The organism is Bremerella alba, from assembly GCF_013618625.1.
GTDB classification, from domain to species: Bacteria; Planctomycetota; Planctomycetia; order Pirellulales; family Pirellulaceae; genus Bremerella; species Bremerella alba.
The window spans coordinates 1-50,478 of sequence record NZ_JABRWO010000021.1; the positions used below are offsets into that span (position 1 = coordinate 1).

At 52.6% G+C, this 50,478-nt stretch carries 44 protein-coding genes and 3 pseudogenes; 26 read left to right on the top strand and 21 right to left on the bottom strand.

Annotation, left to right across the window (positions count from 1 at the left end; translation table 11 throughout):
- Nucleotides 1–233: 233 nt before the first annotated feature.
- The 11 genes and pseudogenes from HOV93_RS24470 (at nt 234) to HOV93_RS24515 (ending at nt 9,876) form a co-directional block, all read left to right on the top strand.
- Nucleotides 234–506, top strand: a complete 273-nt coding sequence (locus tag HOV93_RS24470) for a hypothetical protein (RefSeq protein ID WP_207399190.1) — start codon at nt 234–236, stop codon at nt 504–506.
- Nucleotides 507–563: 57 nt separating this feature from the next.
- On the top strand, nt 564–1,133 hold the full coding sequence (locus HOV93_RS24475) for a sigma-70 family RNA polymerase sigma factor (protein WP_207399191.1): 570 nt from the start codon (nt 564–566) through the stop codon (nt 1,131–1,133).
- Nucleotides 1,130–2,740: a FecR domain-containing protein gene (locus HOV93_RS24480; protein ID WP_207399192.1), complete on the top strand. Its 1,611-nt coding sequence runs from the start codon at nt 1,130–1,132 to the stop codon at nt 2,738–2,740. The genes HOV93_RS24475 and HOV93_RS24480 overlap by 4 nt, the downstream gene beginning before the upstream one ends.
- 20 nt (nt 2,741–2,760) lie before the next feature.
- Nucleotides 2,761–5,136, top strand: a complete 2,376-nt coding sequence (locus HOV93_RS24485; RefSeq protein WP_207399193.1) for a DUF1592 domain-containing protein — start codon at nt 2,761–2,763, stop codon at nt 5,134–5,136.
- A 20-nt stretch (nt 5,137–5,156) separates the two neighbouring features.
- Entirely contained in the window at nt 5,157–6,524 is a 1,368-nt protein-coding gene (locus tag HOV93_RS24490) for a DUF1552 domain-containing protein (RefSeq protein ID WP_207399194.1), read from the top strand.
- Between the two features lie 24 nt (nt 6,525–6,548).
- Complete coding sequence (locus tag HOV93_RS24495) at nt 6,549–7,832, top strand: hypothetical protein (RefSeq protein ID WP_207399195.1); 1,284 nt, start codon at nt 6,549–6,551, stop codon at nt 7,830–7,832.
- 99 nt (nt 7,833–7,931) lie between these two features.
- Nucleotides 7,932–8,030: a type II secretion system protein gene (locus HOV93_RS26060; protein ID WP_235990991.1), complete on the top strand. Its 99-nt coding sequence runs from the start codon at nt 7,932–7,934 to the stop codon at nt 8,028–8,030.
- 50 nt (nt 8,031–8,080) lie between these two features.
- Entirely contained in the window at nt 8,081–8,323 is a 243-nt protein-coding gene (locus HOV93_RS26065) for a DUF1559 family PulG-like putative transporter (RefSeq protein WP_235990992.1), read from the top strand.
- Between the two features lie 134 nt (nt 8,324–8,457).
- Nucleotides 8,458–8,871, top strand: a pseudogene (locus HOV93_RS24505) (DUF1559 family PulG-like putative transporter); the annotation flags it as partial.
- 80 nt (nt 8,872–8,951) lie between these two features.
- On the top strand, nt 8,952–9,350 hold the full coding sequence (locus tag HOV93_RS24510; protein WP_207399197.1) for a hypothetical protein: 399 nt from the start codon (nt 8,952–8,954) through the stop codon (nt 9,348–9,350).
- A 307-nt stretch (nt 9,351–9,657) separates the two neighbouring features.
- Nucleotides 9,658–9,876, top strand: a complete 219-nt coding sequence (locus HOV93_RS24515; RefSeq protein WP_235990994.1) for a hypothetical protein — start codon at nt 9,658–9,660, stop codon at nt 9,874–9,876.
- Between the two features lie 39 nt (nt 9,877–9,915).
- Here HOV93_RS24515 and HOV93_RS24520 read toward each other — a convergent pair whose 3' ends face one another.
- Together HOV93_RS24520 and HOV93_RS24525 are read right to left on the bottom strand one after the other, a co-directional pair.
- Complete coding sequence (locus HOV93_RS24520; protein WP_315853472.1) at nt 9,916–11,412, bottom strand: DUF1501 domain-containing protein; 1,497 nt, start codon at nt 11,410–11,412, stop codon at nt 9,916–9,918.
- Nucleotides 11,413–11,433: 21 nt separating this feature from the next.
- Nucleotides 11,434–14,409, bottom strand: a complete 2,976-nt coding sequence (locus HOV93_RS24525; RefSeq protein ID WP_235991003.1) for a DUF1553 domain-containing protein — start codon at nt 14,407–14,409, stop codon at nt 11,434–11,436.
- A 476-nt stretch (nt 14,410–14,885) separates the two neighbouring features.
- Between HOV93_RS24525 and HOV93_RS24530 the strand changes: the two genes are divergently transcribed.
- The 4 genes from HOV93_RS24530 (at nt 14,886) to HOV93_RS24545 (ending at nt 18,678) form a co-directional block, all read left to right on the top strand.
- Nucleotides 14,886–15,437 carry a sigma-70 family RNA polymerase sigma factor gene (locus HOV93_RS24530; RefSeq protein ID WP_207399198.1) on the top strand — a complete coding sequence of 184 codons (552 nt, stop codon included), beginning with the start codon at nt 14,886–14,888 and terminating at the stop codon, nt 15,435–15,437.
- Nucleotides 15,438–15,439: 2 nt separating this feature from the next.
- A complete protein-coding gene (locus tag HOV93_RS24535; RefSeq protein ID WP_207399199.1) occupies nt 15,440–17,098 on the top strand; it encodes a LamG-like jellyroll fold domain-containing protein in 1,659 nt (552 codons plus the stop codon).
- A gap of 124 nt (nt 17,099–17,222) precedes the next feature.
- Nucleotides 17,223–18,119 (top strand): DUF1559 domain-containing protein, encoded by an 897-nt coding sequence (locus HOV93_RS24540; protein ID WP_207399200.1) that lies wholly within the window; start codon nt 17,223–17,225, stop codon nt 18,117–18,119.
- Between the two features lie 115 nt (nt 18,120–18,234).
- Nucleotides 18,235–18,678 carry a hypothetical protein gene (locus tag HOV93_RS24545; RefSeq protein ID WP_207399201.1) on the top strand — a complete coding sequence of 148 codons (444 nt, stop codon included), beginning with the start codon at nt 18,235–18,237 and terminating at the stop codon, nt 18,676–18,678.
- 199 nt (nt 18,679–18,877) lie between these two features.
- On the opposite strand, the gene HOV93_RS24550 is transcribed toward HOV93_RS24545, so the two are convergent.
- Entirely contained in the window at nt 18,878–19,273 is a 396-nt protein-coding gene (locus HOV93_RS24550) for a hypothetical protein (RefSeq protein ID WP_207399202.1), read from the bottom strand.
- A 120-nt stretch (nt 19,274–19,393) separates the two neighbouring features.
- A pseudogene (locus tag HOV93_RS24555) lies at nt 19,394–20,519 on the bottom strand (ISAs1 family transposase).
- Between HOV93_RS24555 and HOV93_RS26270 the strand changes: the two are divergent.
- From HOV93_RS26270 to HOV93_RS24580, 7 genes are all read left to right on the top strand, one after another.
- Nucleotides 20,518–20,643 carry a hypothetical protein gene (locus HOV93_RS26270; protein ID WP_261358663.1) on the top strand — a complete coding sequence of 42 codons (126 nt, stop codon included), beginning with the start codon at nt 20,518–20,520 and terminating at the stop codon, nt 20,641–20,643. The pseudogene HOV93_RS24555 and the gene HOV93_RS26270 sit on opposite strands and share 2 nt — an antisense overlap.
- Nucleotides 20,640–21,272 carry a hypothetical protein gene (locus HOV93_RS24560; RefSeq protein WP_207399203.1) on the top strand — a complete coding sequence of 211 codons (633 nt, stop codon included), beginning with the start codon at nt 20,640–20,642 and terminating at the stop codon, nt 21,270–21,272. The genes HOV93_RS26270 and HOV93_RS24560 overlap by 4 nt, the downstream gene beginning before the upstream one ends.
- Nucleotides 21,273–21,808: 536 nt before the next feature.
- Nucleotides 21,809–24,106, top strand: coding sequence for an McrB family protein (locus HOV93_RS24565; protein WP_207399204.1), 2,298 nt, complete (start codon nt 21,809–21,811; stop codon nt 24,104–24,106).
- A gap of 6 nt (nt 24,107–24,112) precedes the next feature.
- A complete protein-coding gene (locus tag HOV93_RS24570) occupies nt 24,113–25,708 on the top strand; it encodes a DUF2357 domain-containing protein (RefSeq protein ID WP_207399205.1) in 1,596 nt (531 codons plus the stop codon).
- Nucleotides 25,709–25,980: 272 nt separating this feature from the next.
- The gene (locus HOV93_RS26675) at nt 25,981–26,586 is read left to right on the top strand and encodes a DUF6946 family protein (protein WP_390814356.1); all 606 of its coding nucleotides are present in this window, start codon (nt 25,981–25,983) and stop codon (nt 26,584–26,586) included.
- 544 nt (nt 26,587–27,130) lie between these two features.
- On the top strand, nt 27,131–27,652 hold the full coding sequence (locus HOV93_RS24575) for a recombinase family protein (protein WP_207399206.1): 522 nt from the start codon (nt 27,131–27,133) through the stop codon (nt 27,650–27,652).
- 54 nt (nt 27,653–27,706) lie between these two features.
- Entirely contained in the window at nt 27,707–29,059 is a 1,353-nt protein-coding gene (locus tag HOV93_RS24580; RefSeq protein ID WP_207399229.1) for a recombinase family protein, read from the top strand.
- Nucleotides 29,060–29,444: 385 nt separating this feature from the next.
- Here the strand turns inward: HOV93_RS24580 and HOV93_RS24585 are convergent, their stop codons facing one another.
- From HOV93_RS24585 to HOV93_RS24595, 3 genes are all read right to left on the bottom strand, one after another.
- On the bottom strand, nt 29,445–29,813 hold the full coding sequence (locus HOV93_RS24585; RefSeq protein ID WP_207399207.1) for a hypothetical protein: 369 nt from the start codon (nt 29,811–29,813) through the stop codon (nt 29,445–29,447).
- A 164-nt stretch (nt 29,814–29,977) separates the two neighbouring features.
- On the bottom strand, nt 29,978–30,733 hold the full coding sequence (locus HOV93_RS24590) for an SDR family oxidoreductase (protein ID WP_207399208.1): 756 nt from the start codon (nt 30,731–30,733) through the stop codon (nt 29,978–29,980).
- An 85-nt stretch (nt 30,734–30,818) separates the two neighbouring features.
- On the bottom strand, nt 30,819–31,238 hold the full coding sequence (locus tag HOV93_RS24595) for a cupin domain-containing protein (protein ID WP_207399209.1): 420 nt from the start codon (nt 31,236–31,238) through the stop codon (nt 30,819–30,821).
- Nucleotides 31,239–31,410: 172 nt separating this feature from the next.
- Between HOV93_RS24595 and HOV93_RS24600 the strand changes: the two genes are divergently transcribed.
- The 3 genes from HOV93_RS24600 to HOV93_RS24610 all read left to right on the top strand — a co-directional run bounded on the left by HOV93_RS24600 (nt 31,411) and on the right by HOV93_RS24610 (nt 36,244).
- A complete protein-coding gene (locus HOV93_RS24600) occupies nt 31,411–32,055 on the top strand; it encodes a sigma-70 family RNA polymerase sigma factor (RefSeq protein WP_207399210.1) in 645 nt (214 codons plus the stop codon).
- An 8-nt stretch (nt 32,056–32,063) separates the two neighbouring features.
- Nucleotides 32,064–35,711: a serine/threonine-protein kinase gene (locus HOV93_RS24605; RefSeq protein ID WP_207399211.1), complete on the top strand. Its 3,648-nt coding sequence runs from the start codon at nt 32,064–32,066 to the stop codon at nt 35,709–35,711.
- A 269-nt stretch (nt 35,712–35,980) separates the two neighbouring features.
- Nucleotides 35,981–36,244 carry a phage integrase N-terminal SAM-like domain-containing protein gene (locus HOV93_RS24610; protein ID WP_207399212.1) on the top strand — a complete coding sequence of 88 codons (264 nt, stop codon included), beginning with the start codon at nt 35,981–35,983 and terminating at the stop codon, nt 36,242–36,244.
- A 949-nt stretch (nt 36,245–37,193) separates the two neighbouring features.
- Here the strand turns inward: HOV93_RS24610 and HOV93_RS24615 are convergent.
- From HOV93_RS24615 to HOV93_RS24675, 13 genes and pseudogenes are all read right to left on the bottom strand, one after another.
- Nucleotides 37,194–38,060, bottom strand: coding sequence for an alpha/beta fold hydrolase (locus tag HOV93_RS24615; protein ID WP_207399213.1), 867 nt, complete (start codon nt 38,058–38,060; stop codon nt 37,194–37,196).
- 57 nt (nt 38,061–38,117) lie between these two features.
- Nucleotides 38,118–38,549 (bottom strand): organic hydroperoxide resistance protein, encoded by a 432-nt coding sequence (locus HOV93_RS24620; protein WP_207399214.1) that lies wholly within the window; start codon nt 38,547–38,549, stop codon nt 38,118–38,120.
- A gap of 38 nt (nt 38,550–38,587) precedes the next feature.
- Nucleotides 38,588–39,211: a cysteine hydrolase family protein gene (locus HOV93_RS24625; RefSeq protein ID WP_207399215.1), complete on the bottom strand. Its 624-nt coding sequence runs from the start codon at nt 39,209–39,211 to the stop codon at nt 38,588–38,590.
- A 28-nt stretch (nt 39,212–39,239) separates the two neighbouring features.
- Nucleotides 39,240–40,295 carry an NAD(P)H-dependent flavin oxidoreductase gene (locus HOV93_RS24630; RefSeq protein ID WP_207399216.1) on the bottom strand — a complete coding sequence of 352 codons (1,056 nt, stop codon included), beginning with the start codon at nt 40,293–40,295 and terminating at the stop codon, nt 39,240–39,242.
- Nucleotides 40,288–40,503 (bottom strand): tautomerase family protein, encoded by a 216-nt coding sequence (locus HOV93_RS24635; RefSeq protein WP_207399217.1) that lies wholly within the window; start codon nt 40,501–40,503, stop codon nt 40,288–40,290. Before HOV93_RS24635 ends, HOV93_RS24630 begins: the two co-directional genes overlap by 8 nt.
- 139 nt (nt 40,504–40,642) lie before the next feature.
- The gene (locus HOV93_RS24640) at nt 40,643–41,359 is read right to left on the bottom strand and encodes an SDR family NAD(P)-dependent oxidoreductase (RefSeq protein WP_207399218.1); all 717 of its coding nucleotides are present in this window, start codon (nt 41,357–41,359) and stop codon (nt 40,643–40,645) included.
- A 60-nt stretch (nt 41,360–41,419) separates the two neighbouring features.
- Nucleotides 41,420–42,244, bottom strand: coding sequence for an oxidoreductase (locus HOV93_RS24645; protein WP_207399219.1), 825 nt, complete (start codon nt 42,242–42,244; stop codon nt 41,420–41,422).
- Nucleotides 42,245–42,384: 140 nt separating this feature from the next.
- Nucleotides 42,385–43,332 carry an AraC family transcriptional regulator gene (locus HOV93_RS24650; RefSeq protein ID WP_207399220.1) on the bottom strand — a complete coding sequence of 316 codons (948 nt, stop codon included), beginning with the start codon at nt 43,330–43,332 and terminating at the stop codon, nt 42,385–42,387.
- A 292-nt stretch (nt 43,333–43,624) separates the two neighbouring features.
- On the bottom strand, nt 43,625–45,031 hold the full coding sequence (locus tag HOV93_RS24655) for a DUF1254 domain-containing protein (protein ID WP_207399221.1): 1,407 nt from the start codon (nt 45,029–45,031) through the stop codon (nt 43,625–43,627).
- Nucleotides 45,032–45,427: 396 nt separating this feature from the next.
- Nucleotides 45,428–45,580, bottom strand: coding sequence for a TMEM175 family protein (locus tag HOV93_RS26680; protein ID WP_207399222.1), 153 nt, complete (start codon nt 45,578–45,580; stop codon nt 45,428–45,430).
- Between the two features lie 219 nt (nt 45,581–45,799).
- Nucleotides 45,800–46,429 carry an isochorismate family cysteine hydrolase YcaC gene (gene ycaC, locus HOV93_RS24665; RefSeq protein WP_207399223.1) on the bottom strand — a complete coding sequence of 210 codons (630 nt, stop codon included), beginning with the start codon at nt 46,427–46,429 and terminating at the stop codon, nt 45,800–45,802.
- Nucleotides 46,430–46,481: 52 nt separating this feature from the next.
- The gene (locus tag HOV93_RS24670; protein WP_207399224.1) at nt 46,482–46,961 is read right to left on the bottom strand and encodes a DMT family transporter; all 480 of its coding nucleotides are present in this window, start codon (nt 46,959–46,961) and stop codon (nt 46,482–46,484) included.
- Between the two features lie 58 nt (nt 46,962–47,019).
- Nucleotides 47,020–48,117, bottom strand: a pseudogene (locus HOV93_RS24675) (alkene reductase).
- Nucleotides 48,118–48,237: 120 nt separating this feature from the next.
- On the opposite strand from HOV93_RS24675, the gene HOV93_RS24680 reads away from it, so the two are divergent.
- Nucleotides 48,238–49,146 carry a LysR substrate-binding domain-containing protein gene (locus HOV93_RS24680; protein ID WP_207399225.1) on the top strand — a complete coding sequence of 303 codons (909 nt, stop codon included), beginning with the start codon at nt 48,238–48,240 and terminating at the stop codon, nt 49,144–49,146.
- A 7-nt stretch (nt 49,147–49,153) separates the two neighbouring features.
- Here HOV93_RS24680 and HOV93_RS24685 read toward each other — a convergent pair whose 3' ends face one another.
- Complete coding sequence (locus tag HOV93_RS24685) at nt 49,154–50,296, bottom strand: FAD-dependent oxidoreductase (protein ID WP_207399226.1); 1,143 nt, start codon at nt 50,294–50,296, stop codon at nt 49,154–49,156.
- Between the last annotated feature and the right edge of the window lie 182 nt (nt 50,297–50,478).

A 50,478-nucleotide genomic window follows, 5' to 3' on the forward strand; every position in this document is an offset into this window, starting at 1 on the left:
CCGCGATTCGCTCCAAGGCCAGCACGACGTCTTGGCCGCGGAACCGTGGCTCGACCTCGATCGCCAGACTCTCACGAGTAAAGTGATCGACTATCGTTAACAGCCGGATTCGACGCCCGTTGAACAGTTCGTCGGTCATAAAATCCATCACCCAGCAGTCGTTAATGCGAGTCGCCGAAGGACGCAAGGCACGCGTCCGACAACTGACCCGACGCCGGGGCGTCTTCGTCCGAATGACCAAGATGCGTAAACGACGTGGTCCCGAGCAGACCATCAAGGCTCTGCAAGATGGTGAAGCCATTTTGGTGGCTAGCAAATCGTTGGCCGAAGCTTGTCAGCCCCTCTCAATCAGTGAGGCGACCTGGATGCGGTGGAAGAAAGAGGTCGGTGGCATGAAACACAACCAAGAAATGGCGAGTGCAAAGTGCGACACTGCGCAAATCTTCCGGCACACGAGACAAAAGTTGAAGATTTCTCGTGATTATCATTATTTTGTGTCTTCGTAATGTCCAATTTGCCTACGAATCGGGCAATAGATAGTTACCCACCGACGCTTCCCACCCATGAGCGCCCTGCATACGGACGAAAATATGACCGAGAAGAAAGCGGCGATTTCAAACTCGGACGATCATTTTGTTGAGGCGTTACTGCCTTTGCAAACCCGGCTTTATCGCTACATTGCGAGCCTAACCCCTAATCGAGTCGATGCGGAAGACTTGTTTCAAAAGTCTCTACTTACAGCCTGGCAAGAACGTCAACGATTTAAAACGGATGGTGACCTCTATGCCTGGCTGTGTGGCATAGCACGAAATCACATTCGACATCACTACCGGTCGGTCGAGCGCTGTCGAGAAATGATCGATCATGCCATCGTCGAACAGTTGGCGATTCGTCTCGAAAATGAAGATCGCCATTTTCAAAAGCGTCAGTCAGCATTGACCGAATGTCTCTACAAATTGCCCGTCAAGCAACGCGAGTTAATACAACGATTCTATCAGTCCGATCATTCGATTCGAGACTTTGCCATTTCGCGAAATACGGGCGTCGAGGCGATGTACAAGAGACTACAACGCATTCGGACCGCTCTTGAGTCGTGTATCAAGCAGGCGATTGCCGTGGAGGCAGTCCGATGAAAAACGACTCTCGGTCCCTCAACGAAGTTTCCGATTTGGCTGATCGTTACTACATTGGCCATCTCGATGAAGAGGGAATTGCTCGTTTGAATGAACTCTTGCTTGATAACCCAGAGGCCCAAAAAGCGTTTCTGGAAGTGGCAAGTGTCTATGCTCGGCTGCAGTGGGAGTATTCCAATACGTCGCCAACATCGGATAGGCCGGCTCTCGAAAATCATAAGGGTCAGCAGAGCACACCAATCTCTCGTTCGCCGGTGTACGGTTGGCATTCGTGGGCGACCATTTCCGCCTTGGCGTTTCTGGTTTTCGCCGTTTGGGGTTTGTGGCAGACCGGCTATGTCTCACCGAGCATCCAAGGGAATGTGGCCTTAGCGACCGTGTCACAAGCGATTGATACTCACTGGACTCCAGGGTTCGCGCCACAAGGACCTTCGCTGTTCGCACAGCGTCTACGCCTTGAGAAAGGGCTTGCTCAGCTAACTTTCTCGGGCGGAGCCATCGCAGTACTAAAGGCTCCGGTCGACTTGGAATTGCTTAGTGCGAACGAAGCCTTCTTGCATCAGGGACAAGCGGTCATTCGCATTCCCGAAGGTAGTTCCAACGATCATTTTCACCTTGAAACCCAGAAATCTCGGGTAGTCGATTTAGGGACGGAATTCGGGGTTGAGGTAGACGATGAAGGCGATTCATTGTTGCAGGTTTACGAAGGTGAAGTGCAAGTCACATCCAAGACATTAGACGACCTGGGCTCGCCTCAACTCATACGAGAACGTGAGGCGGTCGTCTTAGGAAGCACTCCGCAGAAGACCGAATTTTGGGCAGAACGATTCGTCCGTGAATTGCCTGGTCCCGATGATCCCGCTGGGCCTGGGTTGTTTCCTTACAACGAGAGCCAGATTCAATCGGTTCGAATCGCCCGCGCAGATAAACCCTTAGATATCGACGCAGATTTATCCGACTGGAACCTGTCATATCGGTTCCACTCAACGGCAAAGCCACCGTATGCAGAGAATTACTACCTGGAGGCGGCCATGATGTATGACGATCAGAACCTCTACATTAGTGCCCACGTGGGAGATCCTCATCCCATGAAAAGTAAAATCCTCCCCAGTGACCCAGCAGATCAGCACGGCGCAGGTGGTTCCGTTGCACTTCGCCTCTCCACGGATCGACAAGCAGGCTGGCCAGTCGAGGCAATGAACCCAAGCCGTCGGCACGGCATTATTCATCCCACTGACCGGAGTGAACAACTGGCATTTGTCGTACTTTGGTACAGCCAATCTCTTCAGAAACCATGCATTCACCTGCGCTATGGGATGGACCTTCACGGAACCCAGGTGAATCCGCCAGGGTACCGGGGCGCATTTCGCAAGGACAAGGATGGCCGCGGCTATACGTTGGAGTACGCCATTCCTTGGTCGCTGCTAAATGCCGAAACCGATCCGCCACAAAGCGGTGACGAGTTGGCTGCCATGTGGTTGGTCCACTGGAGCGACACCCATGGTCGTCGCTGGCAAGGCCAAATTATTGATGTCACCAACCCGGAGGAAACGGATTGGAATTTTGTCGATGCTGCCACTTGGGGCAAAGCAATTTACTTGGATTGAGCATTTTGAACGACCTGCTGATGAATAAGATATTTACCCTGGCAATCCTTCCCGCCGTGCTACTGCTGACCACGGTGCGTTTGGAAGCAAACGATGAATCGCTTCCCTCGTTTCTTCGGACACACTGCGTCCGATGTCATAACGAGGAATCGCAAGAAGGAGACTTCCGCATCGATGCGATTTCTCAAGATTTCGGGTCCCCAACTGACAGCATGCACTGGGCGGAGATTCGCGAAAGGATCAACTCTGGCGAGATGCCTCCGGAAAGTGAGCCACAGCCAACTACGGACGAAATAAGTTCGATTGTTGCATGGATCTCAAAACGTCTTGCCGAAGGAGAGGCGGCCCGGATGGCCATGCATGGTCCGGTTGCCCACTTTCGCCTAAGCAACGAAGAATATGCCAATACGATCTACGATTTACTGGGCGTTCGTTTTGAAGCAGAACGAGCCGGCGTCTTTAATGAAGACCCTCGATGGCACGGATTCAGTCGTATCGGCTCAGAGCTGACACTCTCTCCATCTCATTTAGAACGATACTACGATGCCGCCGAGACCATCGTAAGTCGTGCCAGTTCACTCGCAGCCCATCCGCCGAAACCAGGAACTCGACTTCGAGACAATAACGCCAATCGCCCCGAATGGTTAGATAAGGCGGGAATTGTAGGCCCTGTACGAGATCCGCTTTTGCCAGGTATGGGGACGATGATCGGCAATCTACGAGATGCTGGAAGGTACCGCTTTCGGGTTCAGCTCAGCGCGATGCCCAGTCGATATGGTGTGGCGCCCCATATCTCGGTACGAGATCGCAAAACCAAGCAATCGCACTATGAGGTTGATGTCGTCGCTCCTGAAAAAGAGCCTACAATCATCGAGTTCGAAATTACAGCCAATGAGCGCGATCAGATTAACCTCGCCAACGTCGCTCCAGGTAGTAATCTTTCCTTCAAGTCTAGCGCACCGCAAATATTTATCGATTCCCAGCAAACGCAGGTCATGAGTCCCCGCACGTATAAGTTGACCGATGAGGATGGGAAAGCGATTTATCCTTTGCTGCTTATCGATTGGGTTGAAGTGAAAGGCCCATTGACGGATGAATCGGAGTTGGAAAGCCGTGAGGGATTGTTTCCTGAGGATCAGAATGAGGACATCGATCAAGTGGCAATCCGGCTTCATCAATTCATGGAGCGGGCTTGGCGCCGGCCGGTCAGGGATGTCGAACTGGATGCCTACATCGCACTCATCGAAAGCGAACTGTCCGCAGGGGAATCGCTTTCAAATGCCTATCAAGCCGCTCTCACCTCGGTGCTTACGTCCAAGAACTTTCTTTACCTGATCGAGGGTGATGCCCAGAAAAAGCGGTCCCAACTTAATGACTGGGAACTCGCTTCCCGGCTTTCCTGTTTTCTATGGGGATCGATGCCAGATGAAGCTTTGTTTGCCGCAGCTCGCGAGGGGAACTTACATGAACCAAAAGAGCTACGACGGCAGGTACAACGTATGTTCTCTGACCCGAAGATCGAACGTTTCCTGACCGCGTTTCCTGAGCAGTGGCTACAACTACATCGCTTGGGAATGTTTCCTCCGGACAATCGACTCTATCCTGAATACGATTACTGGCTGGAAGAAAGCATGCGCATGGAGACGCTAGGGTTCTTCCGAGAAGTCTTTGAGAACGATCTCTCGATTCGAGAGTTTCTCGATTCCGACTGGACCATGGTCACTTCGCGTTTGGCTGAGCATTATAACTTGTCCCCGGTCGAAAAGTCCGGACTGCAACGCGTGTCGCTGCGTCCCGAAGATCATCGAGGTGGTTTACTGAGCCAGGCCGCTATCTTGTCTCTTACTTCCGATGGCACACGACATCGTCCCGTACATCGCGGTGTCTTTGTATCGGAAGCCATCTTTGCCAAAACCCCGCCACCTCCACCGGCCAATGTAGAACCGCTGGTCCCCGTCCCAGGGTCATCTCCTAAGGCGACCGTGCGAATGCAATTGGAAGCCCACTCGAAGAATGCAAACTGCGCCGCTTGTCACAAAAACATTGATCCTCTCGGCTTTGCCTTTGACAACTACGACGCGATTGGGCGTTGGTACGCGTACGAAGTCGTTCATTCCGGCCAAGGCGATAACCCGAAGGTCGATGCTTCAGGGATATTGCCAAGTGGTGATCGTTTCCAGAACCCTGCCGAGTTTCGGGCCTTGTTGGCCAATGATATGCCCAGGTTTTCGGAGGCAATGTTCGAGCATCTTGCAACGTTTGCCCTACGTCGGACCATGACGGTGAATGACACCGATGACCTGCAAGCTCTGGTAGAGACATCTCAGGCGACAGACTATCGCTTGAAATCGATGATCGAGGCATTCGTGTTGTCTGATCTTTTCCAAAAACGATAACTCAATCCGGAAGTGAAAATATGCCGTTACAATCTCAAAAATGGAAGTTAAATCGCCGCCATTTTTTGCGTGGCCTGGGGGTTTCTCTGGCGTTGCCTTTTCTTGAATGCATGCAGCCACTTTCATCGGCATTCGGTTCCCCTTCTGGTGCGGCCCCCCGACGAAGTGTCTTCATTTATCTTCCCAACGGCGTTAACACGCTCGATTATCAGATTACCCAATCGGGTAAGGACTATCGGTTTTCCAGGTCGATGAAGTCGTTGGAAAAACATCGAAACGTCATTACACCGATCAGTGGCCTTTATCATCCCCGTGGCATGGGGCAGGCCCATAATTGCGATCAGGTCTGGCTGACGGGAGGAAAGGTCTCGTCCAATTCCATTTCCATCGACCAATTGATGGCGCAACAAACTGGCGTCCATACTCGCCATGCCTCGTTAGAACTGGCAAATTCGGGTGGTGGCTCGCTGGCTTTCAATCCAGACGGTATTCAGTTGCCAGCCAATCCCAATCCCTCCCACGTATTTCGACGATTGTTTCAATCCCAAGCAGGGAAAACAGAACAACGTCGCCGATCGCTTCAGCGAAAAGGCAGTATTCTTGATCTCGTCTCCAACGAGGCGAACCGCTTGGAACGTGCATTGGGGAAAGAAGACAAAGGACGTCTCGATCAATACCTCAGCTCAGTTCGCGACTTAGAGATACGCGTAACCCGCGCCGATGCGTGGCTTGAAAAGCCTTTGCCGGAAATCGACGATCAGACCCGCAAACGCGTCGATCGTAATCCTTCTCAGGAAGAAGTGGGCGAGTATTTCCGGACGATGTATGACCTGATTGTGCTGGCCCTCCAAACGGACATGACCCGCGTTGTCAGCTTCCGCACGGGAGCCGAGGGCAAGGGACTCGCAATTCCGGAAATTGGCATTCTAAACGGCCGGCATGCACTTTCACATCACGGCGGTGATGCCCGAAAAATGGAAGAGCTAACCAACAGCGACACATTCAACCTGGCGCAATTCAGTTACTTCCTCACCCGGCTAAGTGAGACTCAGGAGGGTGACGGGACGCTGCTGGACAACACGATGTTACTCTACGGTAGTGGCATGACCTACGGACACAGCCATGGAAATGCGAATCTCCCTCTGATTCTCGCCGGTGGCAAGTCGATGGGGCTTCGGCACGGGCAGCATCTTGACTTTAACTCTGCCCAGAAAGAGTTTTCCGGCTACGACCTTACGGAAGCAGGCACGCAATATCGGATATGCCACCGCCCAGTCAACAGCAGCGCTCATATGAGTAACCTGTTATTGACGATGGGGCAACGCATGGGACTCGAGATTGAAAACTTTGCCGACAGCAGCGGCGAAGTCTCCGAACTTATCGGCTAAACAATTATGGAATACAAGCGAGTAATGAAGATAACACTACTGCTTTTGATAAGCCTATGTGGTCTGGCCTCGGTACAAGGCGAGGAACTCGACAACGTAACGCCACCACTCGGCGAGTTCCCCGCGCCCGGCACCGGCATGTACTTGTCGGGGGAGGTCGTCTTTGTCGATCCCATCAATCGCCGGGCCGCACTACGGATCGATGGCGATGGCGTCGAGAACCGATATGACAAAGCCGCCCCAAGTCGTTTTGCGATGTTGCCGTATGGTTCAATCTGGTACCAGGGCGCATTAGCTGATCTGCGTGATGTCCCCATCGGAACTCATGTCCATGGACTGTTTTATCGTGCGCCGGACTGGGATCGCTCGATACCGCCCTACGATGGACGACGAGAACGAGGTCAGTATGTTTCTCCTTATACTCATTGCTTATTGCTGGAAGACGATTTCAGTTGGTACCAGCGACGGGGCGTTGCCTGGGAAGTTACCAAAATCACCACAGTTACGACCAAAAAGGTTGCCAAGCATGGGGGCGTGTGGGACGAACCAGTTCCCGCGATGGTGACGATGATCCCCGTAGGCAAGTCGCTAGAAACAGGGCTGCAAGGCCCTCAAGACTTTAGCCTGGACGATTCCACGATCGTCTGGAAAGACCGAGGCCTGGGTACCCTTGAAGATCTTAAGATCGGTCAAATTGTGCAGTTCAATTTGGCTTGGTGTCGTGACTGGAAGAATAAACGCTTTCACCTGGGGAAAGTCTGGATTGATGAAGCAAGTCGCGAAGCCGTCACTGCCCGACAACGTGCGCAGTTCAGTCGTAATTTGCACCACTATTGGTTGCCAGGCTGGATCGGCTCGGTGGAATACCAGGAACCAGGCAAATTCTATCAACCCGACAAAAACTATCACGAGATTGAAGGCGAAATTGGCAAAGGAATCATCACGGTAACTTTGTTTGATAATATCGGAGAAGAACGCCTCCAGAAGGTGGCGGATACCTTCAAAGTATCGACTCAGTATGCAATGTGCGCTTCTGAAAATACACTGCGAACCTGGTTGCAGCCATTTCTTTCATGCGGACGCATCATGGATGTGAAGCGTATTGCGAATCCTCCGCCTGGAAGCAGTGGTATCCAATTTCGGCTGTGGTATTCGCAGCCTCTGCAAGAATGGCACCGACCCGGAAGAATCATCCGATTTCGGCCCGAGATTCCTAGCGTCCCAAACTCTTGGGAGGTCAATGCATTGCCCCCTGAGTTTAGAATCCGGGAACCCAAGTTAAGGTTTTCCGAACTCATCATGGACTGATAGCACTTCGCGTGGAGAGTTGCAATGGGCAAGTACTGCCTTTCCACTCAAGCATTCATTTTCTCATCTATCCGTTCGTAAAATTCAAGGAGCCGGCACATGACTGTTCCCCACCAAAGAAAGACGTTTTATTGCCCTAGCGCTGGTGCATTCACCCTCGTAGAACTTCTTGTAGTCATCGCGATCATTGGATTTTAATTGCATTACTATTGCCCGCAGTGCAGCAGGCTCGCGAGGCGGCTCGGCGGATGCAATGCACCAACAATCTCAAACAGATAGGTCTCGCGACGCACAACTATCACGATAAGTTTGGCACCATGCCGCATGGGCAGGAAAGCTATCAGTCTAGCCCATCTCGCAGGTCATGCTTTCTCATTGGCTTGCTGCCTTATCTGGAAGAGCAGACGCTATCGAACTTAGTCCAAGAGAAGCTTCAAAATCCACAAACGATCAAGTACTTCATTTTGGAAACGCGATTATCAACCAAGTGATCTCCGGAATGCTCTGCCCGAGCGATCCGCGTAATCCGAAGGTTGTCCATAATGGTTTTCATGGAAATTATGTCGGTTGCTATGGCAACACGGATGCCTGGTCATCATCGTAAGGATCAAACAATTACAACTACAATGGGATGTTCCATCCACGTTCTGCCGTTCCGCTTAGCGCCGTTACCGATGGAACGACCAATACCATTGCCTTTGGCGAGATCGTTCTTTCGCCCCGTAATGAAGATCGTCGAGGCCGCTACTGGAACGCAGAAAACACCAACGCTTTGGTAACGACTCTCTTCCCTCCCAATTCGCTTCGCGGTGACGTCTTGCTCGGCAATTCGCAGCGATGCGTCGATGCCCCGTATGCTCCTTGCCTCTCGATAACGGGGACTGGTGGTCGAGGACTAGCGGTGCGAAGCGTGCACCCGACCGGAGCAAATATACTGCTGGTCGATGGTTCCGTCCGATTCGTCAGCAATGCCGTCAATCAGGTGACCTACAAGGCCTTGGGATCTCGAAATGGAGGAGAGGTACTTGGTGAATACTAGTGGCTTTCCCCGTTTTCCATTTCCCCACGTTCTCGTACGCCCCATTGGGCGTGCGCAAGGTATTTGAAGGTCGTCGAACGATGAAAAGTTTGTATTTCTTCGCCGTGTTTGCGGCTTGGTGTTTTGTTTCAGGCTGCGGAAGCGACTCAGGCCTGGTCACCTACACGGTCTCCGGCTTTGTCACATTCCAGGGAGAGCCGGTTGGAAAAGGAAGCGTCCTCTTGCTGCCCAAATCCGAGGAATTGCACATGACCTCCGGTAACTTTCATAACGGCAGCTATTCGTTGGAAGCCGAGGCCGGAGAATACCTGGTACAAATTACGGGCGTACGCGCGATACCTGGTAAGTTTACGAAGGATTCGGATGGCAACGACGTTCCTGTACTGGAGCAATACATACCGAAGACGTTCAACTCGAACTCGGAACTTACGATTCAAGTTGGACCTGATGCCACAGGGTCCTTTGACTTTGATTTGTAATAGATCATCTTGCGCGGTTTCTAATGAGGCCAGAGATGTCGATCCAATTGGGCAGGCCAATCTCCCTCGAGCGTCGTTACTGAGAAGTAGAAGCCCTTCGCGGTAACATCACGCGTGAACTCCACATCTAACCAACCACAGGGGAAATCATCAACGACCGTCGCGACGATGACTAACCATTGCCATTTCAGTTGTCCCTGCGGCAGGCGCTGCCAATCCCGAGAAGAAGCCAGCCGGAAAGCTACTCAACACGCGAGCTGCCGGATTTGGCATCGTTCGTTTGAATAAGAAATCAAGAGAAATCACCATGGAGTGTTGTCCGAGGAACGTCGACATCACGGCCGTCGGTGCCCAACAATACCCAGGCTGGCCGCGCACGATTTCCCAGTTCGACAACGACAATCCGCCCTCTTGGGGACAGCTTGGCGAAATGACGTTCGACGTCGAAAACCCGGTCGTTCAGTTGATCGACGCCGAAAGCGCCCAGGTCGATGGCGACCCGCGTCAAGTGACGCTGGGTCAGTAGCTCATCGAAAGCTTGGCACGTTGGCAAAGTTTCCCGAGTTTAAGCAATGATGTCGCGAATCACGTGGCCATGGACATCGGTTAACCGGCGGTCGATGCCGTTGTGACGTACCGTCAGGCGAGTGTGATCGATCCCCAGCAGGTGCAAGATCGTAGCGTGGATGTCATACCCTTGGGTCGCTCGATCCCGTAAGAGAGGCTTGTATCCCCATTGATCGGAAGGCCCATAGGTAGTCCCGCCACGGATGCCGCCACCGGCGAGCCAGTTGGTGAAGACGTAGGGGTTGTGATCGCGGCCGGTTCCGCCCTGCGAGGAAGGCATCCGTCCGAATTCCGTTGTCCAAAGAATGATGGTATCGTCGAGCATGCCTCGCTGTTTCAAATCTTGAATCAGCGCAGCCGAGCCGCGGGCCATCCCTTGAGCAAGCGGACCATGATCACGTTCGATGTTTTCGTGAGAATCCCAGTTTCGACGAGGGAAGCCATTGTCATTTCCTGACCAAATTTGCACGAACCGGACTCCTCTCTCCAGCAATCGTCGGGCGACCAGGCACTTCTTGCCGAATTCGACAGTCTCTTCTTGGGGATTGATCTTTGAGGGAAATTCAGCTGGCACCGAATCGAGGCCATACATTTTCAGGATGTGGTTGGGCTCGTCTGTCGTGTCGAATGCTTCGGGAGCCGCTAACTGCATCTTGGCGGCCAACTCGTAGCTCTGAATACGAGCATCCAATTGGGGGCCACCATCACGCTGCTGAGCGTGCTGCTGATTCAACTGGCGTAGGATTTGATGCCCCATTTGATCTCCCTTTTCGGTGACATAGTCACCATGCTGGGAGGGAAAGAGGTCCGTGATCGGAACGTCGCGAGAAGGATAGACGACGGTCCCTTGATGCCGGGATGACAGGAACATCGAATCCCAGTTTTTGGTACCGTTGGAAGCGAGGCCACGTCGGTCGGGCAGCACTACAAACGTCGGCAGGTTGTCATTAACGCTTCCCAGCCCATAGCTGACCCAAGATCCCATTGCCGGAAATCCTGGTCGGTCGAAACCGGTCGTTTGTAGCAAGGTCGCCTGACTATGCACGCCAGACTTGCCGACCACGTTGTGAATGAAAGCCATGTCATCAACAACCGGTGCAAGATCCGAGACAACTTCGCTTAGCATCTTGCCGCATTGACCATACGGCTGAAACTTCCAGACCGGCTTGAGCCACGGGCCTAAACCATTCTGGAATGCTTCGACGGGCTCGCCGAAATCGGAAGGCTGTCCGTGACGCTTTACCAGCTCAGGTTTGTGATCGAACAAATCGACATGACTAGCCGCGCCGGCCATGAATAGCTGAACAACACGTTTCGCTTTCGGAGGATGGTGGATAATGTGGCTATTGGGCTGGCTGCCCAGCAGTTGCTCCTGCTGGAGTAGACTCGCCAGCGCGATGCCCCCCAGACCTCCACCACTTTGCCATAGAAACTGGCGACGGGTCGGAAGCTCTTGGGGAATCGATCCATGAGGAAACGCAGAAGTTGCAGACACGTGTTCGACCTTTTCGAAGCGTTAATCGACGAGCACAAATTCGTTTAGATTGAGAATAAGACGACAGGTATTCGCCAAGCCATGTTGCTGGGCGTAGGTGGTTAACGCGTCCATTTCTTCGGAACGGGGCGATCTACCTAATGCCAATTCCATCGCCCGCGCGACCTGCTGGTCGAGGGAATCACGTTCCTCTTCAACCCGCTCGGCAAAGTGCTGTGCCATGACAATGGTCAGTTTGTTGTTCATCATCGAGAGCGCTTGCAGCGGAGTGATTGAATTGTTTCGCTGCGCGACTTGCATTGATGGATCGGCACAGTTGAAAACGGTCATGAACGGGTCGGTTTGAGACCGAACCAGGAACCGGTAGATGCTGCGACGATGTGATTTAGGATCGTCGGGGTCGTGTAAGTGATATTGGTAGTGAGGCGAGTGTTGCGGTTTCTCGATGACGAAATTCTGGAAGCTTGGCCCCCACATTTTAAGATCGAGCTTGCCTGCTACCGAGAGAACCGTGTCGCGAAGCTCTTCCGAATCGAGGTGACGGCGCTGAGCCCGCCAGAAGTAGCGATTGTTTTTGTCAACTTGATCGTATCGTGTGATGTCGTGGGATGACTGACGATAGGTGGCACTCAGCACGATCAGGCGGTGCATCTGCTTGAGCGACTGTCCGCCGTCGCGAAACTCCATCGCCAACCATTCCAGCAGTTCGGGATGCGTGGGCAGTTGTCCCATTCGTCCAAAGTCGTTGGGGGTGGCGACGATTGCCTGGCCCATGTGATACTGCCAAATGCGATTGACAATCGAGCGCCAGGTAAGTGGATTTCGAGAGTCGGTTAGCCAACGAGCCAATGCGGCGCGGCGCTGTCCCTCGGAGGAATCATCCTCCAGGTTGAGTTCTGCGGAAAGCCCTTCGATACAGTCCAGCGATTTGGGAGATACGACCGGCCCTGGAGTACTTACGTTGCCACGATAGAGCAATCGAATCTCACGCGGCTCGCCACCACTGGGCCCGGTGCCTCGGAAAGCGCCGCTACCATGATGTATCGAACCGGCGTAAATGTGATCCCTGGCGGGCAGACTTTCCAATTGTTGGTCGACTCTCGCGAGTTGGTCGGTAACCGCATCGTACCGTTGTTGCATCTCTGCCGGGACGGACTTCTCGAGAATCACTTTTCTTTGATCGTGCAGGGCTTGGACGACCGAATCGCTGGCCGGGGCGTTCGGATGGATATCATCCACCAAGTTTTTCAGGGCCCAGCGTACTGGCAACTCAATCGTTGTCGAGGCGGTAACCGGCTTGCCCAGCGCGACGTTGTTGCCGGCTTGATCAAAGACGCGTAACTCGGCAAGTGCGAAGATATAGTCATTCAGCCGGCTCGCCAGCCGCATCGCCGTAAAACGAACGTACCGGGCGCTGGTTTTGGAAGTTTTGAACGATTGGGGACGGAGCAATGGGTTGGGAACATTTGCTGCCGTGTGATCAAGCAGCATCGTTACGTCGCGATCGAACTGCGGGTTGTCGGAAACCTCGATCTTGAACCGTGGAGGGAAACCAAACCCAGCACCGATCCGGTTGTAATCATCGAAGCAGGCAATGTATTCCAGTTCCGAAATCGCGATCGATTTCTCCAGGTCAATTTGTACCCACTGAGACTGGTCGGGGGACGAAGCGATTTCGCTATGGTACCCATACTGAGGCGGGTGGCCATCCGATGGCTTTTCATGAGCCGCGATTTTCTGATCGAGGCGAGCCAGCTCACTGCCTCCCAGTTTCTGAATCGTCGACTTGATCTCGGCTTGCTGCTTGGCAAACGTCTCTTTCTGAGACGTTAATTCTTCCCATTTTCGATTCAGGTCAGGGTCTCGGAAGTAGGCTTTGTCGGTTCGGTCGATTGCCGCGAATACCGATTGAAGCGAGTAATAGTCTTCTTGGGAAATCGGGTCGAATTTATGATCGTGGCACTGGGCGCAGCCGACGGTCACACTGTTAAACGTCATCATGGTATTCTGCACCATATCGTCCCGATCGAGGTGGCGTGCGATCTTGCCGTCGGTCTTCGATTCAGGTACTTCGACATGGCCGATGAAGTCCCATGGTCCCGCTGCCAGAAAACCCAACCCCTCAATTCCGTCGGCAGTCCCGGGAAACAGGACATCGCCTGCAATTTGTTCCTGGATAAAGCGGGAATAGGGCTTGTCTTCGTTCAACGACCGTATGACATAGTCGCGATAAGGCCAAGCATTCGGCCGTGGCTTGTCTTTGTCATAGCCATGGGTTTCGCCGAAATGGACAAGGTCTAGCCAATGCCGCGCCCAGCGTTCACCGTAGTGCGGTGAGGCGAGCAACGAGTCGACCAAACGCTGGTAGGCATCCGGATCGGGATCGGATACAAACGAATCAATTTCCTCGGGCGTCGGAGGCAGGCCGATCAAGTCGAAGTAAATTCGACGAATAAGCGTTCGACGGTCCGCTTCCGGTGAAGGAGATAAGCCCAGTTGGGCATGCTTTCGAGCAACGAAGTTGTCGATCGGTGTACGCACCCAAGCAGCTTGGGATGGATCCAACTTCGGCAATGGCACCGCAACAAGGGGGCTAAGCGACCACCATCGCGGTGGCGTAAGCGTTTGCTTTTTCGGCCAGGGAGCTCCTGCTTGAATCCAATCACGTACTGCCTGGACTTCTGCCGGAGAAAGAGGGTCTCCCGACTTGGGCATGGCGGCGCCGTGTTGATCAGGGGTAATCAGCTCCAGAAGATAGCTGGAGTCCGGCTCGTGTTGAATGATGACAGGGCCGCTTTCACCGCCCTCCAATGCCTGTTGAGCATGTTGAAGGGAAAGTCCGCCCTTGAGGTTATCATCGCTGTGACAAGAGACACACTTGTTTTCAAAGATCGCCGCGACTTCGCGCGGCATTGGTGGGGTTTCGGCGAGTGCTTCCAACGAACTGACAAGACAGAACAAACAAAGGCTCATCGGAAAATAGGTCAGACGTAGCATCAAACTGGCATCCATGAGGGGCAGTGGCAGGTGAATTTGTCTTGAGCCTTCGAATGAGGACTAACGAAAAGCCCCTCGCCTCAATGTTCGTTGATGGAATTTCGTGACAAGATTGGTCGTGGGGCTCTGTAAGTAATTACGCATGCCTGCGGAGATTGATACCGAAAAAAATATATCTTGCCGAGAATCGCACTCGGTTTCGCCCCGCAATTACCTTGGCACAGGGCGATTTTTTGCCGGCACAGTGTGCGTTTGGGAAACCAATGGAAAAGGCTCATTTTCCAAAAGGTCGTTGGAAAGCAGGGGCGATCAAATCCGCAAGACAGAAAAAAGTTCACGAAAAAGGTATCAATCGGGATTCCGAGGCGCAATTAACTAATATCTGCATGTTTTCCAAGACTGGAAACGCATGCTCAATCCAATGTCCTCGTCGTATTGGTTCGTCTGTCGGTCAAATTATGTGTACCACTTCTGATATGCATCAGCGCAACGAATGCTCGCCTGACGAAAGCGAACGGTACGAACAGTTTCTGGGGTACTTTCTGCGAGATCAGTATCGTGTCTTTGCCTATATTTTGGCACTGGTCCCGTCTCGTAGTGACGCCGATGACATCTTCCAGGAAACGAGCCTGGTCCTTTGGAGAGAATACGCTCGGTTTGACGTCGAGCGAGAGTTTTTTCCGTGGGCGATAGGGATCGCCAAAAACCAAGTCTTGAAGCATTGGCGTCAACGCAAGAGCGATCGCCATATCTATAACGACGCTCTCATGGAGCGACTTAGTGACGAAGCGATTGAGGTAGTCCTGGCAAGAGAACCTCGCATGGCCGCCCTGCGTGATTGTTTGCAAGGATTAACGGCGCGTCAGCATGACCTGGTCGAGCAATTCTACGGTAAACGTTTTGAGGCGGCTCTGATTGCCCAGCACTGGAATCGTTCGGTGTTTACGGTTTACAAAGCGCTCAAAGTGCTTCGAAAAACCTTGCTTCAGTGTATTGATAGAAAACTGGCCGAAGGACAAGTTCCGTAACAATGGAATCGGAAGATCAACAATTCGATCGTGAGACGCTGTACGAACTAGCGGCCGATGTGCTTGATGGTGTGGCGACGCCGCACCAGAGGGCACAACTGGAAGCGTGGCTGGATAAAGACCCCCAGGCACGCCAGGCATATTTGAAATACATGCTGTTGCATGCCGAATTGAGCCTGACTTCCGAGCAAATGCTAGTCGAGTCGGAAGTACCGAAGGAGATGCTTTCCCAACCATCGGCCGCACGTGATAGGTCGATCTCCAGAAAGCGACCTTTTTCGTATCAAGCGGTCAGTGCCCTATTGGCGTTGTCTGCATCGATCGTCCTTGCCGTGCTGGTCTATGGCGTCACTAGCCAGCTCGCGTTGGATCAGGTGCTACCTCTCGCGACTCAGTCCTACTACGATCATCGTGAACAAACACGTGCCGTGATTGCCACGTCGAAGGACCCTAACCTCGGTTTACCGGGACAGCTCTCCGAACAAATTCGCCCCCTGATGACTTCCACGATATGGCAAACGGATGGCGAATCGGAGGTTGCGTTTAAAGGAGGAGCCGATGTCCGGCTGCATGGCCCCACGGTATTTGGCTTGGAGTCACCCGATATGGGCGTGCTCTTAGCAGGCGCCATCAGTGCTCGGCAATCGAATCCCTCATCGCAATTCACCGTACAAACGTCTCACATCCGAGTCGTTGATAAGGGGGCCGAGTTTCACGTGCACATCGACGATCAAGGTGCAACGGAAGTGCAGTCTTCGGCCGGAGAAGTCGAAATCCAAACCCAAGTTCGACTGCCCAGGTATTACTGGAACTTTGAATCTCCCACCCCATTGAGAGACCTGGTGCATGGCGAAGAAATTCAGCTGGGAAGTTCGGCAAAACATGTATCGGGTCTGATTGGAGACGGGGCGCTCGCGTTTGACAACTCCTACCATTCCTACGGTCAGGTGCTCGGCGGGACTGGCCCCCAAGTAGGCACGGGTCGCTTTGCGGTAACGCACGGTATTTCTATTGAAGTGGTCTGCACTTCGAAATGGTCTGGCGAGTGGCAGGATTACGACGAGATCTTTCGTAAGGAAGATGGTGACTGCCGTATCCTGCTTAGTTTTCAGCTCGACGACTTTGACTATTCGGTACCTGAAATTCCCACTGGCCCATGTTTATCGTTTGGGCTCAACCTAGCCGATAAAGGTTATGACGAGTTGGACATGCCGCTCGATGGTAAGAATGGTCGTCCTACGGTCGAGGAAATGACCGATGGGCGTCCGCATCATATCGTGGCCACGTATGACTTTTTCACGGGTCGAAAGTCTATCTATATCGATGGCCGGCTGCGTTTTGAACATGTCTATCCCAAAGGAATGTTGATTCTCAGCGGAGGTCCGGCTCCGGCACGGATCGGCAATTTACACCGATCGGGCGATGTCCAGGGAATTGAGCCCTACCATGGTGTGATCGATGAAGTTGCCTATTACGACTTCGCGCTCACGCCCGAAGAGATTGCAGCTCACTACGAGCGGGTTAGTCAAGGAAAAGATTACTTCGGTATTCCTGCCTCAGAGTTTCAAAAGGAACGCTGGGTGCCCATGGCGATCGTAGCCGAAGGAGAAAGCCGTTTGTTTCAACCCATTCGTGCTCAGGGGGTGCAAAAGGATAGCTGATTTTCCTGGGCAATGTTGCCCACCCTGTCACGCAATATTGCCCAAACCAAACGCACAGTGAGTGAATTGTGCGTAATGTCTTATCAAAATTCTCATTTCTTATCGCTTTTCGGGAGACTGACGTATGTCAGGTCGATTTATGAAAAATCGCGCCGCGTTTACCCTGGTGGAATTGCTGGTCGTGATCGCGATCATCGGCGTACTGATCGCCTTGCTTTTGCCGGCGGTTCAACAAGCACGAGAAGCCGCGCGGCGGATGCAGTGTAACAATCAGATTAAGCAGTGGAGTCTGGCATTTCACAATCATGCCGATGTGAAAGGTCATTTCCCGATCGGGTCGCAGAATGGGACCTTCGGGCCACGGCAAACGTGGGTGATTACGTGTTGGCCATACATTGAGCAAAGTGCGTTGTACGATCGGTACGATGTCACGCAGGCTTTCCACGTATCGCCGCACATCGACCAAAGCGCAGATACGGGACTGTGTGCCCAGTTTGTCGACCTATACTTCTGCCCGAGCGATGGCGGAAACCGCTTGTGGAAAGGAGACACCTACTGGCGTTCTCGCGCAAATTATGTCGTTAATTTCGGAAACAATGCCGAAGCGACGGCCGCACTTAAGTCGGCGCCCTTTATGCACAATGGCAAGGTAGGTTTCCGCGACATCACAGATGGGACATCCAACACGATGATGATCTCGGAAGTGATCATGGCAGCCAAAGATACGCACAACGATGAACGTGGCGATATATTCAACGACGACATTGCTGCCGCCTGGTATTCGACGCATTCCACTCCGAATTCCGGCGTCGATTCCATCCGCGTTTGCGTCAACGAGGCACCCAACCCACCCTGCGATACGGCAGCGGCCAAAAAGAACTCGGCACGCAGTCGCCATCCCGGGGGTGTGAATGTCGGGTTCGGGGATGGATCGGTGCGATTTATCTCCGACACGATCTCGCATTCAGTCTATAAGGCACTTGGCACTACTCAGGGTTCCGAAGTGATCACGCTGGACTAACACGACGCTTGATCCATCGCACGAAGTACCCGTCTCTCGGGGGTACTTCGTGTCCACAATCCAATCGTTGGATGGCAGTATTTGAGACTCAAGTCAAAGTAAAAGGAAATAGAAGATGTTTCGTTGGGCAGGGCAACTCAAAAGTTACGTTCACGTTGGTTCCATGGCATTTTGTATCACCGCCGTAGCAACGATGGCGGCAGGTTGCAGGGTAAGTTCCGATACCAATGCACGACTGTCCGGCACCGTCACCCTTGACGATCAACCGATTGCCAACGGCTCGATTTCGTTTCTTCCCGTAGATGGAAATACGGCAACGGCCGGCACGCGCATCGAGAATGGTAAGTTTGAAATCATGATGCCCCCAGGATCGAAAAGGGTCGAGATTACGGGAATCGAAGTGGTCGGTCAAAAGCCTGCCTATGAAGGTGACAAAAACAGCCCCCTTGTCGATATCACAAGAGATATCGTGCCGTCGCGGTACAACACGAAATCGGAGTTGTTGGTCGACGTCGATTCGGGTGAGGCGAACCAAGATTTCCGGCTGGTCTCGAAATAGCCGTGTCGAGTCGTGGAAAAAAGGACGAACGACGTTCCGCTCCTTGGAACGTCACGGGAGACACGTTTTACCGCACCACGTTTTCTAGAGACTAGCGTTCCGTGACGGCCATCGTTGATAGGTACGGCTATCGCATTAAAGATGAATCCATATGTTTCGGGCGCTTACGGGCGAAGTTGTGCATCGGCGACGCGATCTTCTAGGCAGGGCATAACGACTCAGTGGTGCGTCCGGCTATGGATAACACGCTGTCATTTGCTATCGCTGGCGGAAAGGGGGCCGGTGAGTGGCTGCTGATGTCGGAGAAGTCAATGTTCCCAATCCAGCGTTGGCTGTCCTTATCCTGGATATGAACATACGCATCCGAGGCGATCTTGTACTTCTGTGAGTGCCCCTGCCAGGCATCGACATATTCACGGGGAACACCTTGGGCAATCGCGTGGCTCTTGAAGAAATGCCTCAGAGAGTGAAGCGTGAAGCATCCACTTTTCTGGCCATCAGGTATTACAAGCCTTCGGAGTGTTGCCTTAAAGTCGTCGTTTAGGTCGTCGGGATCGATGTAATGATTTCCATCAGGGTACTTCTCGCTGGCCATCGCCGTGAAGTACCAGCCTATTTCATTGTGTTGGTAGCTTAGTAAGACGTCGCGAAGTCGCGGGTGGATGGGAACCTTACAATCTTGGCCGGTTTTGGTTCACGGCGATTGCACCATAAACTATGTGCCAAGCAACACTTCCAGCAAGTAAGCGTCGTTCCTGCCTGCTTTTAGCCGTTTATTCTTTACGCCCACCTTCGCCGTTTTGTTGTTCTTCAACAGGCTCAGGCTCGTTCTTCTTAGAAGGCTGAAATTGACGTCGGCGTGTCCTTTGCGAATCCGGCTTTGGTCTTCGCCGAACGTCACGTCGAGTTGCCAGTGGAGTGAATTCTCGATGCCCCAGTGGCCACGCACCGCTTCGGCGAAGCGCTTGCCCGTGAGATATTTGCTCAGGATATAATGCCGCACTTTGCTCGTCTCTTTGCCGTTCTGCCTCACAATGTTGATTGTTATCCCGATCGCCTTCACATGTTTCCACTTGCTGGCGTACGGAAAGTCGTCGGCATCGATCGGGCAGAGGTAATAGTAACGCGACTCTTCGCGGCCGTGCCCTTTCTCGTGTGTCTCGTGACGGTGAACTTTCATCTTCTTGAAATCGATTTCCATCGCGGCGACAAAGTAATCGCGAATCGCCTGGTGCAGGTAACGCTGATTCCCTTTGATCGCCAGGCAAAAGGCGCCGCCTGCGTCGACGATCTTCGCGGCGATTTCCTTTTGGCAACCCATCGCGTCGATCGTCACCAAACAGCCGGAAACCTCGATGATTTCCAATAGTTTTGGAATCGCCGTGATCTCGTTACTCTTCGCGTCGGTCACGACCTGGCCGAGGCTCACATGGTTAGCGGTCGCCCAAGCGCTGACCATGTGAATGGCCGCCTTGCTGCTGGCCGCCGACCACCGAAGCGGCGGTGCCCGAGCTACGCTTGAGCGTCTTGCCGTCGATCGCGATGATCTGGCCATCGGTAATCTCTTGCAGCGAAGTGATCCAACTGAGCAAACACTTCTCGAATTCGGCCGGCTTGATCGCGCCGAGAATCGCATTGAAACGATCGTGCGAAGGGACGCCGGTACTCATGTCGAGAAACTGCGAAAGCCACTCCTTCTTATCCTCGGCCCAATCGGCGATCGCCACAAAGTCGTCCGCGCCCCCGAGCACCGCACAGAGCGCCATCGTCACAATGTTCGTTAGCGGATAAGTTAGATCGGCGAAGTGATCATGAATCGAAGCAGACGAAGACGACGACATGCGGATGACCTCCATGCAAAGCCAACGCCTGACCGGGACGGGAACGTCGCGAAATGACCCAGACGCACTTGCCGGATTGTCGCAGATCACCCATCATGGCGCAATCGCCGTGATGGAAACTTGAAGTCTTCTGAAGTTGACATAGAAACTATATCCGCACTCTTGTACGACTTTAATCAGGTGTTGTGCAGGCTATTGGAACTTGAGCACGCAAGAAATCCGAAGTCGGGCGACAAGTATCTCAATTTGATAAACGAATTTAGCGATCTGAAGAAGAAAAAACAAAGATTTGCCTCTGTGAGTGAATTTGCCGAGATTGCTATTGATGCTCAGTCAAAGCTGTCAAGGCTCGGCTATCGACCAAGTGCTAAAAAGGCTGACTCTATTGTCGGAGTTCTAATGCGATTTGCCTCTTCTGCCACGCCCGACAACATTCACAGAGAAGCGAAGGGGTTCGCTACGGCTGTGGGATTGATAGATGTCAAAGATCTCGGGTCCCAATTACAGCCTAATCTCGTTGCTGTTCTCTTTCGACCGACAAATCCACAAGATAATCCCGCGGTAAATGCAATGAGAGATGTGGTACTGTCAATATTTCTTGCAAGTCAGTTAACAACTGCTGCTGCGCACGCTGACAGTTACGGTTTGTTTTCGCTGCGGCTCCTGGAAGGTGTGTCCAAGCATCTCGTTGACGTCTTAGAGTCAATTGTTAGGGTGTTTAGCCAGCGTGCTGAGTTGCTTGAACAAAACTAGAACGAGTGGTTCTTTATAAAACTACAGAAATAGTTTGACCCGCTTTTAGGCTTTCCGGCGTAGCAGCTCTTAATTGGTGTTACGAGTAAATTTCCGTTGGACGTTGTGCTCATCGTTGGGCTGGAGCGAGCGTGCCGCGTCGCTTAGTTCTGGCTACGGGAGGCGGAACCTCTTCGCACCATGACAACGAATCTGGCAGTTCGAAGATGGGTTCTTTGCGTAGCGGACGGACGAGGCCGAGTGGATGCCCATGCTTCGTCGGACTCGAGCGGAAGCGGATCAGGTAGATTCTCAGTTTCCGGGGGCTCAAACGGTGCCCCCGCGTTACTCGTTTCGTTCTGTGGACCTTCTTATTAATTAAAGTTATCTTCAGAGCTCATGACTCTCCCCCAATTGGGAGAGGTCATTCCTCTGCCTACTTTCAGCTCTAAGCTGAGCAAAGGTCTCAGTCAGGGGCACACCGTCGCGTTGTTGTTACATGACTGACCACCTGAAATGCACCTAAGACACGTCCCCAAAAAATTCAGAAAGATCTCGTGAGCGAATACGACCTAACGACCCCGGAGGGAATCCAAGGGATTTACGATTCCGAGTTCAAGCCTCTCCAGTCTAAAGATACTTGGCAGGGTTGGCTTCAGAAATACACGAAGCTCATCGAACGAGTTCGCACTGCGTCGACAGACGAACTTACGTCATCTGATTTACATCATGATTTATGGGAGTCGACCCACATTTCGGGAACCGGCATGTGCTCGATTCCCATGACCGATGCGATACAGTCAAATGAACTCCGCGAGTGGATAGCATCGCTTCGTGATCGAGAATTGTCACCATCTGGAACCTCGCGTATCAACGAACTCAAGGCAATTCACGACGAGATATTGGAACGTACAAAGCCGTTTACGAACCGACGGCCGTGGTTGAAAATTATGCGGCTGCTCGCTGCGATTTTCCCGAATGACATTTCATGCGTCGTCGACTATGGAAAGCTGCGACAACTCACGAAAGCAATGTTCGGAAAGGCTCCAGCGGGGCGATCCGAGATGGTTACGATGAACGCGCAGGTTTATACCAGGCTGACTGAAGTCTTGGGCCCTGCCGGCGAGGATTCCGAGAGTGTGGCTAAACGCTCGATGTTCGCCTGGGAATTGTACCGTGTGAACGCTGAGGACACGGAGGAGGAAGGTGGTGAAGTCGAAGGCGATAGGCCAGGCGAGTCGAAACTGAGGTTCTTGCCGAATGAACGGCGAACCAAAGGAATCACAGCGCTGACAGGTTATGTCAACGCCGCACTGAAGGTTCTCGATTTCGTCCAGAATGGAGCCACAATTCCCGAGACGATTGAGTTCTATCAGCAAGAGCAGCCTCAGCTAAAAGAGAGCTCCATAAAGGGCCACATAAGCACCATTCGGCATTCACTGGGGCTTCTCCGCCTGGATGGAACTACCTTACATCCCAGTTCGCTCGGTCAGAAACTGCTTGACACTGAAGATGAGACACTTCTGATTCCTCGTGTTCTGACGCGAATTATTGGCTTTGATCTCATTCTTCACTTGCTCAAGGAAAAGAGCCCGCGAGACAGAAGTGATTTGATCGACGAACTCCGGACTCACTTGAACTGGACGACCAATTTTGGCCCATCCAGTCTTCTCGCTTGGGCACAGCACCTAGGCATGGTTGAGGTAAATGACTCACAGCAGTACACGTTAACCGAAGCGGGGCAGGAGTGGGCGGAACAGGTCGAATCTCGACCGGAGCCAGTTGCTGTTGAGTCGACGGGCACAGATGCGCCTGACATTCCTCCCGAGAAAGCAAAGACAGTTGATTTCGAGCCGCCATCACTCGATGAAATCTTGGATTATTTCGATACGCTGCCGTACGTTTTCCCACGTGAGATCATCGCTCAACTACATATTGCACTGCACATGCACTCGTTCAAGCACTTTGTCTTGCTTTCTGGTTTAAGCGGGACTGGAAAGACGAAGCTCGCTGAACTATACGCAAACGCGTATCACCGAGTAACGGATACCAAGCAGAACCGATTCTTCCGCTTGGTGCCAGTTCAACCCGACTGGACAGATCCGTCGGGACTCCTGGGATATGTCAATCCGTTACAGGAGACGGTGACCTACGCGGCAACCGATTTTCTCATGTTCCTAAAGTCAGCGGTGACGCTTCCGAAGATCCCTCATTTTGTCTGTCTCGATGAGATGAACTTGGCACGGGTTGAGTATTACTTCGCCCCCTTTCTGTCCGCGATGGAAACAGAGCAAGATGTCGTTGTCCATCAGAACGATGAGCCCGTCGACACTATCGAGCCGCGCATGCCGTGGCCTCGAAATCTGTACATCATCGGCACAGTTAATATGGATGAGACGACGCACGCATTCAGCGACAAGGTACTTGATCGTGCGTTTACTTTGGAGTTCTGGGAAGTTGACTTGGACGAATTCCGAAGCCGTTTCGCGAAACAACACTCGGGCTACCCAAAGGAACTGCTGGACTTTGCGGTAGAAAAACTTAATGGTCTGAAAGAGATTCTGGAACCAGCCCATCAGCATTTCGGCTATCGCACAGCTGAGGAAATATTGAATTTCGTGGCCACAAATCACAATGACGGCGCAGGCGTTATGGGCAAGGAAGCTGCAATCGACCAAGCATTGCTGATGAAGGCCCTGCCAAAGATTCGTGGGCAAGATTCACACGAATTTCGCGGCTGCCTGGATAAGTTGCACGGATTCCTTGCGAGCAATACCATGCCTCGGTCGGCCAAGAAAATCGCCGCGATGCGAGCCGATCTCGAATTGACAGGTACCACGCGATTCTGGCGCTAATGAGTTATGTTGAAGATCACCAATTTAAAGACCGGCCTGTCTTTCGATCAGGCAAAGCATGAGGACTCAATGCCGGTTTCGTTTCTCCACGAAAACGGCTCATACCGGATCGAGTACAAAGCGGCGGGCACAACTGTACCACGGTTGTTCATATCGGAAGTGGAGCTTCCAGCGTCCTTCATGGAAGTTATCGCGGGCTCAACCCATATTCGCTGGGATTGGTACATCGAGGAATACGCTGGCGAGGCTGTAATCAGCCTCATTTATGCGGACGAGCCTTTGGTTGACATTGTCGTCGACATTGCTCCAAATCCCTACAAGTTGGGGGTGGAAATACACCGCGAACTACTCCTCGACCTACAGGACAAAGCCGAAGGTATAATGTTTGGCACAACGCCAGCGGGAGTACATCTGCAAGAAGACGAAGCAGAAGCCCCGCCAATCGCTCGGTTCTCGCTGCTGCGATGCTACTTCTCAGTGCTAGAAAGAGCCTTTCGTGCGATTGCTGACAACCCGCACCGTAGCCTGATTGCAGAACGCGACGACCAACCGCTTCATAAAGTCCGGCGTGTTGATGCACAGAGCCTTCGCACGGCTCTCAAACGGATGCCCGTACTTGCGATGCTGAAGGGCCGCTCCAGCGGAGGACTAGCGACACTCGACGTTCCACGGAGAGAGCATACTCACAACACATCTCCAAACCGCCACCTCCTCGGTCTCATTGTTCGGCTTGCGTTGCTTTGCTCGGACCTTGCTTCGCGATTTGAGGCGGTTGCATCCAAATCGGAGGACGACCCGATGGCTCAGGAACGTGCGCGTCGTTGGGCTCATCAAACAGCGCATTTCCAGAAGCGACTTGCTCAGTTTTCCAGGGCTGATTTTCTAGGCGGTCTTCGGCCCGGTAAACCTGACACTGCGGCATTGCTAACTGTGGCTCGTCACCCTGCGTACTCTCGTTTCGACCAAATATCGCGAAGAATTCTCAACGCTAAGGTCGCCTTAGGTGGCGACATCGACAAGACGTTGGGACTTCGGCCCACCTACGACATCTATGAGTATTGGTGTTTCTTTACCGTGGCTGATGCCGTGCGGCGGGCGTTGCCAAAAGCAGAGTGGCGGTCAAACATCGCCATTACATCTGGACATCTTCTTCTGGAGATCGAAAACGGTAGTTCTTTCTCGACAACTGTGGACGGCTTGCAGGTTTCAGTCACGTTTCAGAAAAGCTATGGCAAGAACGCCAACAATGACGGGCACTTCTCAATCTCGAAAAAGTGCATACCGGATATCGTCTTGATTCTGAAGCACGGAAATATGATCCGTACGATCATCTTCGACGCGAAGTACCGATCAGGATTTGAAGCGATTCGCGATGCGCTTTCCGAAATCCACATTTATCGCGACGCGATCCGAACAGACCCGAGCAATTCAGCCATTCATTCGGCGTTCATTCTGACGCCCTCACACCATGATGGCCAGAACCGGTACTACACCGGAGAATATCGCCAAGAATTCAACTTTGGTGGATTTGATTTGCTTCCTCGCAATGATGAGCAGAAAGACTGCCTTGTCGATGCGATTCGTGGGCTGATTGATTTGTAGACAACTATGGGCATACAAAGCGACACAAGGGATCTGATGTGAAAGTCACAGGAAAGAAAGCAGACGGCCCCGAAATCCACGATTTGGATACATGGTTTTTAAACGGAGGTCCTGCCGGAGACGCGACACATTGGAAAGACTACCGAAGCGCTAAAGAACTCGCCCGTGCCTGGGGTCGTTCGCTGTCCAGATGAGTTGTCTATCCTCTTAAGCCAGAGCCCGCTCTTGAACGGATGGGAGCTTCAGCAAGCCGTGGCTGAAATGCAATTGCAATTGATGACAATCACCTTGGCAATCGTAACGCGGATCTAGCTGGGTGGGGCTCGTTTGGTCCCACGCGGCGTAGGGAGAACTTTTCGTTCACAATAGAAGCCAAGGCCGACGAGAAATTCGAGGACTCTGTCCGCGTCTGGAAGGAGAATCGTATCAGAAAGAGTCTGAGGAGCGGGGCCCCTGAGCGTCTAAAAAAGTTGTCTGAAGGATTGTTTGGACGTAAGCCAGATGACGCAATTGAATCGCTACAGTATCAACTACTGCCAGCGTTTGCGGGAACAGCGGTCCTCGGAAAGGAAAGGCGAGCGACTCGATCGATCCTTGTTATCCACGAATTTGTCTCGCTGTGTCTTGACTTCGATAAAGTTATCGACAACTCGGTGGCTCTCGCAGAATTCGTACAGCAGATACCGGGATGGGAGAATGCAGAAGTTAAATGTGGTTCATTGCTGCCTTGGATTCGATTACAAGGAAATGAATGGATACCCAACGATCTTGAGGTGTCCATTGGGAAAGTAAGAACACTGATTCCACTCGGCTCAGGAGGACGCGTAGCTGTGAGCCCACTCGGTAATAACAGAGGTCAATTTATCGAGCTCAAATGAGCTATTGGCTGTTTCTCATCCTCTGTTTCAGCAGAGCTCGCGGTTCTGGGGTTAATGTCGCATGAGAGGACCCGCTGGAACCAAGTTAGGACACTTGCCTGAGTCGCAGTTTTGTATGAGGCGGTAATGCCGTGTGAATTGATTGGATCGTCTGCACCAAAGTGTCTCTGGGAACTCAAAGTCCCGTATTGCGACGTGCTTTATTCCGGCTCATTTTGATTTTGTGGCTTGCCAATCGAACCAGCGCTTGCCAAAATTCTTGCCAGACGCCGCGTTTGCCAGAAATGGCCAAAAGAAAAGCCTCGCAAGTCATTGATTTGCAAGGCTTTAGGAGGTCGGGGTGACCGGCGATTGACATTTCCTAACGACTTCGCGAGGAGCAGCCTGCTTGGGCTTGTTTTGTCGCAAAGCATTGAATTCACAGAGGATATGTTCTTTGAGACTTGCGAGTCCTAGACAACTCTTCAATCGCTCACGACAAAACTGATTCTCGTACTCCCTGCATAGGGGCCTTTAAGGTCACCGGTCACTAGGAGTGTCGTTCATGTCGACTTCGAATGCTGGACTGCCACCAAAGAATGGGGTGGTCTATCAGGTACTCATCGTGGCACGTATCAGTACGGAGCACCAAGATCCACGTAGCCTGAGCGATCAGGACACGCTTTGCCGTCAGTGGGTCGACAGCAATGTAAGCGGACAAGCCAAGGTTCGCGTAATTGAGAGTCAGGGAAGTGGAGAACTACTTGATCTTCAGGAATTGCGAGACCTCGAGACCGCGATTGAATCGAACAAGTATGATTTTCTGATTGTGGAAGACGTTGGGCGAATTTGTCGGCGTCATCGCGTCCATGACTTTTGGGAAATGGCCATCGACAATGACACGCGAGTTATCGCGATCAACGACCATATTGATACGCTCGTTGACGACTGGAAGCTGAAAATCAGCTTTGCCTTCATGCATCACGAGATTTCGAATGCAGATACCGGCAAGCGAATTCGGCGAACTCTTCGAAGTCGGCACATGCAGGGATTGGTCGTCCAGTGTTTGCCATATGGATATATCTAACCGCATCCTGGGGCCTCCGATCAAGAAGTCCCTAAAGATCCTGCGGCCGAGCCAATTATCGAGGAGATTTTCTCTCGGCTCGAGAACGGAGTGAGCTATTCTGAAGTCGTTGATTGGTTGAACGCTAAGAAGGTTCCAACCGGGAGGTATGTCAGCTCGAATCGCTGGACTGTTTCAACGCTCAGAAACCTGGTTTATAACCCGCTGTTGAAGGGCGTTCGTGTTCGAAATCGCGTGAAGTCAAAACGGATCAATAAGACAGGGACGACGCAAATCGTCAAGGCAGCTCCGGATGAACTGCTTGAGCGTCATTGCCCTCATCTGGCATTCGTCGAAGCTCATCGATACGATGCTCTGATTCGGTTCCTTGATAAAAAGAACGCGGGTTATCGGCGAAAGAAGGTGGACGGCCGCGACCCACGGGCGATGGTTCCCAAAAAGCGAACTCGCTTTCCTGGTCAACAAGTGTTTTGTGCCGTTTGTGGGCACCCGATGCGATGGGGCGGTCATGGTCAAGTGGATCGCTTTGTCTGTAAAGGCGCTAAGGAATATCGATGCTGGCAAAGCGGAACTTTCGACGGGAATTTGGCTTCCAAGAAGATCCTGACCGCCGTGTTTCAAGCAATCGAAGAGTTACCAGACTTCGCCGAGCACCTTCAAAGCCAGATCATCATGCAGTCTCGGGCACTTACCGACTCGCGCGCCTCGGAAAAAGAGCAGATCCAAAAACGGATCGATCAGCTTAACCGTGAGATGGGCAACCTGATTCAGTTTGTGAAGCGTGGCAAACACTCAGATGCCGTGATGAAAGAGATCGCAGAGACCGAGAAGCAATTGGATGAGACGAGTTTTGAGCTGCAAGAGCTTGAAGCACGTCCCAGCTTGGTGCCCAAGCTCCCCTCTTCCGATAAGGTTCGCGAACTCGCCATGGATGCCATCACAACAGGTCTCGATTGTCCTTACAAGATGAGCCGTGTGATGCGCCCACTGATTCCGCGTATTGAGGCGTATCCAATGCGGCTCTGCGATGGTGGACCGGTTGTCATTCGAGCAAAATTTCAGCTGAATTTGTGCAACCTGATTCCTGGGATGAAGGATCTGTTCTCAGCGCGAGAAGCCATGACACGGACCATGGAGGTGGATCTCTTTGAACCAGTCCAGCGTGAGTTGTTCCGTGAGCAGATTGTCAAACTTCGTCGTACGGGAATGTATCAAAGGGATATCGCTGCCCAACTGGGTATCACGCAGCCTGCGGTCCAAAATGCTTTGAAACTGCAGGATGCGATGGACACCTCGGGCCTGAAGGATCCTTACGTTTCTGTGACGGAAGCCCCTGCTGATTTGGGCCGTATGCGACGTCACCGGCATCGTCGATTCGAGTTTCAACGCTATGATCCTGACAGCTAGGCCAGGACTGCGTCAATAGACCCATTGCTATCTGACCACCTTCCGCCCATGTCCTTGACGGTCATGGGCTTTTTTATGCGCCGATCTCAACTAAGGAATTCTTTTATGCCCACTAGAGCAGATTCTGATTCGGACAAGTCTCTCGTTGAAGAAGTTGCACGAGCTCAGCATGAGTTCATTAGGCTTCTCGCACGATGCGTTGCGAAGCGACTTCTGCGTGAGTCCGAGACAGACGGCAGTAACCAACCAAGAGCTAAAAAAACGTCCAATTCGTGTCATGAGAATTGAGGAGGACTTATCTATTGATGTTTGGATTAACCCTAGATACCGGAAGAAAGGAGTTTTATTCATGTCCAGTTTGGTCATTGCTTTGACATCGGTCGCATTACTTCTCGCGATCGCAGCGCTCATTCGAGAAAGACGGCTCGTTATCGCGCTTCGTCAAATTCTTCGCCGTCTTGTGGAGCGTTTGAAGAACGATGAAACACACCATCGTCACTACGGTCTGCTCACCGCTACGCACTACGACTACATTGAGTGCCCAATCGAAAGCGTCTGCTGGTAAGAACATGTCTTTCTGCCAGGCAACACGGAGGGCCGGGGCGACGTTGTACCCCAACATCGCGGTCGGAAGGGGGAGGACCCCATCGCTGACAATCAGCACTTCAATCTCGCCAACCCGCACTGCATATCGCGACGGAACCAACTCTCCGGGAACCAGTCTACTTTGATGTGTAACGTTATCCGAAATCATGTTTATCTCCTTTCAACCTACTCACGCTCGGCCGCTCGAATACCGTCATAAGTGTCCAGAGGGCACAACATCTGCCGAATGAATTAAGCTTGCTGGCCTGGCCGGGACACGAGTCAGCGACAGAGACAGGCCAGCAAACGATGCCTATCAACGGATGCTTCTCGCTAAGCATTCAACGCCGAGGAATAACCGAGCCAATCTTCAAACTTCGTCGGACCAATCTTTGGATTGGCACCTCGGGGGGATAGTCCAAGTTCGTCCAGCACGGCGCCGAAGTAGCGGGCATGCGGATCGGCAACCACCTTTCGAGGATCGTGGCTTGCCGCCAGAAATCTTCCGACGAAATCGGCAAGCGTACTTTCTTCGGGACCAGCGATCTCCATCATCGCCTGACGAGGTGGTGTGACCGTCGCGAGTGCCAGAAACGATGCGACATCGTCCGCAGCAATTGGTTGAAAAGGAGCGGTCGACAGGCGAACGAAGTCGGGATCGGCCCCCGCGATACCGCCCAGAAACTCGAAGAACTGCGTGGCCCTGACGATTGTGTAGGGGATCTCGCTTTGTTGGATTAACTCTTCCTGGGCTACCTTGGCTCGCATGTATCCGCTGTCGGGGATGCAGTCGGCTCCCACGATCGTCAGAGCTACGTGATGGCCAACGCCTGATCGCTTCTCGGCGGCCAACTGGTTGGTTGTTGACTGGGTGAAAAATGACATCACGTCGTTGTCCGCAAACGAAGGAGAATTTGTGACGTCGACAACCACGTCAGTTCCGGCCAGGACTTCGTCCAGACCTTTGCCCGTAAGCGTGTTGACGCCGGTCGAGGGAGAGGCCGGCACAACGTTGTGCCCGCTTTCTCGCAGCAAGACGCCGAGTTTATTTCCGATGAGGCCACTTCCGCCGATGATTACGATCTTCATGGTTATACTCCTGAGGATTACTTGTTTCGGGTATTGGAAACGAATTCGTGAACGAAACGAGAGAGTCAGATCAACCGAACTCGCGTTAGTGTTGACTTGTTTCGGGAAGAGCGATTTCATGCTTATCGCGAGGGTGCAAGACGACCGCGATCAGGCGAGTGGGAACTTTGCCAGGATTTCGCGATATGCGATGCAGGCAGCCAGCCGGTTCGTAGAAGGTTTCTCCTGCTCTGAGCAGTTGCACGGGCTGATCGTCGATGGCCAGTTCGTATTCGCCTTCGAGGATATATCCGAAACCTGGGCCAGGGTGGCGATGCGGAACTCCCGCTTCACCAGGCTGAATCGTTACCTCGACCGTGGTGGCAGTGGTTGGCAGGCCGTCGAGAGTTTCACTTATCTTCTTTGTTGAGATTACTTTAACGCTCTCGCCATCCTTCATGTGGTGTGATCCCAACGCGACCCCGGCGGCTAAGGCCAATCCCGTGGAAATGAGTACTCGAAACATGGTATTTCCTCCCTTATATTGACCGGATAATGGAACGCGTAGGCGTATCTGCTAAGAAAACGACGCCGCGGCGTCGAACGCTGTTTTGCCGCTCCTTTCGTCCTCTGCTATTACTAGGAGGAACAGGTGGACAACAAAATGAAACGCCCTGAAACCTTGAAAGAATGTCCTCATGAATGATGCCTGTACGACGGTCATCATTCAGCGATACCTGGATGCCCTGCCTGGTGATGACCAGTCAGAAGCGGTCGTGCGTCAGGTGCTAGAGCGATCGGCGGAGCGACTGCGACTGTTGTGTGCCAAGTTTCTGCACAAAGACTACCCCCGTTTATCGCGTCCACCGGTCAATCTCGAGACGGACGAACTGTTGAGTGGTGTCGTCGCCGGGCTGCTAACTTCGCTTCAAAAAACTCGTCCTCCGACGGTGCGACGTTTTTTTGCCCTCGCCAGTCAGCATATGCGTTGGCAATTAAATGACTTGGCGCGTCGATTAGACGAACGCCCTGCCATGTTCGATCTCGTGGATGTCGATGTCGCTGCACCGCCGACCAGCACGCTCTCGGGATTGGGGGTGGATGCCAGAAGAATTTTGGATGCAATCGAGAAGTTGCCCGAAGAAGAAAGAGAAGTTTTTGACCTGGTCGCTATTCAGGGGCTGACGCACGGCGAGGCTGCCTCGATTGTTTCCGTTTCCGAGAAGACCGTACAGCGTCGACTAAACCGTGCCCGCCTCTTGCTTGCCGAAAAACTGGCCGATCTCGTCCCCCACACGGCCGACGATCGTTCCCAAGATCCGATGCCGCGGCGCAAGGAATAGCGTGTAACATGACTGGCGACCCCAAGGTACTTGAGCTCTTAGAGGAGATTCTCAGTTCGGGAAAGACACCGGAAGAAGTTTGCCTAAGTTTTCCTGATCTGTTGCCCGAGGTTCTTCGAAGATGGGAAGACTTTCAACGCTTCGACCTCCAGATTCAATCCCTGCTATCGACGCGCAATGCAGACGAGATATGCCAGGAGGAAGGAGCGACGGTACAGCCGTCGATGGTTGGTCGCTACACCATCCAAAAAACGCTTGGGAAAGGTGGATTTGGCACGGTATACCTGGGGCGAGATACTCAATTGGATCGATCGGTAGCTATCAAACTGATTCGCCCCGATCGCCGCGAGGCACAGTCCGGTGTCGACGCTCTGAGCGAAGCGAGGAGGCTGGCTCAACTTCGGCATCCAGGGATTGTCGCTGTGCACGATGTGGGTATACACGAGGGGCAGTGTTACATTGTTTCCGAATTCATCGATGGTCCTGATCTCAGTCAGCGATTGAAGAACCAGCGTCTGGACTGGAAGGAGTCCGTCTTGCTCGCTGCACGCGTGGCAGACGCGCTTGCATACGCTCATGCGCGGCGCGTGATCCACCGGGACATAAAGCCAGCCAACATTATTTTGCTGGGGGATGACACGCCGGTGCTGGTTGATTTTGGACTTGCGCTCGACGAGAACCGAGCCAGCGGCACGACCATGCTCGGCATTGTGGCAGGCACCCCCTGGTACATGTCACCCGAACAGGCTTCAGGCAACGCCCATCAAATGGATGGAAGGACAGACATCTATAGTCTGGGAGTCGTTCTTTACGAGATGCTCACCGGTCGCGTTCCATTTCATGCTACCGGAACGAGCGAAGTGTTGCGCCAGGTACGCGATGACGCTCCACAACCTCCTCGGCAACTCGCGGGTGACATCCCACCGAAAGTAGAACAAATCTGCCTGAAGGCTCTTTCAAAGCAGCAAAAAGATCGGTACACGACAGCAGCAGATTTCGCTGTTACTTTGCGGCGTACTATTCTAGTCGAAGTGACGGGGACGCCACAGTTCTGGATGACGCATTCGAGGAGATCAAAAGAGGACTGTCATACCGTAGGACGACGAGATGAAATCGAGGACCTTGTTCGTGCTTTCGATGCCGTATCTGCGTCGCAGGGCGAAGTCATTTGTGTGACCGGAGAGCCGGGCATTGGGAAGACGACTATTCTCGACGAGTTTCTTCGAGAACTCGTGGAAACGGGCCGCACGTTTGCTCTCGCCAAGGGTAAATGTTCAGAGCGGCTAGCGGGGGCCGAAGCTTATCTTCCGGTGCTTGATGCGCTGGAGAGTCTCCTCCAAGGTGACCAAGCCAATTTCGCTGCTGAAACGATGAAGTCGACAGCACCCAATTGGTACGAGCAGATCGTACCGCTGGCCTCCAATGACTCTTCGCTGACGATTACCTTGGCCGAAACCAAAGCCGTCTCGCAGGAACGTCTTAAGCGTGAGTTCTTTTCCTATCTTCGTGAGCTTTCAAAACGAGCTCCGCTGATTTTATTTATTGACGACCTTCACTGGGCGGATACGGCGACGATTGATTTGCTGGCTTACCTGGGGAGCCGATGCTCGGAGTTCCGCGTCCTGGTTGTTCTAACGTATCGCCAAAGTGAACTAATTTTGGCGAATCACCCCTGGGAAAAAGTAAAGCTTGACCTGCAGGCAAGACGAATTTGTCGAGAAATTTGCCTGGAATTTTTGAGCGAAGACGATCTCGCTCGTTATCTGGATCTTGAGTTCCCCGAACACCAGTTTCCAAAAGCATTCACGGCTTTCGTCCATGATCGGACCGAAGGCAGCCCTTTGTTCATGGTAGATCTTCTACGGTATCTGAGAGACCAAGGAGGTTTGAGTAAGCAGGGTGGCACTTGGCGAATATCGAAATCGATTCAAGAACTGGGTCACGATCTCCCCGAATCGGTACGGGGAATGATTCAACGCAAGATCGACCACTTGAGTGAAGGGGATCTTCAATTGCTGGTTGCTGCAAGCGTTCAAGGTTACGAATTCGATTCAGCCGTCGTGGCGAATGTGCTGGTAAGAGATACGGTGGAAGTCGAAGAACGACTTGACGAACTTGAGCAGGTCTACGCGTTCATTCAGTTGCAGCGGGAACAGACGTTCGCCGATCAGACGATCACCCTAAGATATCGATTTGTTCATGTTCTTTACCAAAACATGTTGGAGGCTTCCCTCCGTCCTACGCGCCGCGCAGCGCTGAGTGCTGCCGTCGCTAAAGCTTTGCTGGCATTTCATACCAGCGACACTGAAGCTGTTGCGGCCGAGTTAGCGATGCTCTTCGAAAGAGCAAGGGAGATGTCTAAGGCTGCGGGTTACTTTCTGAAGGCTGCGCGAAAGGCCGCTCGCCTTTTTGCGAACGAAGAAGTCGTTTCTTTAGCACGGCGCGGGTTGAAAGCCTTAGAAGCATTGCCGGCGACGCCAGAACGCGATCGAATGGAACTCGCGTTACAAATTACGTTGGGTCCTGCTCTTTTCGCTACAGACGACTGGACGGCGCTGGAGGTTGAGACGGCGTACACCCGCGCTGAAGAGCTTTCTCGCCAGTTGCCGGATTCACCGGAACTGTTCGCGACATTATGGGGACTGTTTCTCTTTCGTATCGCCCGAGGAAGGGTCCAAAAAGGATTGAATGAAGGTCATAAACTTCTGTCTCTGGCCCAGGGCGTGAACGATTCTGGACAGCTGCTTCAGGCCCATCATGCCCTTGGGCCCACGTATGGATTGCAAGGGGACTGGGAATCGGCTCAAAAGCATCTTCAGCAAGCTATCGCAGCATACGACATCAACGAACATCGGGGGCACGCGCTGCTTTACGGTGGCCACGATCCCTGCACGTGCTGTCAAGCATTTTCTGCCAAAGCCTTGTGGATGCTTGGTTTCCCAGACCAGTCCATTCAGCGTGCCGGCGAAGCGATTGCCTTGGCCCGAAAAATCGGTCACCCAACGAGCTTGGCTCATACGCAATTTTCCGTTGCCATGGTTCATCAGTTTCTCCAGAACGCTCGTGAGGTTCTGACGATTACGGAGGAGTTACAAACACTCGCCGCCGATCAAGGGCTATTCTTCTATTTGTCAGGCGGAATGGTTTTGCATGGGTGGGCATTAGCTGAACTGGGTCAAGTTGGCGATGGCGTAATTCAGATCCGCGAAGGTTTCGAATCGGGAGGTGCCGTAAAAGCTCATTGGCGTTCCTACCTTTTATTGGTGTCGGCCGACGCGTATGGCAAGTCTGGACAATGGGCCCACGGGCTGGCTGTTTTATCTGAAGCGATCGACCTTGCTAGAGCTACCGAAATTCATTTCTGTGAACCGGAAATGCATCGGTTGCAGGGAGAATTTCTTCTGCGGGTTGATCCGAGTGATACGCTGAATGCCGAGGCATGCTTCCAGCGGGCCATGGAACAGGCTCGCTTTCAACAAGCAAAATCTCTGTTACTCCGGGCGTCGATAAGCATTGCACGTATGTGGCATAATCATGGTCGAAGCGTCGAAGCGTACGCCGTCCTTAATGACGTGTATCGCAGCTACACAGAAGGTAAAACGACGCCGGACTTGATAATCGCCGCCGACTTACTAAATGACACGACTTCAAGTTAGAGATTGTTGAAACGCTGTTGGTTGTCTTTGATGAAACGAAGTTGATCTCGAGAAAATATCGTCACCTCAGGAGGGCGTGACCGCGGGCGTCCTGGGGAAGCTGAATATCTTCACAGGAGGCAATTCCGGCAATTACCCTGAGAGTTGGCCCGGTTGATCGTCCCGAGCCACATCTACAAGACCCTCGTCTCGGCAGGATGCACAATTCGCGCGGCCGGAAGGTACGGATCGGATAACGGGAGTGACGCCGGTAGCGTGGGAGAACGACGATGCCGACATCGCTTGAATCCCTTGTCACAAAGTATCTCCGTTCAGGAAATCCCGCCCAGCGAACCCGCGAAGAGTATCTAACCACGCTCCGTAAATGGTCTCGCTGGGATGGAGCGGTTCCCCTGGAGGAGCTCGGAAGAAAGGAAATCCGAGAGTTTCTCGACTGGGTTCACGAGGACGCCGCGACACGACAGGGAACCAATCCTGGTCGAACCGCCAACAAGATTCGATCGCACCTTCGCGCGGCGCTTTCATGGGCTTGAGAACATGACCTGGTGGATTCATTACCCCGCTTTCCCAAACTCAAGCCGCAGCGGGATGTTGCTGGCAGGCATTATCTGACCAAATCAGAAATCAACGCCTTGTATTTCGCGACGCATCAAATGCGTCGGCCCAAAGGGTGGCACGAGCCTATTTTCCGCGGGGCGCTACTGGAGAGCTGCGCTGGTCGTCTTCTTCAACTATGGTGTCGACACTGGAACCGTCTGGAAGACGTTACCGTTCCACGAACCGATTCGCTGGCGGCATATCTCCTGGGGGCGACGATCACCAGATCCCGAACTCAAAGAACCTTGTCCCTGGGGATGGCTCTACTACCGTCGTGTCAAAACGGGCAAAACGTTCTGGCGTCCAATGAATCGCACGGTTCGCCTTCATCTGAAGAGTATTTGCCCTGAGAGTGTCGAGCCTGACGCAATGGTCTTCGCGGGAGGTGGCACTCGCCCCAACAACTGGTTTCGGCATCTTTGTCAACTAGCCGGAATAATCCAAAACGAAGTATCGAAACAGGGAAGGAACGGCCATGGGTTTTGAAGGACCTTCGTAAGACGTGCGTTACCTATTACGACGAGCACGTCCCGGAATCGTCGGTGGAAATCCTCGGCCACTCAGCTGGCGGAATCACCTACCGCCACTACGCTCATCGTTCCCCCTTGGCATTCCGGGCGATCCTTTCCTTGCCGCAGCCTTCGGCGTTCAGAACGCTGGCACGAGGTTTTGAGGGCAAGTGTCCGTGCTGCCGACGTAGCTTCGACGAGGCACCTCCCAAGCGGCAAGCCTCAAACAACTCCCGGGACGCGGGCTGACGGTTCGTCCTGGACAGTTTTAGAGAACAACGACACGGTCGATGTCGACGCATATCGGTCTCAGATTCCGACATCAAACAGAAGTCTTTGGCATCATTTCGTCACTCCCAAGCTTCTGTTGAGGCAACTATGGAGCGGCCAATTTTAAGAAGTCATTGACTAATGCAGCAATTTCATCCGCCTTGGTATCAATCGCGAAGTGCCCTGCGTCTAGGATGTGAACTTGTGCTTTCGGAACGTCGTGCCGAAATCGCTCAGGCTCGCCGGGATCGAACGACGGGTCATATTTACCCCACAAAACCAGAAGATTAGGCTGGGTCTGCTGTAGCCATCGCTGCCACTTCGAATACTCAGCGACGTTCGTTCGATAGTCGTAGAAAAGATTACTTTGAATCTTCAACTGCCCTGGCGAGGATAAGAACGCAAACTCATCCGTCCAGAGATCAGGGTTGTACAATTCAACGCTTGGGTCACTCCCCACGTGACGAAGTCTTGCAGCACTCAGCGATAGCAAATTGTTTCGCATCGCTTCCTCATGATCAGCCCGATTGTCCCAATATGCCCGCCGTAGATCCCAGCTAGTTCCTAAGCCTTCGTTGTGAGCAACCGCGTTTTGTACAATCAATCCCGCGATTCGTTCAGGATGGGTCAGGGCCATGCGGAAACCAATAGGCCCGCCGTAGTCTTGCATGTACAGCGTGTAACTGGCTAGATCGATCTGTTGCACAAAACGAAGCATGATCGATGCAATCGTCTCGAAGGTGTAGTCGAAGTGCTCGGGATCAGGCCAATTGCTATGGCCGAAGCCCGGATAGTCGGGTGCAATCAAGCGATAGCGATCCGAGAGCCGACTGAAGAGTGGCTCATACATCCGCGACGAGGAAGGAAGTCCATGCAACAGGAGCAAAGGGGGTAAATCTTTCGCCCCCGCCTCACGATAAAAAATTGATATGCCGTCGATCTTTGTCTTTCGATAATAGGTGCTGGTCGTCACAGCTCGCTCCTTCAACTTAGCAAAGAGATAAACCTAGGCCGAGGTGAACTGTTCACGTTACGCGACAGTTTCGGCCAGCTTCGTTTCAACCTCGATATTGCCGTGAACTGCACGCGAGTATGGGCGCAAGCGATGGGCCTCGTCGATAAGATCCTGGGCCGATCGAGCTTCCATGTCAGGCAAGGTTACGTACAGACGGGCCGCCAAATAATATTTGCCGTCCTTCGTGTTCAAATCGACTTCCGCATCCACTGCTGTGTCGGGAGATAATCGGAGTTTCTTCGCCGCCTCTGCAAGCTTGATGGCAGATAGAAAGCAACTTGACCACCCCATCGCAAACAATTGTTCTGGATTTGTTCCATCTCCTTTGGCTCCTGGATTTGTGAGCTTGACCTCCAGGCGATGATCCGAAGTTCGCGACACACCTCCATCTCGCCCGCCTGTTGTATGGGCTTTCGCGGTATAGAGGTTCCTTTCTAACTGAGACATTGATCTCTCCTTTTAAACTTGAAATAGGCATACCGTGTTTACGATCCGAGACGATTAACGAATTCACTGGTGTTGAGGATCTCGTGGGCGAATGTTGGACCGTTGACATGATGTGCGGCATGCATCGCCTCTTGGCTGAAGGCGGCTGTCGCATCTTTTACAAGAGTGACGTGATAACCGAGTTCCATGCCGTAACGTCCAGTCGATTCGATGCAAGTGTTCGCAAGCATGCCTATCAGGACGATCTTCTCAATCCCATGTTCTTTCAACTGATGATCAAGATCGGTATTTGCGAAGCCGCTTTGCGCCCAATGCTCTTTAATAATGACGTCGCCCGACTGCGGCTGGAAATCATCGTGAAACGTTCCACCCCAACTATCCTTGGCGAATGACTGTCGACGAGCCGCCGCGAGTTGACTGGGATTGGCGTGACGCCACTTTTCGTAGTCGTCTGGCTCCCAACGATGATGCGGAACGAAGAAGACCTGAGTGCCAACTTCTCGAACTGCATCCATGATCGATCGCAGATGGGCGAGCATGTTTACCGACTCTGCAACTTCCTTTGCATATGGCCAGAGTTTGCCTTCTGGGGCCAGGAAATCGTTGTAAGGGTCGACCAATAGCAGCCCTGTTCGCGTAGGTTCGTATCGTGTATTCGACATCTTTCATTTCCTAATTGATTTGATGTTGTTAAGTAGGTAAGTCTGCTACCATTCGGGCGATTACCTCTCGCGCCGGAATCGCCTCACACTTCGTGGCTCCGACGCCCGCCCATTGGGCGCCAAATTGTTGGTTTCCTGCTGCCTCCGCTGCGATGCGAAGGGATTTTCCGGCATCGTAGGCAACGGGATAGTCTGGAATCGTATTGGTCGAGGCGATCGTGTCGCCAAACTTGGTGAAATCATTGACAACCGAACGCGCCGGTCGACCCGATATCGCTCGTGTCATCGTCGTGCGGCGATTTGAGACGTCTCTAATCGCCGCACTGTAGCCGGGATCGAGGGAGACTTCGTGGCAGAGGAGAAAGGCGGTACCCACCTGAACAGCGCTCGCCCCACTTGAGATGGCAGCGGTAACATCGCGGGCGTCCATAATGCCCCCGGCGGCGATAATCGGTAGGTTTGTGTGCTGAGAAAGTTTTCCAGTCAACTCCAACGTCGACAGCTTCTCGTCTTCACTTTCCGGTTCGAATACACCCCGATGCCCGCCAGCTTCATAGCCTTGAGCCACGATCGCATCGACTCCGGCCTGTTCAGCCAATACGACTTCCGAAAGGTTCGTGACTGTTGCGAGTATGCACGATCCACGCGCCTGCAGTTCTCGAATGTGATTCGCCGAAGGCAGGCCAAAGTGGAAGCTAACCACGGCCGGACATTCCTCGTGAATCACTTCTTGAAGGGCCTTGTCCGCCACATAGCTGCGATAGATTTCGCGCAGTAGTTGCGGAGGTTCCGAATGAAACGCTTGGAAGAGTGGTGTTAAGTGATGCAACCATTTCGCTTCCTTATTTGCATCTCGTCTCGCTGGACGATGGCAGAAGACGTTAACATTGAAGGGGCCTTTTACCAATTTTCGTACGGCTTCGATCGCCGATCGGGCCGCATCAGGACCAAGATGACCGATGGCGACTGATCCCAATCCACCAGCATCCGACACAGCCGCAACCAATGCTGGCGTGGATACTCCGGCCATCGGAGATTGGATGATTGGGTTACGAATACCAAGTCGTTGGATGAAATTATTCATGTGGGGCTCCCGCCTGACGGCGATATTCCAGAGTTGGTAAACCAGCGACACCCCAGTTGTCAGTGCTGATTTCCTGAATCACGACGTGCGTTAATTCAGGCGGTTTGCTTAGAACGTGCACAACGACATCCGTCACGCCGCGAATTAATTCTGCTTTCTGCTGTCGAGAAGTTCCCTCATCGGTGATCTGAATCGTTATGATTGGCATCACGTTTCTCCTTTGAGAATCTCACGAACTTTGGTATGTGCCTGAATTAGAAACTTGGATGTCGCAAGGCTTCAGCAAGATTCCGCGAAGCCTCAATTTAAATTGGCATGAATGCCGCTTCTGTGAAAAACGAAGGCGATTACCACTTGCCCGCGTGCTGGCCGCCGTCAACGTGGAGTATCTCACCGGTAACGAAACTCGCGGATTCAAGGTACATCACAGCGTCGATAATTTCGAGGATTTCTCCCATTCGCTTCATCGGATGCAATGCGGACAGAAGATCGTGCGTTTCGGGGGTATGCATCGGAGTTTTGATAACGCCCGGCGAGACCGCGTTCACTCGCACGCCACGGTCGGCAAACTCGATGGCCAGCGCACGGGTAGCCGAATTAAGGCCCCCTTTGCTCAGGTTAGCCAAGGCAGAAGGAACTTCTTTGATTGGTTGCTCGTCCAGCGAAGTCGTGATCTGAATGACATGTCCGTTTCCCTGTTTGAGCATCTGTCGGACTGCTTGTTGCGTGACGTAAAAGAACCCAGCGACGTTTACCGACATTACTTTCGTAAAATCCTCTTCGGAATAGTCGACGAAAGGTTTTGCGAGGAAGATTCCCGCGTTGTTCACGAGCGTATCCACACGGCCGAATCGCTCAATTGTAGTACTGACGACCTTTCGCGCCGTCTCGGGATCGGCAATATCTCCAGCAACTGATTGCAAGCGTTCGGAATCATGGGTCCTCTCAATGCGCCTCGAATTGGCGACGACATGATAGCCTCGCTCGAGAAAGCTGGTGACGAGGCCGGCTCCAATGCCTTGCGACGCGCCGGTAACAATAGCAACTTTTGGAGAATGGGACATGATTTAGCTCCTCTTAGAATTGATGGAAATAGTTTTAAAGATGTTAGATGTGATACAGACTTAAAAATCGGTACCGACGGACAGGCTTTGCCATTTCGTCAGTTCGGCGGTGACAAAGGCATTTTTGGCTTCGATCGCGGCCACCGCGTCGCTGCCAAACGGCATTCGGAGCGGAGCGTCTTGGCTTCCGGCCAGCTGTACCATCGCGACGGCGAACTTCTTCGGATCGCCCGGCTGGTGGCGGCTGACCTGTTCGGCTCGTTGACGCGTTGTCCCAGCCGTCGCGTTGTAATCTTCAATGCGCGTCGGACTAACCAGCAGCGACTTCGCTTCAAGGAAGTCAGTCCGGAAATAGCCTGGCTCGACGATCGTTACCCGAATGCCTAGCGGTGAGAGTTCTTCGGCCAACGCTTCGCTTAGACCTTCGACTGCGAACTTGGTTGAGCAGTACACTCCGAAACCTGCGCCTGCTCGGTATCCGCCGCTCGACGATATATTGAGAACGTGCCCGCTTCGCTGCCGACGCATTTGCGGCAAGACCGCCCGGGTAACGTTGAGCAAACCGAAGACGTTCGTACGATAGAGATGTTCGACTTCCTCGGCGGTCGCTTCTTCGACCGCTCCCAAAAGTCCGAAACCTGCGTTGTTGAGGAGAATGTCGATTCCCCCAAAACGTTCGACAGCTGCTGCCACGGCTGCGTGGGCTTGCATCTCGTCGGCCAAATCCAAGGCGACCGCGAGCAGTTGGGAATGACTGCCAACTGCCTCCACAACCCCCTGAGGGTTCCGGGCGGTCGCAACGACGTTGTCTCCAGAGGCCAGAGCTTGTTTGGCGATGAGAGCTCCGAATCCTCGCGAAGCTCCGGTAATGAACCAAGTTTTCATAGCAAATCTCCTTTGAGTTTTCGTCGTGCGAAACTGTTCCGCGTCGACTACTCAGGAGATTATGGGCTTATGCGTCCGGGCCGGCTGTTCACCGATTGCGGTGACTATCGCTAGATTGCGATGACTTTAGGAAAACCGACTTAAGGAGCCCCGGGCGAAGGAAGATTCTGCCGGAAAACAGTGGGGGTAACGCCATTAGCCTTTCTAAGTGCCGCCGTAAAGGAAGATGGCGTCCCATAGCCGACTGACAACGCAATCTGCGTGATTTCCAACGCCCGATTGGTCAACAAGCTCTTGGCGGCTTCCATGCGTTGGGCGACCAGAGCTTCGTGTGGAGTCATACCGGTCGCTTGCCGAAACGCAGTGGCGAAGTGAAATCGACTAATAGAAAGCAAGCCGGACAAATCGTCCAAGGTAATTTCATGTTCGAGGTTTTCCCGCATGTACGAGGTGACCTCCTTAACTTGTCGCAGCGATAAGCCCTTCGGCGTGGAAGCATTCTGCAATGATTGGACGGACGAGTGAGCTCGGATCAGTTGCGTACAAAGTAGATCCAGCGTTTGTTCCACGAAGAGTGTGTTTGGTTGAGAGTCGCAGTTCACTTCGCGATGGAGCAATTCGAGAATACGCATGGTCGTCGGATCCTCAAATCCCACTCGATCCACGAGCTCGATCGGTCTTCCGCCGGCGAACTGGTCGGCACACTCCTGCAAACGCTGAGGAGGAATATAGACGTGAGAAACTTCAATGGGGCCAGCCAAATCCCAGCGACCATCGTGCCCCTGAGGGATAATTGTAACCGTACCCTTTCGAGTCCGGGCATTGAAGCGTTTACCGCCAGACAGCAAGGTAATGGGTTGTACCTCGCCGTAGTACGTCATGACGACATGCTGATTCATCGCCGGCAGAAAGTCATGAATTTCACCATGCTTCCAGGACCGAGTCAGCCGCGTTCCTCCCTTAAGCTGCTGGTCTACGACGACCGGAGGCGCGTCAATAATTTGCGCAATCTCTTGGTCCGGAGTGCGCTGCTGGTCATGAGATCCAGATACTGTTTGGTCACTGACTAACACATGTTGATTAGCCATGTATCCTCTAACTCCCGAAGTTACTTCTAGAATTCCAGTTATTCTCAGCGGCCAGGGGAAACTGACGGTTGAGCTAACGATTCATTCAAATGAAACGGGGCGATTAGGAATTTATGAAGATGCCTAAATCTAGCTTCTTGGCTGTCTTCTACGTAGTCCAGTGGCAGGGAACCATATTTGCTGTCCCTGCTGATGGTTTTGCCGATTAGAACCGACCAAGCCACTGCCGAAGTGACGTGCTCTTTTTCAAAGTTATGCGTGCCCCGTAAAACGGGGTCTGAGCGGTCGGACGCTATTCTACGGCAGCCACGGCGGGTGGCTTCCAGGTGCCGTCGAGAATGGACGGGTTCTTCTCAGATGGCCAGTAGAGGCGAAGCATTAAAATGAACTTGTCGTCGGGACAAGGAAGCCAATTTGATTCCTTCTTTGCGCCGGGACTTTCGTGCTGAATGTAAAGGTCAACCGAACCATCAGCGTTCTTCTTCAGATCATTACGAGCACTAAGCGTATAGCGGTTCAGCTCATTTCCGTAGAAGAAGTACTTGTCGTTGTACATAGTCAATGACCAAAACCCATCGACAGGCGGCATCTGTCCTTTGGGAAAGTGCATTATGTATTTCTTCTTCCCGTCGTAGGCATCTCCCTTGGAATCATTGGTTGAGGTTGGGTAGACAGCATCTTGTGGGCGATTCGCTCCTAAGCCAATTGCCGTGATGAAAGCTCGCTGGAGATAATTTGTTCCGTACAGTCCGGTCTTGGTGGTAAAGAGCCAGCCGTTGATGTTTTTGCCCGCGTCATCGTAGTGACCGATAATCGTTTTGAAGGCCGTTTCGGGTACATCTTTGAGGGCGTCTTGCACGTCGGCCGGAAGCTTATCGAAAGCAAAGGGCTCGCCGGGAACGATCCCCAGGCTGGCCATCTTTTTGACGATCGGGGCGTCCGCTTCAACCGGTGGGTTGTCCTTCATCAGCGAAGCAAGCAGATTGAAATAGGTTGCCGTGTCCATGGAATTCACTTGCTCACGAACGGGCGTTTTCATGTCGATCGACGGATCCACCTTCCCGACTGGTGGCGTGTACGACTTGCCATAAGAACTGAGCGGCACAACGGAGATCTCATTTTGAAGTTTATGCACTGCCGCGTAGTCCTCCTCGGTACCGGTGCAATTGATACGCCCTAACAGCCAGACAATGCTCGTCGGGCTTTTGTATTGGGTAACTCCTTCGGGAAGTTTTCCGTCCCAACCAGGACCCGTGATGGCATAGGTTTGCGGTCCGGTCCCGGTAGTACGTTTTCCAGGGACCTCAAAGACATCAGTCCAACCATCGAGCATAGGGAAGAGATAGTAGCGATCGTTCGCGTCCGGCAGGTCTAGTACCCATGGTTCCTTAGCTACATCAACCCACGCAACTGTGTACAACGTGTCAGCGTTTGGTGCCGTGACATCATGAAACTCTGCGTTTGGGTATTCTCTCAAGCGTGCGAACTGTCCCATTGGGGCATGGGTGTCTTTCGGCTCAGCGACGTTCGTCATCACACGGCGGGTGATCTCCATGGTGATGAGCGGATAACCAAAGATGTACGCTTCCGAGGCAATACTCTTCGCCTGGTCCGGTGAGAGTTCGGCTGCTTTAACCAGATTGGTTTGGGCAACCATGCCCGACAACACCAAAGCTGCAATCCAATATGATTTCATCATGTTCCCCGATAAGAATGGACAGATTCGCCCCTTGAGAATGCATCGCCTGTAATGTAAATCGTAGCTCTCAGGAATTTCTTATGGCAACGAATTTCTCTGTCTTTCATTGAGCTTTCTCGTTTTCGTAAATTTGCGAGGATGCCTTGCTTTGAGCCTGTCAAGCGAAATTCCGGCAAACATTTTAGAGTTGTGAGGACGGTTTTTGGCATTAACTCTCGGTATAACCCGTCATGCGTGGTTCCGTCGCAGCAGCTACTGCCGCATGGGCCTTCAAGTGGTGTTGAGGCCCAACGGCTCTTGAATAAGGAGAACCATGATAAGGTTCTACGACGGGTAACACCGTTTCTAATGTGGCGTGGATCTGCACACTAAGAGGATGTACTTGTGCATCCTGGATCAGGATGGTAGTAAGCGACTGCATCGGAATGTGCAGGCCAACCTACGTGCGTTTCTATCCGTTCCATGCGGAACTTTCATCTCGAGTACCATCACCGTGATAGCAATGGCCAACACGCCGTCACTGAACGCTTCCATTCGCGTGCTTTTCATTTTGTAAGCAACTCTCCAAATGGAATCTCTGCACAAGTTAATTTCGGCACGCACAATCACTAAAAATTCGCCGCAGCTACCCCGCAGAGTCAGCCTCTTCGTGCTGACTCTTTAGTCACTCCTGAGGTGTACTCTCCGAACCCTATTTCGAAGTGCAACCATGCGTTTGCACCGATTCGAGTCTTCCGATCCCGTGGGCGATGACGAGAAAGCGAAGTACTACTTTTTGGCCGCTTGCAGCATTTTGTAGCTGGTCATCAAGTTGCGATAGTTGGGCAAGTGATTCGAAAGGAGGGTCCCCAATCCCTCCATGTCATTTCGCCAATCGCGATGCAGTTCACAAGCGACCGAGAACCAATTCATGAGTTGTACGCCGGCCGCCGACATTCTTTGCCAGGCTGCCTGTTGAACGGTTGTATTAAATGTTCCCGAGGCATCTGTCACAACGAAAACGTCGAAACCTTCTTCGATCGCTGATAGGGCTGGGAAGGTAACACAGACATCAGTTACCACCCCTGCGATGATCAATTGTTTACGTCCGGTGTTTTTAATGGCTTGAACGAACTCTTCGTTATCCCAGGCGTTGATCTGACCGGGGCGACGAATGAATGGGGCATTCGGGAATAGATTGAGGATCTCGGGAACCATCGGACCGTTAGGGCCTTCGTCAAAGCTCGTGGTTAGAATCGTTGGCAACTCAAAGAACTTACCAACGTCCGCAAGAGCCAATACGTTGTTTTTGAAGTCGTCCGGAGAAAAATCTTGAACAAGTGAAATCAGGCCTGACTGATGATCGACCAAGAGCAGTGTCGCGTCGTCTTTGGATAGCTTTTTGTAGGAAACCGTCATAGGAATCACTTTGAGATGGAAGGGAGTTTTTGGGATCGTAGCTGAAGTTCAGCTACATATTTGTACTCTGTCGCGGTGTGGAATCATTCTGAAATCGCTGAAGAAGGATCACTCCGCCAACAATAAGACCCGCTCCAAGCACTCGGCCAAGATTGATGGGTTGTGGATGGGCGACCAAGACATGGAAGTGGTCCAATATCAACGAAATGATCATTTGCCCAGCAACGATCGAGGCAAATGTCAATCCGGAACCCAGCTTGGGAAACGTCAAAATAACTGTGGTGACGTAGGCAGCACTGAGGATTCCGCCGGTCCAGTAGAACCACGATGCTTGTTTGACGCCTTCCCAGGAAGGTGATTGTCTTGTTACCAGTACGTATGCCATCAGCGCCAAGGCACCGACAGAGAAGGAGACTAACGCAGCATAGCTAGGATTTGCGAGTGCTTTTCCAAGTTTGGAATTGACGCCACCCTGCAACGGCAGTGCAGACCCGGCTGCCAAAGCCAAAAGTATCCAAGTTAGTTTATCCATGGCTCTAGTGACCCTTAAGAATTCGTCAGTTGTATCGCTTCGTGAAATTCAAGTGGAACTACGTGACCTGCGTCATGATTGGATAGTCCGTGTAGCCCTTCGGCCCCGGAGTATAGAAAGTCGCTGGATCCGACGAATTCAATGGTGCGTTAGCTTCGAAGCGAGCAGGAAGGTCGGGATTGGCAATAAAGCTTTGTCCAAACGCAATGGCATCGGCGTCCAAAGCTTCAATTGTCGCAACTGCCGATTGCCTGTCGTAGCCACCATTGGCAATCAGGTTTCCATCGTAAGTTTGCCGAATAAATGGCGTTACGCGCGGGGCATCCGGATTGAACAATCTACCTGGTCGAATCGCCTCGGCAACGTGAAGGTAGGATAGATCATACGTACTCAGCATATCGGCGGCCTGGATAAATAGCGATCCCGGGTTACTATCTCGCATTCCGTGGGCATTCATGGTGGGGCTAAGGCGAACGCCGGTGCGATCTGAAGACCAAGAGGAAGTAACCGCTTCCACGACTTCTCAAAGGAAACGGAGGCGATTGGACACCGATCCACCGTACTCGTCTGAGCGTTGATTCGATGCATCGCGAAGGAACTGATCAATCAAATAGCCGTTGGCGGCATGTATCTCGACCCCATCGAAGCCTGCCTCACGACCTCGACGCGTTGCGGCAGCGTACTCGTCAATGATGCTTCGTATTTCGGCAATTGTTCGTTCATGAGGAGTAACAAATGGCTTCTTGCCAGTTGCTGTATGCGCTTCGCCGATCGCCGGGATAGCACTTGGAGCGACCGGTAGCTGACCTTCGTTATAATCCGGATGAGATACACGGCCCATGTGCCAGAGTTGGAGAAAGATGCGTCCGCCAGCAGCATGAACTGCGTTGGTAGCATGCCGCCACCCGTTAACCTGATCAGACGTGTAAATTGCCGGAGCACCGTGCCATCCGTATCCTTGGCTGCTAATCGCGGTGGCCTCGGAGATGATTAAGGCTGCGCTAGAACGCTGCCGGTAGTACTCCACCATTAGCTCGTTCGGTACTCGATTGGTTGACCGGGCACGCGTTAATGGAGCCATAATCACGCGATGTGGAATCTTGATCGCCCCTAAATTCAGAGGTTGGAACAAGATGTCGTTGGGATCTATTGTCATTGGTGTTCTCTTTTGGCAGGGACCGTGAGGGATCACAGGGAATCATAGCGATTGCGATTGTGATTTATAAAATATATAAAAACGAATACAGTCATGTGAAAAACGTATAAGGGGCGTTTCATGGAATTGCGGCATTTGCGTTACTTTGTTGCCGTCGCGACGGAACTCAGCTTTTCTCGTGCTGCTGAATCTCAGTTTGTTGCTCAACCGGCACTAAGCACCCAAATTGCGGACTTGGAAAAGGAAATCGGAGCAAGGTTGTTGTTTCGTAACAAACGGGTTGTCAGGTTAACGCCGGCAGGTTCGCTCTTCTTGAAGGAAGCCCGAGCAATTCTGAAGGCTGCGGATGAAGCGAAGAGCAAAGCACTGAACGCCTCGCGGGGAGAGTTGGGGCAACTTAGGGTGGGATTTTTCGCGGCACCGATGATGTATCTTCTTCCTGATCTCATCCGAAGTTTCCGATTGGAATATCCCAAGGTGACCACACATCTGCACGAACTTACTCCTGATCGACAGTTGGTTGCTTTTGCAAACGATGAGCTTGATATTGGATTCACTCGCCCACTACCGTCTGGCAATCTAGGATTGACAGAGGAAGTTCTGTTTCGAGAACGATTCTTCGCTGTCGTACCCCAGACACATCGACTTGCCACTCGCAAACGAGTTCGGCTAGTTGACCTGGCAAACGAACCGTTCGTACTCTTAAACCGAGAAGTGGCATGTGGGCTGTACGATCACATTATTCATTCCTGTCGCGAGCATGCCTTCTCTCCTGATGTCAAACTATCGCCCGAACTTATGACAGCCGTACTAACGCTGGTCGCTGCTGAACAGGGAGTGAGTATCATTCCTGAAGGCGTGCGGAACCTTCGTCGCAGACAAGTCGCTTACATTCCAATTTCGCCGGCCATAGAACCGATCCCTTTGGTAATGTGTTGGCGCAATGACTCGATATCGCCGACCATGCCGAATTTTCGGAAGCTTGTTCAGCAGTGCTTGCCGCGACTTCGACAAGCGGAACGCACTTAACACATGGCTAAATGTTGATACTAGCAAGCAGTGCTCCCAAGCCTTCGGAAAGCGTTGGGTGGGGGTAAATCGTGTCTCGAATTGTATGGTAAGGCAGTCCGGCGATCATGGCGGTCTGCACGGCCGCTAACATTTCAGATGACTCAACACCAAGTGCAGAAAAACCAAGGATTCGCCTATCGTGACCAACTATAATCTTCGCAAACCCCTCAGTCTCTGAGAGCGTACGGGTACGCAGGATGGCGGCCATGGGAATCGTTGCCACTTGGTGGGGAATCGCTTGTTGTTTCGCCTGGGTCTCTGTCAGCCCTATTCGTGACAATGGCGGGTCAGTAAATAGAACATACGGAATGAGTCGTCCGTTAGTGCTCCGATCTCCGCCCTGCAAGTTGTCGCGTACGATTCGAAAGTCGTCCAAACTGACATGGGTGAACATTGGGCTACCGGCAACGTCCCCCATGGCCCAGATGTTTTCGACTGTCGTTTCTAACCGCTCGTTTACTTTGATATGCCCCCGTTCGGTCAACTCGACGCCGGCTGATATGGCATTTAGTCGATCCGTATTGGGAGTCCGGCCGGCTGCAACGAGAATGTCGCTCACTTCCAATACCGTAGGCCGACCTTGGCTGATCACGTCCAGCATTACCTCCTCTCCACTACGACCTGCGACGTGTTGCAAATTCGTATCCAGCAAAATTTCGATTCCGTTCCTTTTAAGTATCTCGAGAATTGCGTCGGAAACATCGTCGTCTTCATGTGGCAATAGTCGCGTCCCTTTTTCCACAATTGTGATGCGGCTACCGAGTCGGGCGAGTGCTTGAGCCGTTTCCAGGCCAACGTAACCACCGCCTAGTATGGCAAGATGATTGGGTACATGCTCCAAGTCGAGCGTTTCAACATGGGTCATTGGTCCTGCTTCCCGCAATCCAAGGACGTCGGGGATACTCGCTCGTGATCCGGTGGCGATGAAGATACGCTCGCCTTGCACGGTCAGACGGCTTCCATCCCGCTTCGCTACATCGACAAGGGTGTTCGAGAGGAAACTGCCTTTACCGTAAAGAACCGGAACCCCGCTCGCCGCGAACCGTTTCTGATGAATCTCGGCGAGATCGTGGACCATCGCCTTCTTTCGTTGAAGAACGCGGGCCATGTCGACCGACACCGCCCCGGTACTGACACCGAACTCTGCGGCTCGGTCGACAATCCACGGCTAACGCATACTAAGTCGTTGGCAGGCCTATGATTTCCGCTAGGAAGTTCACGTTCCAGCCTGCCATACGCCGCCGCATCACGATGCTTTCCTTGCTTTTCTGCTGTTTGATCAAGCTGATC

What these genes read in the sequence shown, in the direction of transcription:
- HOV93_RS24470 (WP_207399190.1), top strand. Translation starts at nt 234, where the DNA reads ATGACCAAGATGCGTAAACGACGTGGTCCCGAGCAGACCATCAAGGCT.
- HOV93_RS24475 (WP_207399191.1), top strand. Translation starts at nt 564, where the DNA reads ATGAGCGCCCTGCATACGGACGAAAATATGACCGAGAAGAAAGCGGCG.
- HOV93_RS24480 (WP_207399192.1), top strand. Translation starts at nt 1,130, where the DNA reads ATGAAAAACGACTCTCGGTCCCTCAACGAAGTTTCCGATTTGGCTGAT.
- HOV93_RS24485 (WP_207399193.1), top strand. Translation starts at nt 2,761, where the DNA reads ATGAATAAGATATTTACCCTGGCAATCCTTCCCGCCGTGCTACTGCTG.
- HOV93_RS24490 (WP_207399194.1), top strand. Translation starts at nt 5,157, where the DNA reads ATGCCGTTACAATCTCAAAAATGGAAGTTAAATCGCCGCCATTTTTTG.
- HOV93_RS24495 (WP_207399195.1), top strand. Translation starts at nt 6,549, where the DNA reads ATGAAGATAACACTACTGCTTTTGATAAGCCTATGTGGTCTGGCCTCG.
- HOV93_RS26060 (WP_235990991.1), top strand. Translation starts at nt 7,932, where the DNA reads ATGACTGTTCCCCACCAAAGAAAGACGTTTTATTGCCCTAGCGCTGGT.
- HOV93_RS26065 (WP_235990992.1), top strand. Translation starts at nt 8,081, where the DNA reads ATGCAATGCACCAACAATCTCAAACAGATAGGTCTCGCGACGCACAAC.
- HOV93_RS24510 (WP_207399197.1), top strand. Translation starts at nt 8,952, where the DNA reads ATGAAAAGTTTGTATTTCTTCGCCGTGTTTGCGGCTTGGTGTTTTGTT.
- HOV93_RS24515 (WP_235990994.1), top strand. Translation starts at nt 9,658, where the DNA reads ATGGAGTGTTGTCCGAGGAACGTCGACATCACGGCCGTCGGTGCCCAA.
- HOV93_RS24525 (WP_235991003.1), bottom strand. Translation starts at nt 14,409, where the DNA reads ATGCTACGTCTGACCTATTTTCCGATGAGCCTTTGTTTGTTCTGTCTT.
- HOV93_RS24530 (WP_207399198.1), top strand. Translation starts at nt 14,886, where the DNA reads ATGCATCAGCGCAACGAATGCTCGCCTGACGAAAGCGAACGGTACGAA.
- HOV93_RS24535 (WP_207399199.1), top strand. Translation starts at nt 15,440, where the DNA reads ATGGAATCGGAAGATCAACAATTCGATCGTGAGACGCTGTACGAACTA.
- HOV93_RS24540 (WP_207399200.1), top strand. Translation starts at nt 17,223, where the DNA reads ATGTCAGGTCGATTTATGAAAAATCGCGCCGCGTTTACCCTGGTGGAA.
- HOV93_RS24545 (WP_207399201.1), top strand. Translation starts at nt 18,235, where the DNA reads ATGTTTCGTTGGGCAGGGCAACTCAAAAGTTACGTTCACGTTGGTTCC.
- HOV93_RS24550 (WP_207399202.1), bottom strand. Translation starts at nt 19,273, where the DNA reads ATGGCCAGCGAGAAGTACCCTGATGGAAATCATTACATCGATCCCGAC.
- HOV93_RS26270 (WP_261358663.1), top strand. Translation starts at nt 20,518, where the DNA reads ATGCGGATGACCTCCATGCAAAGCCAACGCCTGACCGGGACGGGAACG.
- HOV93_RS24570 (WP_207399205.1), top strand. Translation starts at nt 24,113, where the DNA reads ATGTTGAAGATCACCAATTTAAAGACCGGCCTGTCTTTCGATCAGGCA.
- HOV93_RS24575 (WP_207399206.1), top strand. Translation starts at nt 27,131, where the DNA reads ATGTCGACTTCGAATGCTGGACTGCCACCAAAGAATGGGGTGGTCTAT.
- HOV93_RS24585 (WP_207399207.1), bottom strand. Translation starts at nt 29,813, where the DNA reads ATGATTTCGGATAACGTTACACATCAAAGTAGACTGGTTCCCGGAGAG.
- HOV93_RS24590 (WP_207399208.1), bottom strand. Translation starts at nt 30,733, where the DNA reads ATGAAGATCGTAATCATCGGCGGAAGTGGCCTCATCGGAAATAAACTC.
- HOV93_RS24595 (WP_207399209.1), bottom strand. Translation starts at nt 31,238, where the DNA reads ATGTTTCGAGTACTCATTTCCACGGGATTGGCCTTAGCCGCCGGGGTC.
- HOV93_RS24600 (WP_207399210.1), top strand. Translation starts at nt 31,411, where the DNA reads ATGAATGATGCCTGTACGACGGTCATCATTCAGCGATACCTGGATGCC.
- HOV93_RS24605 (WP_207399211.1), top strand. Translation starts at nt 32,064, where the DNA reads ATGACTGGCGACCCCAAGGTACTTGAGCTCTTAGAGGAGATTCTCAGT.
- HOV93_RS24610 (WP_207399212.1), top strand. Translation starts at nt 35,981, where the DNA reads ATGCCGACATCGCTTGAATCCCTTGTCACAAAGTATCTCCGTTCAGGA.
- HOV93_RS24620 (WP_207399214.1), bottom strand. Translation starts at nt 38,549, where the DNA reads ATGTCTCAGTTAGAAAGGAACCTCTATACCGCGAAAGCCCATACAACA.
- HOV93_RS24625 (WP_207399215.1), bottom strand. Translation starts at nt 39,211, where the DNA reads ATGTCGAATACACGATACGAACCTACGCGAACAGGGCTGCTATTGGTC.
- HOV93_RS24630 (WP_207399216.1), bottom strand. Translation starts at nt 40,295, where the DNA reads ATGAATAATTTCATCCAACGACTTGGTATTCGTAACCCAATCATCCAA.
- HOV93_RS24635 (WP_207399217.1), bottom strand. Translation starts at nt 40,503, where the DNA reads ATGCCAATCATAACGATTCAGATCACCGATGAGGGAACTTCTCGACAG.
- HOV93_RS24640 (WP_207399218.1), bottom strand. Translation starts at nt 41,359, where the DNA reads ATGTCCCATTCTCCAAAAGTTGCTATTGTTACCGGCGCGTCGCAAGGC.
- HOV93_RS24645 (WP_207399219.1), bottom strand. Translation starts at nt 42,244, where the DNA reads ATGAAAACTTGGTTCATTACCGGAGCTTCGCGAGGATTCGGAGCTCTC.
- HOV93_RS24650 (WP_207399220.1), bottom strand. Translation starts at nt 43,332, where the DNA reads ATGGCTAATCAACATGTGTTAGTCAGTGACCAAACAGTATCTGGATCT.
- HOV93_RS24655 (WP_207399221.1), bottom strand. Translation starts at nt 45,031, where the DNA reads ATGATGAAATCATATTGGATTGCAGCTTTGGTGTTGTCGGGCATGGTT.
- HOV93_RS26680 (WP_207399222.1), bottom strand. Translation starts at nt 45,580, where the DNA reads ATGAAAAGCACGCGAATGGAAGCGTTCAGTGACGGCGTGTTGGCCATT.
- ycaC (WP_207399223.1), bottom strand. Translation starts at nt 46,429, where the DNA reads ATGACGGTTTCCTACAAAAAGCTATCCAAAGACGACGCGACACTGCTC.
- HOV93_RS24670 (WP_207399224.1), bottom strand. Translation starts at nt 46,961, where the DNA reads ATGGATAAACTAACTTGGATACTTTTGGCTTTGGCAGCCGGGTCTGCA.
- HOV93_RS24680 (WP_207399225.1), top strand. Translation starts at nt 48,238, where the DNA reads ATGGAATTGCGGCATTTGCGTTACTTTGTTGCCGTCGCGACGGAACTC.
- HOV93_RS24685 (WP_207399226.1), bottom strand. Translation starts at nt 50,296, where the DNA reads ATGGCCCGCGTTCTTCAACGAAAGAAGGCGATGGTCCACGATCTCGCC.